The 57,671-nt window shown below is 42.4% G+C and carries 55 protein-coding genes and 4 tRNA genes (1 of these 59 running past the window's edge); 31 read left to right on the forward strand and 28 right to left on the reverse strand.

Going from position 1 to position 57,671, the window contains the following annotated elements; genetic code table 11:
* Nucleotides 1–2: 2 nt before the first annotated feature.
* The 3 genes from MWG72_RS11810 to MWG72_RS11820 all read right to left on the reverse strand — a co-directional run bounded on the left by MWG72_RS11810 (nucleotide 3) and on the right by MWG72_RS11820 (nucleotide 3,412).
* On the reverse strand, nucleotides 3–974 hold the full coding sequence (locus MWG72_RS11810; RefSeq protein WP_247144115.1) for a methyltransferase: 972 nt from the start codon (nucleotides 972–974) through the stop codon (nucleotides 3–5).
* 336 nt (nucleotides 975–1,310) lie between these two features.
* A complete protein-coding gene (locus MWG72_RS11815) occupies nucleotides 1,311–2,009 on the reverse strand; it encodes a pirin family protein (RefSeq protein WP_247144116.1) in 699 nt (232 codons plus the stop codon).
* Between the two features lie 179 nt (nucleotides 2,010–2,188).
* Nucleotides 2,189–3,412, reverse strand: a complete 1,224-nt coding sequence (locus MWG72_RS11820; protein ID WP_005246859.1) for a L,D-transpeptidase family protein — start codon at nucleotides 3,410–3,412, stop codon at nucleotides 2,189–2,191.
* A 205-nt stretch (nucleotides 3,413–3,617) separates the two neighbouring features.
* Here MWG72_RS11820 and hemE point away from each other — a divergent pair, with 205 nt between their 5' ends.
* The 5 genes from hemE to MWG72_RS11845 all read left to right on the forward strand — a co-directional run bounded on the left by hemE (nucleotide 3,618) and on the right by MWG72_RS11845 (nucleotide 9,676).
* Nucleotides 3,618–4,688: a uroporphyrinogen decarboxylase gene (hemE, locus tag MWG72_RS11825; protein WP_180086664.1), complete on the forward strand. Its 1,071-nt coding sequence runs from the start codon at nucleotides 3,618–3,620 to the stop codon at nucleotides 4,686–4,688.
* 10 nt (nucleotides 4,689–4,698) lie between these two features.
* Nucleotides 4,699–5,502 (forward strand): DUF817 family protein, encoded by an 804-nt coding sequence (locus MWG72_RS11830; RefSeq protein ID WP_247144117.1) that lies wholly within the window; start codon nucleotides 4,699–4,701, stop codon nucleotides 5,500–5,502.
* A gap of 143 nt (nucleotides 5,503–5,645) precedes the next feature.
* The gene (locus MWG72_RS11835) at nucleotides 5,646–6,116 is read left to right on the forward strand and encodes a DUF3015 family protein (protein WP_004279577.1); all 471 of its coding nucleotides are present in this window, start codon (nucleotides 5,646–5,648) and stop codon (nucleotides 6,114–6,116) included.
* A gap of 77 nt (nucleotides 6,117–6,193) precedes the next feature.
* Complete coding sequence (locus tag MWG72_RS11840; protein ID WP_247144118.1) at nucleotides 6,194–8,080, forward strand: Lnb N-terminal periplasmic domain-containing protein; 1,887 nt, start codon at nucleotides 6,194–6,196, stop codon at nucleotides 8,078–8,080.
* 198 nt (nucleotides 8,081–8,278) lie between these two features.
* Nucleotides 8,279–9,676, forward strand: coding sequence for a diguanylate cyclase (locus tag MWG72_RS11845; RefSeq protein WP_247144119.1), 1,398 nt, complete (start codon nucleotides 8,279–8,281; stop codon nucleotides 9,674–9,676).
* A gap of 11 nt (nucleotides 9,677–9,687) precedes the next feature.
* Here MWG72_RS11845 and MWG72_RS11850 read toward each other — a convergent pair whose 3' ends face one another.
* The 7 genes from MWG72_RS11850 to MWG72_RS11880 all read right to left on the reverse strand — a co-directional run bounded on the left by MWG72_RS11850 (nucleotide 9,688) and on the right by MWG72_RS11880 (nucleotide 15,111).
* Nucleotides 9,688–10,248 carry a DUF4385 domain-containing protein gene (locus MWG72_RS11850; RefSeq protein WP_247144120.1) on the reverse strand — a complete coding sequence of 187 codons (561 nt, stop codon included), beginning with the start codon at nucleotides 10,246–10,248 and terminating at the stop codon, nucleotides 9,688–9,690.
* Between the two features lie 114 nt (nucleotides 10,249–10,362).
* Entirely contained in the window at nucleotides 10,363–10,797 is a 435-nt protein-coding gene (locus MWG72_RS11855) for a hypothetical protein (protein ID WP_004646396.1), read from the reverse strand.
* Between the two features lie 322 nt (nucleotides 10,798–11,119).
* Nucleotides 11,120–11,668, reverse strand: coding sequence for a GTP cyclohydrolase I FolE (folE, locus tag MWG72_RS11860; protein ID WP_171065034.1), 549 nt, complete (start codon nucleotides 11,666–11,668; stop codon nucleotides 11,120–11,122).
* Between the two features lie 93 nt (nucleotides 11,669–11,761).
* Nucleotides 11,762–12,445, reverse strand: a complete 684-nt coding sequence (locus tag MWG72_RS11865) for a Smr/MutS family protein (protein WP_247144121.1) — start codon at nucleotides 12,443–12,445, stop codon at nucleotides 11,762–11,764.
* A 198-nt stretch (nucleotides 12,446–12,643) separates the two neighbouring features.
* Nucleotides 12,644–13,450: an indole-3-glycerol phosphate synthase TrpC gene (trpC, locus tag MWG72_RS11870; RefSeq protein WP_247144122.1), complete on the reverse strand. Its 807-nt coding sequence runs from the start codon at nucleotides 13,448–13,450 to the stop codon at nucleotides 12,644–12,646.
* A 20-nt stretch (nucleotides 13,451–13,470) separates the two neighbouring features.
* Nucleotides 13,471–14,517, reverse strand: a complete 1,047-nt coding sequence (gene trpD / locus MWG72_RS11875; protein WP_064095533.1) for an anthranilate phosphoribosyltransferase — start codon at nucleotides 14,515–14,517, stop codon at nucleotides 13,471–13,473.
* Between the two features lie 9 nt (nucleotides 14,518–14,526).
* Nucleotides 14,527–15,111, reverse strand: a complete 585-nt coding sequence (locus MWG72_RS11880) for an anthranilate synthase component II (protein WP_004646400.1) — start codon at nucleotides 15,109–15,111, stop codon at nucleotides 14,527–14,529.
* A gap of 808 nt (nucleotides 15,112–15,919) precedes the next feature.
* Between MWG72_RS11880 and glnA the strand changes: the two genes are divergently transcribed.
* The 5 genes from glnA to MWG72_RS11905 all read left to right on the forward strand — a co-directional run bounded on the left by glnA (nucleotide 15,920) and on the right by MWG72_RS11905 (nucleotide 19,494).
* Nucleotides 15,920–17,335 (forward strand): type I glutamate--ammonia ligase, encoded by a 1,416-nt coding sequence (gene glnA / locus MWG72_RS11885; RefSeq protein WP_004279641.1) that lies wholly within the window; start codon nucleotides 15,920–15,922, stop codon nucleotides 17,333–17,335.
* Nucleotides 17,336–17,425: 90 nt separating this feature from the next.
* Nucleotides 17,426–17,701: a hypothetical protein gene (locus MWG72_RS11890; RefSeq protein ID WP_213687059.1), complete on the forward strand. Its 276-nt coding sequence runs from the start codon at nucleotides 17,426–17,428 to the stop codon at nucleotides 17,699–17,701.
* A gap of 2 nt (nucleotides 17,702–17,703) precedes the next feature.
* Entirely contained in the window at nucleotides 17,704–18,210 is a 507-nt protein-coding gene (locus MWG72_RS11895) for a chorismate--pyruvate lyase family protein (RefSeq protein ID WP_247144123.1), read from the forward strand.
* Between the two features lie 5 nt (nucleotides 18,211–18,215).
* Nucleotides 18,216–19,094 (forward strand): 4-hydroxybenzoate octaprenyltransferase, encoded by an 879-nt coding sequence (ubiA, locus tag MWG72_RS11900; RefSeq protein ID WP_247144124.1) that lies wholly within the window; start codon nucleotides 18,216–18,218, stop codon nucleotides 19,092–19,094.
* A 136-nt stretch (nucleotides 19,095–19,230) separates the two neighbouring features.
* Nucleotides 19,231–19,494, forward strand: coding sequence for a hypothetical protein (locus MWG72_RS11905; RefSeq protein ID WP_114541940.1), 264 nt, complete (start codon nucleotides 19,231–19,233; stop codon nucleotides 19,492–19,494).
* 184 nt (nucleotides 19,495–19,678) lie between these two features.
* Here the strand turns inward: MWG72_RS11905 and MWG72_RS11910 are convergent, their stop codons facing one another.
* The 8 genes from MWG72_RS11910 to MWG72_RS11945 all read right to left on the reverse strand — a co-directional run bounded on the left by MWG72_RS11910 (nucleotide 19,679) and on the right by MWG72_RS11945 (nucleotide 23,782).
* Nucleotides 19,679–20,668, reverse strand: coding sequence for a diaminopimelate dehydrogenase (locus MWG72_RS11910; RefSeq protein ID WP_004279649.1), 990 nt, complete (start codon nucleotides 20,666–20,668; stop codon nucleotides 19,679–19,681).
* A 315-nt stretch (nucleotides 20,669–20,983) separates the two neighbouring features.
* The gene (locus MWG72_RS11915; protein WP_114541942.1) at nucleotides 20,984–21,427 is read right to left on the reverse strand and encodes a DUF2726 domain-containing protein; all 444 of its coding nucleotides are present in this window, start codon (nucleotides 21,425–21,427) and stop codon (nucleotides 20,984–20,986) included.
* 63 nt (nucleotides 21,428–21,490) lie between these two features.
* Nucleotides 21,491–21,566, reverse strand: a tRNA-Asn gene (locus tag MWG72_RS11920).
* 6 nt (nucleotides 21,567–21,572) lie between these two features.
* Nucleotides 21,573–21,648, reverse strand: a tRNA-Asn gene (locus MWG72_RS11925).
* Nucleotides 21,649–21,938: 290 nt separating this feature from the next.
* Nucleotides 21,939–22,014 (reverse strand) — tRNA-Asn (locus MWG72_RS11930).
* Between the two features lie 5 nt (nucleotides 22,015–22,019).
* Nucleotides 22,020–22,095 (reverse strand) — tRNA-Asn (locus MWG72_RS11935).
* Nucleotides 22,096–22,243: 148 nt separating this feature from the next.
* Entirely contained in the window at nucleotides 22,244–22,870 is a 627-nt protein-coding gene (locus MWG72_RS11940; RefSeq protein WP_004646486.1) for a superoxide dismutase, read from the reverse strand.
* Between the two features lie 153 nt (nucleotides 22,871–23,023).
* Nucleotides 23,024–23,782 (reverse strand): Nif3-like dinuclear metal center hexameric protein, encoded by a 759-nt coding sequence (locus MWG72_RS11945; protein ID WP_168730735.1) that lies wholly within the window; start codon nucleotides 23,780–23,782, stop codon nucleotides 23,024–23,026.
* Between the two features lie 170 nt (nucleotides 23,783–23,952).
* Here MWG72_RS11945 and MWG72_RS11950 point away from each other — a divergent pair, with 170 nt between their 5' ends.
* The 9 genes from MWG72_RS11950 (at nucleotide 23,953) to MWG72_RS11990 (ending at nucleotide 31,958) form a co-directional block, all read left to right on the forward strand.
* Nucleotides 23,953–25,134 carry a S1C family serine protease gene (locus MWG72_RS11950; protein WP_004646487.1) on the forward strand — a complete coding sequence of 394 codons (1,182 nt, stop codon included), beginning with the start codon at nucleotides 23,953–23,955 and terminating at the stop codon, nucleotides 25,132–25,134.
* A gap of 137 nt (nucleotides 25,135–25,271) precedes the next feature.
* Complete coding sequence (locus MWG72_RS11955) at nucleotides 25,272–25,529, forward strand: hypothetical protein (RefSeq protein ID WP_004730148.1); 258 nt, start codon at nucleotides 25,272–25,274, stop codon at nucleotides 25,527–25,529.
* Nucleotides 25,530–25,609: 80 nt separating this feature from the next.
* A complete protein-coding gene (gene rutD, locus MWG72_RS11960) occupies nucleotides 25,610–26,401 on the forward strand; it encodes a pyrimidine utilization protein D (protein WP_247144125.1) in 792 nt (263 codons plus the stop codon).
* Nucleotides 26,402–26,738: 337 nt separating this feature from the next.
* Entirely contained in the window at nucleotides 26,739–27,845 is a 1,107-nt protein-coding gene (rutA, locus tag MWG72_RS11965; RefSeq protein WP_247144126.1) for a pyrimidine utilization protein A, read from the forward strand.
* Nucleotides 27,842–28,603: a pyrimidine utilization protein B gene (rutB, locus tag MWG72_RS11970; protein ID WP_247144127.1), complete on the forward strand. Its 762-nt coding sequence runs from the start codon at nucleotides 27,842–27,844 to the stop codon at nucleotides 28,601–28,603. Before rutA ends, rutB begins: the two co-directional genes overlap by 4 nt.
* Nucleotides 28,604–28,636: 33 nt before the next feature.
* Entirely contained in the window at nucleotides 28,637–29,017 is a 381-nt protein-coding gene (rutC, locus tag MWG72_RS11975) for a pyrimidine utilization protein C (protein ID WP_004646493.1), read from the forward strand.
* Between the two features lie 145 nt (nucleotides 29,018–29,162).
* Nucleotides 29,163–29,678: an NADH-dependent FMN reductase RutF gene (rutF, locus tag MWG72_RS11980; protein WP_406935373.1), complete on the forward strand. Its 516-nt coding sequence runs from the start codon at nucleotides 29,163–29,165 to the stop codon at nucleotides 29,676–29,678.
* Nucleotides 29,679–29,711: 33 nt separating this feature from the next.
* Nucleotides 29,712–31,067 (forward strand): pyrimidine utilization transport protein G, encoded by a 1,356-nt coding sequence (gene rutG, locus MWG72_RS11985; RefSeq protein WP_247144128.1) that lies wholly within the window; start codon nucleotides 29,712–29,714, stop codon nucleotides 31,065–31,067.
* A gap of 51 nt (nucleotides 31,068–31,118) precedes the next feature.
* Nucleotides 31,119–31,958 carry an NAD(P)-dependent oxidoreductase gene (locus tag MWG72_RS11990; RefSeq protein WP_247144143.1) on the forward strand — a complete coding sequence of 280 codons (840 nt, stop codon included), beginning with the start codon at nucleotides 31,119–31,121 and terminating at the stop codon, nucleotides 31,956–31,958.
* 134 nt (nucleotides 31,959–32,092) lie between these two features.
* Here MWG72_RS11990 and MWG72_RS11995 read toward each other — a convergent pair whose 3' ends face one another.
* The 3 genes from MWG72_RS11995 to lipA all read right to left on the reverse strand — a co-directional run bounded on the left by MWG72_RS11995 (nucleotide 32,093) and on the right by lipA (nucleotide 36,530).
* Nucleotides 32,093–32,485 carry a carboxymuconolactone decarboxylase family protein gene (locus MWG72_RS11995; protein WP_005107404.1) on the reverse strand — a complete coding sequence of 131 codons (393 nt, stop codon included), beginning with the start codon at nucleotides 32,483–32,485 and terminating at the stop codon, nucleotides 32,093–32,095.
* Nucleotides 32,486–32,657: 172 nt separating this feature from the next.
* The gene (locus MWG72_RS12000) at nucleotides 32,658–35,162 is read right to left on the reverse strand and encodes an acyl-CoA dehydrogenase (RefSeq protein ID WP_247144129.1); all 2,505 of its coding nucleotides are present in this window, start codon (nucleotides 35,160–35,162) and stop codon (nucleotides 32,658–32,660) included.
* Nucleotides 35,163–35,516: 354 nt separating this feature from the next.
* Nucleotides 35,517–36,530: a lipoyl synthase gene (gene lipA / locus MWG72_RS12005; RefSeq protein WP_247144130.1), complete on the reverse strand. Its 1,014-nt coding sequence runs from the start codon at nucleotides 36,528–36,530 to the stop codon at nucleotides 35,517–35,519.
* Nucleotides 36,531–36,743: 213 nt separating this feature from the next.
* On the opposite strand from lipA, the gene sthA reads away from it, so the two are divergent.
* Nucleotides 36,744–38,159: a Si-specific NAD(P)(+) transhydrogenase gene (gene sthA / locus MWG72_RS12010; protein WP_004646501.1), complete on the forward strand. Its 1,416-nt coding sequence runs from the start codon at nucleotides 36,744–36,746 to the stop codon at nucleotides 38,157–38,159.
* A 96-nt stretch (nucleotides 38,160–38,255) separates the two neighbouring features.
* Here sthA and MWG72_RS12015 read toward each other — a convergent pair whose 3' ends face one another.
* From MWG72_RS12015 to MWG72_RS12030, 5 genes are all read right to left on the reverse strand, one after another.
* Nucleotides 38,256–38,585 carry a four-helix bundle copper-binding protein gene (locus MWG72_RS12015; protein ID WP_247144131.1) on the reverse strand — a complete coding sequence of 110 codons (330 nt, stop codon included), beginning with the start codon at nucleotides 38,583–38,585 and terminating at the stop codon, nucleotides 38,256–38,258.
* A gap of 278 nt (nucleotides 38,586–38,863) precedes the next feature.
* Nucleotides 38,864–39,829, reverse strand: a complete 966-nt coding sequence (locus MWG72_RS12020; protein ID WP_247144132.1) for a TauD/TfdA dioxygenase family protein — start codon at nucleotides 39,827–39,829, stop codon at nucleotides 38,864–38,866.
* Nucleotides 39,830–40,007: 178 nt separating this feature from the next.
* A complete protein-coding gene (locus tag MWG72_RS15555; protein WP_004646503.1) occupies nucleotides 40,008–40,142 on the reverse strand; it encodes a hypothetical protein in 135 nt (44 codons plus the stop codon).
* Entirely contained in the window at nucleotides 40,135–41,349 is a 1,215-nt protein-coding gene (locus tag MWG72_RS12025) for an MFS transporter (RefSeq protein ID WP_247144133.1), read from the reverse strand. The genes MWG72_RS15555 and MWG72_RS12025 overlap by 8 nt, the downstream gene beginning before the upstream one ends.
* A 157-nt stretch (nucleotides 41,350–41,506) precedes the next feature.
* Nucleotides 41,507–42,601, reverse strand: a complete 1,095-nt coding sequence (locus tag MWG72_RS12030) for an OmpW/AlkL family protein (protein WP_247144134.1) — start codon at nucleotides 42,599–42,601, stop codon at nucleotides 41,507–41,509.
* 450 nt (nucleotides 42,602–43,051) lie between these two features.
* Between MWG72_RS12030 and MWG72_RS12035 the strand changes: the two genes are divergently transcribed.
* On the forward strand, nucleotides 43,052–43,231 hold the full coding sequence (locus MWG72_RS12035) for a hypothetical protein (protein ID WP_004646507.1): 180 nt from the start codon (nucleotides 43,052–43,054) through the stop codon (nucleotides 43,229–43,231).
* A gap of 288 nt (nucleotides 43,232–43,519) precedes the next feature.
* Here the strand turns inward: MWG72_RS12035 and MWG72_RS12040 are convergent, their stop codons facing one another.
* Entirely contained in the window at nucleotides 43,520–44,308 is a 789-nt protein-coding gene (locus MWG72_RS12040; protein WP_247144135.1) for an A1S_2505 family phage non-structural protein, read from the reverse strand.
* A gap of 365 nt (nucleotides 44,309–44,673) precedes the next feature.
* Between MWG72_RS12040 and uvrB the strand changes: the two genes are divergently transcribed.
* From uvrB to proB, 9 genes are all read left to right on the forward strand, one after another.
* Complete coding sequence (gene uvrB / locus MWG72_RS12045) at nucleotides 44,674–46,695, forward strand: excinuclease ABC subunit UvrB (protein ID WP_153566491.1); 2,022 nt, start codon at nucleotides 44,674–44,676, stop codon at nucleotides 46,693–46,695.
* 144 nt (nucleotides 46,696–46,839) lie between these two features.
* Nucleotides 46,840–47,427: a lipocalin family protein gene (locus tag MWG72_RS12050; RefSeq protein WP_044112882.1), complete on the forward strand. Its 588-nt coding sequence runs from the start codon at nucleotides 46,840–46,842 to the stop codon at nucleotides 47,425–47,427.
* A 162-nt stretch (nucleotides 47,428–47,589) separates the two neighbouring features.
* Complete coding sequence (gene rarD / locus MWG72_RS12055; protein ID WP_243475228.1) at nucleotides 47,590–48,528, forward strand: EamA family transporter RarD; 939 nt, start codon at nucleotides 47,590–47,592, stop codon at nucleotides 48,526–48,528.
* Nucleotides 48,529–48,637: 109 nt separating this feature from the next.
* The gene (locus MWG72_RS12060; RefSeq protein WP_247144136.1) at nucleotides 48,638–49,264 is read left to right on the forward strand and encodes a hypothetical protein; all 627 of its coding nucleotides are present in this window, start codon (nucleotides 48,638–48,640) and stop codon (nucleotides 49,262–49,264) included.
* Between the two features lie 57 nt (nucleotides 49,265–49,321).
* Nucleotides 49,322–50,404 carry a hypothetical protein gene (locus MWG72_RS12065; protein WP_247144137.1) on the forward strand — a complete coding sequence of 361 codons (1,083 nt, stop codon included), beginning with the start codon at nucleotides 49,322–49,324 and terminating at the stop codon, nucleotides 50,402–50,404.
* 240 nt (nucleotides 50,405–50,644) lie between these two features.
* Nucleotides 50,645–52,102 carry a glyceraldehyde-3-phosphate dehydrogenase gene (locus MWG72_RS12070; RefSeq protein WP_247144138.1) on the forward strand — a complete coding sequence of 486 codons (1,458 nt, stop codon included), beginning with the start codon at nucleotides 50,645–50,647 and terminating at the stop codon, nucleotides 52,100–52,102.
* 183 nt (nucleotides 52,103–52,285) lie between these two features.
* On the forward strand, nucleotides 52,286–52,660 hold the full coding sequence (locus MWG72_RS12075) for a winged helix-turn-helix transcriptional regulator (protein WP_071851909.1): 375 nt from the start codon (nucleotides 52,286–52,288) through the stop codon (nucleotides 52,658–52,660).
* 408 nt (nucleotides 52,661–53,068) lie between these two features.
* Nucleotides 53,069–54,286: an Obg family GTPase CgtA gene (gene cgtA, locus MWG72_RS12080; protein WP_004646519.1), complete on the forward strand. Its 1,218-nt coding sequence runs from the start codon at nucleotides 53,069–53,071 to the stop codon at nucleotides 54,284–54,286.
* A gap of 27 nt (nucleotides 54,287–54,313) precedes the next feature.
* Nucleotides 54,314–55,447, forward strand: a complete 1,134-nt coding sequence (gene proB, locus MWG72_RS12085) for a glutamate 5-kinase (RefSeq protein WP_004279682.1) — start codon at nucleotides 54,314–54,316, stop codon at nucleotides 55,445–55,447.
* A gap of 121 nt (nucleotides 55,448–55,568) precedes the next feature.
* Here proB and MWG72_RS12090 read toward each other — a convergent pair whose 3' ends face one another.
* The gene (locus tag MWG72_RS12090; protein ID WP_078202712.1) at nucleotides 55,569–56,642 is read right to left on the reverse strand and encodes a hypothetical protein; all 1,074 of its coding nucleotides are present in this window, start codon (nucleotides 56,640–56,642) and stop codon (nucleotides 55,569–55,571) included.
* 253 nt (nucleotides 56,643–56,895) lie between these two features.
* Here MWG72_RS12090 and MWG72_RS12095 point away from each other — a divergent pair, with 253 nt between their 5' ends.
* Nucleotides 56,896–57,671, forward strand: partial view of a hypothetical protein gene (locus tag MWG72_RS12095; protein ID WP_078202710.1) — the 5' portion only. It continues 676 nt past the right edge of the window; the window shows 776 of its 1,452 coding nt (coding positions 1–776); its start codon is at nucleotides 56,896–56,898; its stop codon lies beyond the right edge, outside the window.

Genomic DNA, 57,671 nt, shown 5'->3' on the forward strand with positions numbered 1-57,671 from the left:
CTTTAATTGCCTACTTCAATCTTGATTAATGCCAACGCAATTCTTTCCACATGTTGGTAAGCCGATTGTTCCAGTTCTTCACCAAAAATATCCGGATCAATTTCCTCATAGGACCAAGTTATATTGTGATGCTGTTTCATCAAATCTTTAAGATGCTGCAAAAACAGATTGCCATGCTCAGTCACGGTCACTCCAGTATATAGGAATAAACGTCCACCAGAATTCAGTCGCTGTAAACCTTCTTTTATAATCCTGAATGATAAATCACAGCCATCCAGTTTATTACCACCATGACGGTATTGACGTTGATCTGGATCAATTAAATACGGCGGATTAGCAAAAATCAGATCAAATTTTCCATCAAGATTGGAAAATAAATTACTTTGAACCGGATGAATATGGTTTAAGCCGGAAAAACTGATATTAATCTGGCTATAGAGCAAGGCTTTGGGATTCAGGTCTGCAACCATAATTTCATTAACATCTGGAAAATGTCTGGCAATACTGATTGCGGCTGCTGAAGTGCCACAACACATTTCCACGACCCGTTTGAAAGGGTGAGTCTGAGCAGCTAGATATTGCTTGAGATGATAGATAAAGCGATAAGTATCCGGACCAAAAAATACCGCATCTTGCTGAGTAGTCGGAAAAGCTGAATGAATAAAGAGTTCGCCATCGAGTGAAGAAACCCGAACCTGACTCAAGTATTGATCTTCCTGAACCTGTAGAAGCTGATGTTCTTGCAATAATGTAAAAAGGGCAGAATCAAGATCAGTTTTTTTAAAGTTTAGATTCCAGCCAAAGATATCCTGATGGGTTCTGTGCTTATAAATTTCATTCTTTTTTCGATTCAGAATTCGCTGGTGGGAAAGCGGTGTAATGGTCGTAAACTGATAATCTTGTTGTTTTAAAAAGGCTAATAAATAAAGCAAAGCTTGCTGCGGGCTGCTTTGAATCTCTAAAATTTGGTTCATACGGATATGCTCTTCTATTTATTTAACCTACATGAAAAGATTAATTCACTTTATGCCTGCAAAAGACAATATCAAACCAGTCGTGAATGATCAAAGCTATACAGCACTGGATTCCATGGAAAGGGATCAGTTTATATTCACCTAAATAATGCATTGCTTAGGTAAAAATGTGATGAGAATTGGTTGGATTTGTATACGTCGTAGGCATAATTTTATTGGTTAAGCAGCCTTATTATGATTTTGCGAACTATTATTTTTTATTCATTATTCTATGTATAAAAAAGGCTATTCATCAAAATGATCAATAGCCTTTGTAGAGGGAGCCTTATTAAAAGTTTAGTTTGGTACTTCAGGTAAGTCAAACCAGATCACTTGCGCATCTTCGCTTGCTTTAATTTCTGTGTCATCCAGAAAAGCAATTGCGCCGCCAGCTTCAATCTTATGTTCAGCAATCTGGATAGCGCCAGAAATGACATGGACATAATTAATATGCTGGGTCGCTTTCACTTCCAGACTTTGGCCTTGGTGAATCACCGTAGTTTTGACTTCGGCATTCTGACGAATATGCATCGGTGCATTGTCATTCGGACCACAAATCAAATGCCACTGGTTCGGTTGCTCATGTGGATCCAGACGGATTTGCTGATAGTTCGGCTTGGCATCACGTTCATTTGGAATAATCCAGATTTGCAGTAAATGGACCTGTTCGTCGCCTTGGTTCATTTCACTGTGTCGCACACCGGTTCCTGCACTCATCAGTTGCCATTCACCCGCAGCGATTCCGCCATGATTGCCCATGCTATCCTGATGGGTAATGGCTCCTTTCAGCACACAGGTCAGGATTTCCATATTGTCATGTGGATGTGTTCCAAAACCCTGATGTCCATCAATTAGATCATCATTAATAACGCGTAAAGCACTGACACCCATATACTTTGGGCTATACCAGTTACCAAATGAGAAGCTGTGTTTAGACTCCAGCCAGCCCATTTTTACATGACCACGATTTTCGCTCGGATGTAGAAAAGCATTCATGATTTTATCTCGACATTATTTTTAACTTGAGATCATCATACTGTCGTTTTATAATTGAAAAAATCTCAAATAGGCGACAGATCATTGCATTTTTGCAACGACAGAGCTGCGAGTAAACATAAGGAATAAAAAAGCCCGCTCAAAAGCAGGCTGTTTTATTTAAATCGTTAGACCGGTCATCATTCTAAGAAACGAACCGTTACGCCAGATTTGACTTTACGGCCAAGATCATTGGCATCCCAGTTAGTTAAACGAATACAACCATGTGACGCTGTTTTCGAAATGGTAGATGGATTTGGTGTCCCGTGAATACCGAATGATTTCTTGCTTAAACCAATCCAGATATTCCCGACAGGACCGTTAGGACCCGGTGGTAAAGACAGTGGTTTTAAGTTTTTACCTTGTACAAAGTTAGACGGTGAGTAGCTGTACCAAGGGTTTGGTGCAACACCTGTTACTTTATAGGTTCCGGTCGGAGATGGTGTATCCGCACTACCAATGGTGGCAGGGAATGACGCGATCATTTGATTTTTACTGTTAAATAAGTACAGTTGTTTCGCACCTTTATGTGCAACAATCAAGTGAATACCTTCAGGCAAGTCATTACGTACATTACTGACCAGTAATTTTTCCCCAACTTTATTAAAGTTAGCATTTGGATTGAGTTTCTTTAAGAAATTCTCATCCATATGGAATTTTTCACTCAACATTTCACTGACACGTGTGTAGTACAAGCCTTTCATTTTCGCCTGTAACGCATAATCTGAAGGAATAGACTTGGCAAATGGGCCTGCCAGATCTTTTTCAGTAATGGTGTATTCAACAAAGGCTGGCTTAGAACCCTGACGTGCAACTAGTTTATCCCAGGTTTCCTGAGTCAAAACACCTGTCGGTTTAATGCCATTCATTTGCTGGAAAGATGCAATGGCTTTTAGTGTATTTTTACCGCTGGTTCCGTCAATCGCCCCCGGTGATGCATGGGCATTATTCAGCATGACATGTGCACGTGCGTAAACTGGGAATTGACCTGCACCGATATTTTCATACCACTGGGCATTATTTAAGCCGTCTAAAGTCCACGAAGCTTTGGTCGCTGCAGAGTTAGTCGATGCTTTGGTATTTGGTGCTGCGCCAATAGAAGCAGTCTGATCTTCGGTATCCTGTAGCTCATTCAGCGCTTCAGATGCCTGTTTTAAGTCTTGTTGTTCTTGTGCGGTAATTTGCGCTTCTGCAGGTGCTGCTTGGGCCGCTGAAGCTTCAGTTGCTAATGGATCAATCGGATCTTGCACTGCAACATCAGTCACCACTTGGGGTTTTAATGGTTGTTCAGCAGTAGACGCGGCAAAAACTTGACCTGCGAAAATGCAACCTAGACTCACAGCGAGCATTGTGCGAACGAACATGTAACTCAACCTTAAGAATTATTTCTTTAACTATGTGAAAAAACACTATAAGTATTACAGAAAAAATGTGGAGATGCAGTAGTTGTTTTGTGTAAATCACTAGGTTGCCGTTCAATCCGATCGGTTTTTAAAGTTGCCAGAAGTTATTAAAACTGCGGCCTTTTTGCTATGATGTTGGCAATGTCAAAGAAAGATGGGAATGTGAATGACGACCTTAAAAAATGATCGTTTTCTGCGCGCATTGTTGCGTGAGCCTGTAGATGCTACGCCAGTATGGATGATGCGTCAGGCTGGCCGTTATTTGCCTGAGTACCGCGAAACGCGTACCAAGGCAGGAGATTTCCTTTCGCTTTGCAAGAATACTGAACTGGCCTGTGAAGTAACTTTGCAGCCTTTACGCCGTTATGATCTTGATGCCGCGATTTTATTCTCGGATATCTTGACGGTTCCGGATGCTTTGGGACTGGGGCTGTATTTTGAAGCCGGTGAAGGCCCGAAATTTCACAAGACCATCCGTACCGAACAGGATGTCGCCAATCTGCCTGCATTTAATGCCAAGTCGGATCTGGATTATGTGATGAATGCCGTTTCGACCATTCGTTCAGCCTTGGGCGGTCAGGTTCCTCTGATTGGTTTCTCGGGCAGTCCATGGACTCTGGCAACGTATATGGTCGAAGGCGGTTCAAGCAAGGATTTCCGTTTTACCAAACAGATGATGTATGCGCAGCCTGAAGTTTTGCATGCTTTACTGGATCGTCTGGCTGATGCAGTGACTGAATATTTGAATGCGCAGATCGATGCGGGTGCACAAGCGGTACAGATCTTTGATAGTTGGGGTGGGGCATTAGCACATCGTGAATATATCGAGTTCTCGCTGAACTATATGCAGAAGATTGTCGCTGGTTTGCAACGTGAGAAAGACGGCCGCAAGATTCCGGTAATTCTGTTTACCAAAGGTGGAGGTCAATGGTTGGAACCGATGATTACGACAGGCGCAGATGCATTTGGTCTGGACTGGACCATGCCATTGAATGTCGCTCGTCAAACGGTTGCTGGTCGTGCAGCACTTCAGGGTAACCTGGATCCTGCAACTTTATATGGTTCATCAGACACCATCATTAAAGCGACAAAAGCCATGCTGGATGATGCCTATGCCAATGGCGAGAAAACCGGTTATGTTGCCAATTTAGGTCATGGTATTACCCAGTGGGTTGATCCGGCGAATCCAAAAGCATTTATTGATACCGTACATGAGTATAGTGCCAAATATCTTTAGGATGTAAACCTTGATCGATCTATTCAAATCAGGGTTTGAATTTACTTATAAGGCAGCTTCGGCTGCCTTATTTGGGATTTTACTCCTGCTCGCTTTTGCGCTGACTGCTTCTATGGGCAGCGATCTCTTCTTTGGTTTTTACCGGTATGACTATCTGCTTTTTTTTGCTTTGCTGATTCAGGTGATATTGCTCTATACCAAACTGGAATCCTGGGCTGAAGCCAAAGTGATTGCGTTATTTCATCTCATGGCCATGGTGATGGAAATCTTCCTGACCCATCCGGCAATTGCTTCCTGGCATTACCCACAGCCCGCGGTATTTAAAATCCTGACCGTGCCTTTATTTGCTGGTTTTATGTATTCTGCGGTCGGCAGCTTTTTTGCCCGTTCTTTACGTCTATATCAGGTTTCACTTGAAAAATTGCCGCGTTTCAGTCATATGCTGGCTTTGGCTGTCTTGTCTTATATCAACTTTATGAGCAAGTTTTTTATTTCCGACTATCGCATGCTTTTATTTGTCTGGAGTGTGCTGATGTTCTGGAAAACCAAAATCCGCTTTCAGCTGAATCAGCATGCTTTTCAGTTGCCGATGTTACCCGTACTGCTGATTCTGGCGTTTATTATCTGGATTGCCGAGAACATCAGTACCTTTTACCAGATCTGGCTCTATCCAAGCCAGATTGAGCAATGGCATATGGTGGGATGGGGCAAACTGGGCTCCTGGTATTTGTTGTTATTGCTGAGTCTGGTGTTAGTACTGAAAATCTTGGGACAGCGTAATTCACAAGGCGATTGGGCGCTCAAGGAACAGTAAAATCAATCAGGTTATGTTTATGTAAAGCATACATTTTTTCAATTGCGCCAAACTTGACTTGTCGCTACTCTGCTGAGTATGTAATTTAAATTACATTATTAGAGTAATAACAAAGATTGCATGAGAATAATTGGAGAATAACTATGTTGAAAAAAATTATGCTGGCGGCGGTATTGGCGACTGGTTCAAGCATGGCGATGGCTGACCGAGATGTCGGTTGTGGTATCGGAAGCCAGGTGTGGGCGGGTCAGTCTGGTATTATTCCTAAACTCTTTGCAGGTACGACCAACGTTCTGTTCACGAATCAGTGGCTCGGGATCACTTTTGGTACTTTAGGTTGTAGCCAGGGCGGTACCGTAACCGCTCAAGTGGTGACCTTTACCAATGAAAACGCTGAAGCATTGGCGCGTGATATGGCAGTTGGAGAGGGTGAAAGCCTGAATGTTCTGGCTGAACTTTTGAATATTAAATCTGAAGATAAAGCTCGTTTCTTTAGCGTTTCCAAGCAGAATTTCTCTGAAATTTATTCCGAAGAAAACCAGAATACATTACAAGTTTTAAGCACCTTACAAACTGTGATGGCCAAAGATGAAGTATTGAAATCCTACATCTGATCCGCACCCTAAAAACCCTGCTGTTCTGGCAGGGTTTTCTTATGACTAAAAGAAATTGATGAGAATAAGTTAACTGAATGAAATATGCGTTCTTCATGTTGGGCCTGACATTCAGCCCTTTAAGTTTTTCTAGCGAAATTAATCCAGACATCCAGCATTATATCGCTCAGGCCGAAACTCAGCGTCTGGATCAGAGCACTACCTGGCAACGTCTCATGTATGCCAATCCCCAAGGTCATAGCGAGGTTAACTATTCGGGCTATTTCCTGGCAGAGCAGGGAAAAACTGATCTAAAAAAAGAAATGCAGCATAACATTCAGGCTTTATTCCTGAGCGCAGAGCCGAATCAGTCCGTCCGCTGTAAGTTTCCTGCACGCAGCAGCTGGTTAATGCAGCAATTGAATATTTCCGAGCAACAATTGCCTGCGGTCAGTTGCCCGGATTTGGATAAATGGATTGGCGAGGTCAAGCCTTATCAGGCAACCCTAATCTATGCCACGGATTTTATGGGTAATCCCAGCTCGATGTTTGGTCATACCTTGTTGCGTCTGGACCCTAAAGACCAGCAACAACTCAATCTGATTTCTTATGCGGTCAACTATGCTGCGACGGTCGATGGCAATGACAACTGGTCCTTTGCCTGGAAAGGACTAACCGGACAATATCCGGGTGAATATTCACTGATGCCGTATTACCGCAAGGTCAAAGAGTATGGTGACTTTGAAAGCCGGGATTTGTGGGAATATGAATTAAACTTAAGTCCGCAAGAAACCAGGTTTTTGGTACAGCATCTCTGGGAAATGCAAAATGTAAGTTTCCCTTATTATTTTATCAGTGATAATTGCGCTTATCGCCTACTGGGACTGTTTGATCTGGTACGTCCCGAGCTAAATCTACAGAAACAGTTTAATTCGACTGCGATTCCGATTGAAACACTAAAAGTAGTAGAACAGCAGGGCTTGATCAAACAGAAAGTTTACCGTCCGGCGCTTGAAACTCAATTGCTGGCACAGTCCAGACAGCATGGCAAAGCGCTGGCAAAAACTGCGCATCAGCTGGCTTATGCAGAAACAGGTGCAATGCCTTCAATCTTGCAGCCCTATCCGGCAGAAGATCAGGCCAAAATTCTGGAAATGGCCTATGATCATTTATATCTGGACTTTCTCCGACAAACAGTCGATAAATCATTTTCCCAGCCACGTTTCCGCAAGTTACTGGGTTTAAGAAGCCAGCTGGATATCGAGAAACAGCGTAAAGCGCCGGAACGTCCAAAAACAGATCCAGTACAAAGCCATCATGCACGAAATATCAGTCTTCAGGCCGGACAGGTTCAGGGTGAATCCTTTGTCCAGCTTGGCCATCGGCAGGCCTATCATGATCTCATCGACCCGCAAGGTGGTTTTCGAACCGGAACACAATTGTTGTTTCTAGATGGGGCTTTGCAATATCGTGACAGTGAGCTCAAGCTGGAACATCTGGATCTATTTACTGTCAATTCCTATAACCCGGTCAATCCGTTTAATACGCCATTATCCTGGGGTTTTAATCTGGGCTGGAAACAGGAGGCACTGGATGCGCATGGCCAGTTTAGTGAAGATGAACAGCATGGCGTCGCCAGCTTAAAAACTCAGGGTGGTTATAGCTGGGCAAATGCCAGCCGTGAACATCTATGTTATGCGCAAATGCAAACTCAGCTACAGGCAGGCAAGGCACTGGATCAAGGCTGGCGCGTAGGTGCTGGCCCTACTGTGGGGTGCCAGAATATCTGGAGCGATCAGATCAACAGTCTGGTGCAGGTGGAACTGCCTTATTGGGAAGATTCGCATCGCTGGCAGCTGAAACTGAATACTGAACTCCAATATGCATTCAATCCACAACATGCGCTTCGGCTGTCTTGGGAATATCAGCAACAGCAGTCCAAAGACTGGGATCAGTGGAGTCTTGGTTTGATCCGGTATTTTTAAGATTGAGTTAAAACTGATTAACACTATTCATAAAGTGCTGTGTATCCATGAGGTTGCTGTTCGGTTTTCCCTTGTATAAAAAAATTGGCTAGGTTGGGTACAAATAATCTGGTCGATATTTTAGGAAAAATACCTGATATTTGTTATATTTGTCACATAATGTGAGTGCGAATTGCAAGGTTTTGGGGAACACACAGTATGAATAATGAATGCATGGCAAGACTGGCCGAGCAATGGGAACAGATCTGTCAAAATTATTCATCTGATGACTTATTGCATGCCTTTCACTTTATTCAAGATCACTCCCTGATTCTGGTGGAAGAATTCTATAAAAACATGCTCCTTGAAAAGGAATCTGCAGAATTCTTTTCTGATGACTTGATTCAACAGCGCTTGCGCGACACTTTAAATGCTTGGCTACTTGAAAGCTTTAGTGTGGGAATTAATAAACGCTATGCCGATGCCGTGCAGAAACAGGCGATGGTGGGGCATGTGCATGCGCGTGTCGGAATTCCGTCTTGGCTGATCATGCGCGGTGTGCGTGAAATTGAGCGTAAAATGTTTGAACTGCTGGATGAGAATCCTCACCACAGTATGTTGACCACCTGCAGTTATATTGTCCAGATCATGGGATTTGCCACAGAAGTCATGTGCCGATCTTATGAAGCTAAAACAGCCATGAATCAGGAAATTAAACACAGTTATCGTGTTTTTTCAGCAATGCAGGATGTGGCCGTACAAAAAGATAAACAGCGCAGTTCATTGCTAGACTGGGAAAATGAGCTCATGTTCAAGGTCTTTTCTGAGCATGAAAAATTGAATCATCCGATGTTGTCCAAGTCGGAGTTTGGTTTATGGTTTATTCATAAAGCCTCTTATGCTTTTACCGGTTCTGATCAGGTCGATTTAATCATTGAGCGAATTTATCAAGTCGATGAACTTAATCAAGATATTATGGACTGTACGGACAAAAACAATATGCTGGGACTGATCCAACGAATCCGTGACTTGAACCGTGAGATTCAGTTGTTAGTAGATCAGTTATTTCAGGTGGCCGAATATATTGAATCAGGTAATGATTCATTGACCCAGTTATTGAATCGTCGTTATTTGAATACCATTATTTCACGTGAAATCACTTTTTCCCGTAAGAATCATACGCCTTTGTCTTTACTTGCCATTGATGCTGATTATTTCAAAAGTATTAATGACAAATTCGGACATGCAGCAGGTGATCTGGCCTTGAAATTTCTGGCCGAAGCATTGCAAAAATACAGTCAGGGCAGTGATTATGCTTTCCGGGTCGGCGGTGAAGAGTTTTTGCTATTACTGGTGGATACTGATGAGAAACGTGCCCTCAATATTGCCGAAAGTATTCGTAAATATATTGAAAATGGCATGATTAATTCGGCACAAGGCCAGCAGTTTAAATTTACGGTCAGTATTGGTTGTGTGCTTTATGATGGACATCCGGATTATCAGCGCTTCCTGAATGCGGCAGATTCTGCCTTGTATATGGCGAAGAACAACGGGCGTAACAGAGTTTATATTGCTCATCAGTCCTTGAACCCTGTCGCACAGCCACTCTCAGTTTAAATGAAAGGTTTTTAGCCAGTTGCAGACTGCTGCTCTATAAATTCCTGAAATTTCTGTTTTTGCTGGAGATATTCGGGATGATTTTTAGCTTCATCCCATTTCTGTTTAAAGATTTTGGCAGCAGCGGCTTTAACCGGATCTTCATGATTACGTGGCAGCTCGGAACGGCCATGCGCACCACTCAAGCCTTTTTTATCCTCCGGAACCGGGCCATCGTATTTTTTGCCACCTTTATGATTGGCATAACGTCGGGCACGGGTGAAACCCATCTGTAAAAACTTGCGTGCCATGTCCGCACCGATAAAATCTTCTTGCTTTAAATAGTCTAGAAAAAGCTGATAGATTTTCTCGCTACTGGCTTGTGCTTTTTCTTCATCTGCAAAGCGCCAGTGCGGCAGGATTTCTGATTTATAAGGCTCAACCAGTAATACACCTTGTTCACCACGGCCAATCCGGTAGAGCTCCGGTCGTTTGCGGAAATTAACCTTTGCAAAGTCCAGAGAATAATCAAAACTATTCGAAACTACACGTGACGGGCGTTTTGGTGGCGCTACTTTGGCAGATGGCTTCATATTCGGCCTTTTCTGAAATTTAAAATTGCTCAATATTTCAGCTAATACAAATTATAAAAATAAAGGGGCAGGATACAGAAAAGCCCCTGTCATTTAGAGCTAGGGGCTTTCATTTTACTTCGATTTTTTTGAACTGGTCTTCGAGGTTTTAGCCTTGGTTGACTTGCTCTTAGAGGAGCTACTCGACTGCTTTTTAGCAGGCGCCGATTTTTTTGAAGAAGACTTTTTCACTTTAGTGTCGTCTTTACTCTTGTTGCTGCTTTTCGCTTTAGCCGGTTTTTTCGCGGAAGAGGTCTTTTGGTCTTTCGCTTTATCACTGGCTTTTGAGCTCGAATTTTTCTTCGCCTTCACTTTTTCATCTTTGCTGGCATTGTCTTTCTTAGAAGATGCCGCTTTAGATTTACTGCTCGCCGCTTTTTTAGTGACTTTGCGATCACTGTCTTTGTCACTACTCTTATTCGACTTTTTCAGTTTCTCATCTTGGGTCTTTTTAGCAGTTTTTGCTGATTTTTTGCTGTCTTTCGCCTGGTTATTTTTACTATTCGCCATGGTTACTTTCCTTATCATTAAAAATCAATCAGAAAGATATAAAGCGCTTTGCTGTATATCAACTTCAAATTACTTTAAGGGGAGAGCGGCAGGATTAAAACTTTATCGTGTATCCAAGTGTAGGCTTGTTGCAAACACAAGCAGGAATTGTTCGAGTTCCAGACTAAAACATGGCAAGTTTTGGGACAGGTATTTAAACCCTGTTACCAGATGTCATTTATAGCAAGTGAGCTTTGGAGTTAAGTATTGATATCTATTCCTCCAAAAGCAAAAAACCCCGAATGATCGAGGTTTTGAGTAACTTATTTTTAAGCTTAAATAATTAATAGCTTTCTGGAACCGCACTTAAAAATTCACGGCGTGTTTCTTTATCGGTTTTAAAATCACCAATAAATGATACCGTACGTGTGGTTGATTCCTGCTTGCCTACACCGCGCATCATCATGCACATGTGCGCAGAATCAATGACTACGGCAACACCACGTGCTTTGGTGACTTCAGCCACGGCTTCTGCAATTTGCTGAGTCAGGTTTTCCTGAATCTGCAAACGGCGTGCAAACATTTCAGTAATGCGGGCAAATTTAGACAGGCCTAAAACATGACCTTCCGGCAAATAGGCGATATGCACGCGGCCATAAAATGGCAATAAGTGATGCTCACATAGCGAATAAAATTCGATGTTTTTGACCAAGACCATTTCACGGTTATCTGAAGGGAAGACCGCCTTGTTGGTCACTTCTTCAAGTGTCTGGCTATAACCCGAGGTTAAATATGAAAATGCTTTCGCAGCGCGCACAGGCGTATCTTTGAGACCAGGGCGATTTAGATCTTCGCCAACGGCAGTAAGAATGTTTGCGTAGGATTGCTGCATAGTCATATGACGTATTCACTTAAACTGAGAATGAACAAGGACGGCATTGTAGCAGAAAACTTTTACAATGCCTTGTTTTGAGGCTAAAACCGTTTACTGTTTGAACTTTGGATTCTTTTCTGTACGTTTGAGCAGAACCAATACTGCACCGGTACCGCCTTGCTTTTCAGGTGCACTGACAAAAGCCAAAACATCGCGATGCTGACGTAGCCAGCCGTTGACATAGGTTTTTAAAATCGCTTCCGGACCTTTACCATGTACGATTTTAATCACGTTCTGGTTTTCATCTTTGGCGATCTGGATAATCTGCAGCACGGCTTGACGCGCTTCTTCTACGGTACAGCCATGCAGATCCACAGCTTCAAACCAACGCAAGTTACCGGCTTTCAAGTCTTCAAACACTTTATGCTGCAAGGTGGCAATGCGATAGCTCAAGTTGGCCTGACTCCCGACAGGATTGAGCATGGCCTGCGTATCTGATAAAGCCATTGCTTCTGTTTCCATCGGACCAGTAGCCGCTGCACGCTTTGCCAAGATTTGTGCATCCGGTTTTTTCTTGCGTGGCTTGTCTAGTTGAACCGTATTTCCCGATTCAATTTTTTGCACGCCCTGCATTTGCTTGCGGAATAATTCCAGTTCTTCTAACGCTTCTTGCTCGACAGTCTTTTCAACAGGTGCAGCAACGACCGCAGGCGTTTGCGGCTGTGTAATTTGCTTCTTAAAAGATTTCAGCAGGTTGTACTGGTCTTTAGATAATGAAGAATCGTGTTTACTCATAATGTAAAAACAAGGGAGATGCGGAATTTACAAGAATTATAGTCTGAAAATAGACAAAGGAGAACTGAATTGCGTTCATGACATTGCTGAGGATTTTAAATATGCTCGAGATTCTATGGTCTACTTTTCAATATTGAAAATAAAAAAGCCCAATCCTGAGATTGGGCTTTTTTAATGCTTAGGTAAGCATTTACAACTTTAAACCACTTCAGGCTCACCAAACAGATCACGGAAAGCATGATCCGGACGTGGCTGTTTCATGAAGCTTTCGCCGACCAGAAAGGCGTGAATATCATTTTTCTGCATCATCGCAACATCCGCAGGTGTGGCAATACCACTTTCAGTCACCAGCAGGCGTGAAGGGTCCAGTAATTTTTTCAAACGTAATGATGTGTTTAAATCCACATCAAAGGTTTTTAAATTACGGTTATTTACACCGAGCAGACAACGATCAGAAAGTTTTAAAGCACGGGATAGTTCTTCTTCATCGTGAACTTCAACCAGTACATCCAGATGATGTTCAAATGCAGTTTTAGACATTTCTTCTAACTGCTGGTCAGACAGGCAAGCCACAATTAGCAAGATACAGTCTGCATGCAGGGCACGTGCTTCGATAACTCCATAAGGATCGATCAGAAAGTCTTTGCGCAGTGCAGGCAGGTCGCAATGTGAACGGGCAATCTGAATGTTGTCATCGTGACCCTGGAAAAAGTCTACATCGGTCAGCACCGATAAACAGGCTGCACCTGCCTCCTGATACTGTGCTGCAATTTCCGCAGGGTTAAAGTTCTCGCGAATAATGCCCTTGGATGGCGAAGCTTTCTTAATTTCAGCAATGACACCCGGACGTTTCGACACTAAAGACTGGGCAAAACCACGCACAGGTGATGCACCTTGTGCCAGTTCTTCCAGATCTTTATAGCTTTTCTGCTTTAAACGTAGGGCAAATTCTTCTTTTTTACGGTCAACAATTTTGCCTAAAATTGTATTTGCGATATCCACCATGATCAAAATCCCTGACCGAATTAAGCTTCGTAATGTTTAATAGTTTTGGTAAATTCAGACAGTACACTCATTTTCTCAAGTGCCTGACCGCCATAGATAATGTCATGTGCCAGCGCAACACCTTGCTTATAGCTGCTGGTCAAACCGGAGACATAAATACCTGCGCCGGCATTCAGCGCGATCATATTGGCGGCTTTATCGCCGATGTCTGATTTTTTCTTGCCCAGTGCATCTTTGATTAAAGCCAGACTTTGCGCAGAATCTTCCACAATCAGTCCGGTCAGAGTTTGCGATTCAATATCGACCGATTCAGGAATAATTTCCCATTCGGTGACTTCGCCATTTTTCAGTTCAGCAACATGAGTTGAAGAGGCAATACTGATTTCATCCAGACCATCACGTGAATGTACCACCATCACATGTTCAGCACCGAGCTGTTTCATGACTTCCGCAATCGGACGGCAGAGTTCATTGGAAAATACGCCAATGACTAAACGATTTACTCCGGCCGGATTCGTAAGCGGGCCAAGTAAATTGAAAATACTACGAATTCCTAATTCTTTACGTGGGCCGATTGCATATTTCATGGCTTGATGATGATTCGGCGCAAACAGGAAACCGACACCAACGTCACGGATACAGCGTTCAGTCTGCTGCATATTCAGGTCCAGGTTAATCCCGGCCTGTTCCAGTAAATCCGACGAACCTGATTTGGTCGAAACGCCGCGGTTACCATGTTTGGCAATGGTTGCGCCCGCTGCTGCAATTACAAATGCAGAAGCAGTAGAAACATTAAACAGGTTCTGGCCATCACCGCCTGTACCCACGATGTCCACTAAATATGGAATATCACTGACATCAATTTTGGTAGCCAGTTCACGCATAACACGTGCAGCTGCAGTAATCTCATCAATGCTTTCGCCTTTTAGGCGTAAGCCCATCAGCAGGGCACCAATCTGGGCATCGGTCGCTTCACCTGACATGATGGCGCGCATCACGTCTTGCATTTGATCCTGAGTCAGGTGAATGTTTTTAGTAATATTGCTTAAAGCTTGTTGAATATTCATAAGATGTTCTTAGGCATAAATTTCGAGAAAGTTTTTAAAGATTTGATGACCATGCTGGCTCAGAATCGATTCAGGATGGAACTGCACGCCTTCGACCGGCAATGTCTTATGTTTCACACCCATAATTTCTTCCATAGAGCCATCCGCTTCATTGGTCCAGCAGGTGACTTCCAGACATTCGGGCAAGGTAGCTTGATCAATCACCAGTGAATGATAGCGCGTTGCAGGAAATGGAGAAGGAAGATTGCTGAAAATCCCGGTATCACTGTGGTACATATCAGACAGACGGCCATGCATGACACGTTTGGCACGCACGATATCACCGCCAAATGCCTGCCCAATACTTTGATGACCAAGACAAACGCCCAGTAAAGGAATTTTGCCAGCAAAATGCTGAATGGCAGGAATAGAAATTCCTGCCTCACTTGGCGAGCACGGGCCGGGGCCAATCACTAAATACTTAGGTTGCCATCGCTCTATATCTTCCAATGTCACGGCATCATTACGGACTACTTTTACTTCTTGATTCAGTTCGCCAAAATATTGGACGATGTTATAAGTAAAGGAGTCATAGTTGTCGATCATTAAAAGCATGAGCTTAACCTATTGAAATTAATGCACTTAACTGTGCTAATGTGGTCCAGATCGTACTTTATTTATACGTGTTGCAAGCACTTGCCTGACACAACTAAATCATTGATTTCATTGTGTGAAAATAAAGCACGCTTCATCATAGCAAAAAATAGCCCCATTCGGCGCAACAATTTCGCTCAATTTATTGGCTTTAAAAACCTGTAGAAAATTAAATAAAATTTTATAATGATTTAAAGTAATAGGCTTACTCATAGAAAGATTTAAAAGGCTATTTTTTAGAGTAAAACTTAAAAATGAAAAAATTAAGGTCAAAGAGAGGTAAAATGCTTGATGAAAAAAACATCACTTGAATAATTAAGCTTTATATAAACTTTTCTATTGAAAGTAGATTTAAAGAAAATGCCTCATAATAGGCATACAATCCCAAATGAATCGCAAAATTTTCTTTACTGATATCTACTAAAAAAAGCTCAATTTTTAGCCAAAAACAAGTAAAAATATAACAAAAGTAAGAAAAAGCAGCATATTTGCTATAAAAAGCTATGTTTCTTATACATTTTTATAGATACATGCACTATTTAGGTGCGCTAAAAAATAAAGCTGAAATAAAATAAATGAAGAATGCTTGAATATAGTGCATTTAGTTTTGCAGCTAGTATAATAGCCGCAAAGTATTTTTGTCACTTCATGATTTCTTATAAAGATTTCAATATTTTATCTATACTTTTAAAAGTTGGTACGGTAATTGCTTAATAACTATCAACTGCTAACACGCACTTCACGGGTGCAACAAAAACATCGGAGCAAAATGAGCATGGCGAACAAGGTCCTTCAACTCATACAAGAAAGTGGCGCAAAATGGGTCGATTTTCGCTTTACTGATACCAAGGGTAAAGAGCAACACGTCACTTACCCAGCAGACAGTATTGATGAAGATACATTTGAAGACGGCAAAATGTTTGACGGTTCTTCAATTGCAGGTTGGAAAGGCATCGAAGCATCGGACATGATTTTACGTCCGGATGCGGCAACAGGTTTTATCGACCCGTTCTTTGCAGAGCCAACAGTTGTTGTAACTTGTGACGTAATCGAGCCATCAACTGGTCAAGGTTATGATCGTGACCCACGTTCGATTGCGCGCCGTGCAGAAGAATATTTGAAATCTACCGGTATCGGTGACACTGCATTCTTTGGTCCAGAACCAGAATTCTTCGTATTTGACGAAGTAAAATGGGAAATCGACATGTCTGGCGCGCGCCATACATTGATCGCTGAAGAAGCTGCTTGGTCAACTAACAAAGACTACGAAGGCGGTAACTCTGGTCACCGTCCACGCGTAAAAGGCGGTTACTTCCCAGTTCCTCCTGTAGATTCTTCACATGACATGCGTGCAGACATGTGTGCGCGTATCGAAGACATCATGGGTCCAGGTCGTGTAGAAGTACATCACCACGAAGTTGCTTCTTGCCAGTTAGAAATTGGTGTGAGCTTCAACACTATGGTGCGTAAAGCAGACGAAGTTCAACAGTTCAAATATGCGGTTTGGAACGTTGCGCATCAATATGCAAAAACAGCAACCTTTATGCCTAAACCAATGGTGGGTGATAACGGTTCTGGTATGCACGTGCATATGTCGATCTCTAAAGACGGCAAAAACCTGTTTGCTGGTGATGAATATGCAGGCCTTTCAGAAATGGCGTTGTACTTCATCGGTGGTGTAATTAAACATGCTCGTTCTTTGAATGCGATCACCAACCCTTCTACAAACTCGTATAAGCGTTTGGTTCCACATTTCGAAGCACCGATTATGCTTGCTTACTCAGCGCGTAACCGTTCTGCATCTATCCGTATTCCTTACGTGTCTAGCCCGAAAGGCAAGCGTATTGAAGCGCGTTTCCCAGATCCAATGATGAACCCGTACCTAGGTTTCGCGGCATTGTTGATGGCTGGTCTTGACGGTATTCAAAACAAGATCCACCCGGGTGAAGCTGCTGACAAGAACTTGTACGATCTTCCTCCTGAAGAAGAAGCGAAAATCCCTACAGTGGCGCATAGCCTGGATATGGCGCTTGAAGCACTTCAAGCGGATCATGATTACCTGTTAAAAGGTGGCGTGTTCACGAAAGAAATGCTTGATGCTTATATCGAGCTTAAAACTGAAGAAGTTCGTCGTCTAAACACGACTACTCACCCAGTTGAATTTGATATGTACTACAGCTTGTAATTCATCACGAATTAAAGCGAAGAAAACCCGCGCATGTCGCGGGTTTTTTTGTATCATCTATTTATAATTTTAAATGATTGATGGGCTTAAATGGCACAACGTAAAAAGCAGACCAGCTTTTATCCATGGATTGATCCAAAAGATCATGACAAAGGTTTTAAGTTGAACTTCTCTGAAGTGACTTATCTTGAAGTGGGGCGGACTCCCGAGGGTTATAAGCAGGCTCAATTTGTGGCGCTGAAAAATCCTGAAATGGCGCTGGATTATGCTTATCCAGAATCATTTTATTTGAGTACTGAAGGTTTTATTTTAATTAAAACCCCACAAGGTAAATATGAAATCATTGCAAAAACAGATAACTGTTAACAATGAATAGTCGTTCTAGAAATCAAAATCAGCGTGTGTTGCTGTCAACTCTGCCTGTTGAGTTAAAACCGTGGCTGTATGCATCGGGTTCACTCACGCAACAACTGACCGATTTGGCGCAAGGACAATTCCATGTCGAGCCAATTCAAGAGCATTTTCAGCGTTTAAGCTTTGCCAATGCCAAATGGATGCAGATGTCACATCAGCATACTTCCTGGGTGCGTGAAAGTTATCTCTACGGCTCGGAACAGTCTCCTTGGGTGAAAGCCAAAAGCATCTTTCCGATTTTAAGCCTGCAAAAAAAAGCCCGAATTTTTCAGCATATTGGCGCCAAACCGATTGGCTGGTTTCTGTTTCAGCGCACTAATCCACTGTGCCAGCGCCGGGTGGTACTTTTAGATGAGGGCTGGACCCGTCAGAGCTGCTATACTTGGCACGGCTGTAAATTTATCGTACAAGAAACATTTTTACCGGCATTTGAACACTTTATACAAAATTCACGGGCTTGATTTTTATGGCAACCGCACAAGCAATCACCTGGCGTGAGCGTCTTAGCGCCTATTATTATCTTTGTCGTTTTGATAAACCGATTGGGACTGAACTGGTTTTTTGGCCTACCATGTGGGCGCTGTGGATTGCAGCTCAGGGCATGCCACGTATTGAAATTTTAATTCCCATGATTTTGGGTGTGATTTTTATGCGGGCGGCAGGCTGTGCCATTAATGATTTTGCTGACCGTAAAGTCGATGCACATGTGGAGCGTACTAAAAACCGTCCGCTAGCGACTGGGATTATCAGTGCCAAAGAAGCTGTGATGGTATTTCTGGTTTTGGTGTCTGCCAGTGCCTGCCTACTATTTTTTCTGCCAATCGAAACTTTTTACTGGTCATTTGGGGCTTTATTTTTAGCGTTTATTTATCCTTTTATGAAGCGCTATACCCATTTACCTCAAGTCTTTTTGGGTGCAGCATTTTCCTGGTCGATTCCGATGGCTTATACCGCAGTTGGACAAACGCCGGATTTAACCTGCTGGCTTCTATATTTTGGTAATCTGGCCTGGACCGTAGCCTATGATACGCAATATGCAATTGCAGATCGTGAATACGATTTAAAGATTGGGGTGAAATCAACCGCGATCTTATTTGGTCGATATGATATTCAGATCATTAGCGCTTTGCAGGCTAGTAGTATTTTATTGATAGGTGCTGCATTGTGGCTAGAAAATTTATTGCTTCCATTTGGTCTGGCTGCATTAATTGTTGTTGCTCTTGATTTTATTTACCAATGGATAAAAACACGGGATAAAGATCCACAGCTGTGTTTCTGGGCGTTTAGGCATAACCGCTGGATTGGACTGATTATTTTTGCAGGAATACTACTGGCTTTGAGGTAGTGACTGTCTATCGACTGAGAAAAAAGCGTCCTATAAGGATGCTTTTGTTATTGCCTAATCTATAAGGCTTGAGCTATGACTTTATTTTGTTATATTGGGCAGTGTAATTAAATGACGAAATTAAAGCAGGTTTGTTATGTCCGAGCAGTCACAGCCCCGCAGTGTCAAAAAGCTATTGATCTTCGGTACGCTTGCACTTTGTATTCCGGTATTTTTAATTAGTATGGCATTTCTTGCAGTGAATAGTGATGCTAAAAATCAGGAAAAATACAAGCAGCAGCAGGCAGATATGATTGCGCGTATTGAAGCACGAGAAGCTGCGGAAAAGCTCAAAGCAGAGCAGGATGCTAAGGCAAATTCAACACAAGCTGTGTCTAAAAGTAGTGCAACAGCACCTTAATCTATCTAGAATCCCTTTGCACTTGTCTAATACTGCAAATGTCTGTGTAGTAGATAGTTGCATGGGTTTCTGCAAACGATGATTTGACTGTAGATATTCGATACTTAGTAATTAGGCAAGCCGTATTCTAGAATGGAAAAATATAGCCACCCATCATCCGATCGGTGGCTATATTTAAATCATCTTAAAGCAATTCTTTGCGCAATTGTTCTGAAGATTTAATTGAAAGTAGGGCAGGTGCTACATCTAGGGCTGTTTTGGCACCATATTGCTGAGTTTGATTCAGACGGTAGCAGGCACGGGCATAAGCCACTAGAACACTTGCAGTAAACTCTGGATTGCTATTCAGCTTTAAAGAAAACTCAATCACCTGTTTTTGTGCATCACTGGTATTACCACTACGAATGACAAAACCGCCATGTGGCATATCTTGGTGATCTTTCAGTAAAGTTTCCTCACTGATAAAATTCACAGTCGTATTATAATCTGCAAAATAATCAGGCATGCTGACGATGGTTTGTTCAACTGTTGCTGCATCAGCTCCTTGTTCCAAGACCACATAACAGTCACGATGATGTTTATCTTTGGTGCTTAACTCAGGTCGTGCGCCACTGCGGACTTGTTCAATAGCATCAGTGGATGGAATAGTATATTGCACACCGGCTTTTACACCCGGTACACGGCGGATCGCATCTGAATGGCCTTGACTTAAGCCTTTACCCCAAAAGGTATAAGTTTCGCCATCTGGTAATAGCGCTTCACCAAATAAACGGTTAATCGAGAACATGCCAGGATCCCAGCCAATAGAAATCATGGCTGTTTTTTTGTTAGCAAGGGCGGGTGCATCGACTGCAGCATAGTATTCCGGAATACGTGCATGCGTATCAAAACTATCTACAGTATTGAATTTACTTGCAAAGATAGGCGCCTGTTGTGGCAAGTCATCTTTAGAGCCGCCACAAAGAATCAGTACATCAATTTTATCGCTAAACTCATTTAATAGTGCATCCATGCTATACACTTGAGTTTCTGCAAAGCAAGGAGAGACGCTGCTTGGTGAGCGGCGAGTAAAAATACCGACAAGCTGCATATCAGGATTTTTTTGGATGGCAGTTTCAACACCGCGGCCAAGATTACCGTAACCCGCGATACCAATACGAATAGAATTTTGCATAAATAAATGATCACTGAATAAAAAACAACGCCAAAAATAAGCAAGGTGATGATGGCCGGAAATGGAACAGGCCGATCAGGTCATCTGACTTATATTTTGTTTTCGAAAGGATTATAGAGCGATAACTTAAACTTTATCACCCTAATCCTGCAGAAAGGCAGGTTTAACTGAGAATGCTTTAGAAGAGGCGCTAAATTGGACGAGGATTGGCTAATTTTGAAGCACTAAAAGCTGCCGAGAAATTAAAAGCGGAGCAGGAGGCTTTGATCAATCCAATTTAAGCTACACCGGAAAGTACCGCAATTGCAGCTTAACTTATCTTAAATCCCTTTGCAGTTGTCTGATAGTTGGAATCTGGGTGTATCGAATCACGGTATAGCCTGCTGCAATCAGCATGGCATCACGTTCAGCATCTTCCTGTTCTTTGCCAATATGACTGGGATCATCCAGTTCGACAATCGCCACTACATTATATTCACGATCAAGTACTACGAAGTCTGTGACTTTACGATTGAACTGATTGCGCATTTTCATCTGATCGTGCGTGATCAAAGCGCTAAACGCGACTTGTGCCAGAATGTGATGATGAGGAAAGGCATCTTTCAGACGTGTAAACATCCTGCTTTCAAAAGCAGTAATGACGCGCTTGGGATAGAATTTCTTTTGACGGGTGAAGATATGCGGAAAGAGCAGGCAAACTAAGGTAAAACTTGCCAGACAGCCAATCACAAAAAATATAAACTGACTCAAATTAAACACAGATCACAAAAGGGGGAGAATAAAAAAAACCCACTTCGCAATGAGTGGGTTTCTTCAGAATCTTGGCTCTCCCACCTGGGCTCGAACCAGGGACCTGCGGATTAACAGTCCGTCGCTCTACCGACTGAGCTATGGGAGAATAGATTGGCTCTCCAACCTGGGCTCGAACCAGGGACCTGCGGATTAACAGTCCGTCGCTCTACCGACTGAGCTATTGGAGAATCTGACAGCGATTATAGAGAGATTTGAAAAGGGGTCAAGGCACTTTTAGAAAAAAGCTGCAGAAATTACATCAAGTGTTTTAAAAATAGTCGAAAAGGTTTGTAGTTCAAACTGTTATGTTTATGTAAACCGGTTCTAATAACAAAATCGCGATCATCCTGAATTTTGATAAGTGATCTGGATCATAAGAAATGAGCGGTTGATCGTGCATATAAATCAATATGATCTCAATTTTAAAAACACAAGTATAAAAAAACCCACTTCGCAATGAGTGGGTTTTTTAGAATCTTGGCTCTTCCACCTGGGCTCGAACCAGGGACCTGCGGATTAACAGTCCGTCGCTCTACCGACTGAGCTATGGAAGAATAGATGGCTCTCCAACCTGGGCTCGAACCAGGGACCTGCGGATTAACAGTCCGTCGCTCTACCGACTGAGCTATTGGAGAATCTGATCGGCATTTTAGGGATGAATAACCAGGTCGTCAATCAATTAATGTAAAGAAATGAATTGTTTGCTTCATAAATATTCATTTAGAGCCTAAAAATAAAAAAATCACCCGAAATGGGTGATTTTTTTAGCAAAGAAATAAAAAATTATTTCTCAACACCTGCAGGCTGACCTGCATATTTCGCATTTGCATAATCCCAGTTTACTAGGCTTTCTAGGAAAGTAGAGATGTACTTAGGACGAGCATTACGAAAATCGATGTAGTAAGCGTGTTCCCAAACGTCAATCGTCAACACTGCAATTTTACCGTGCGCCATTGGCGTATCAGCATTTGAAGTTTTCATGATAGAAAGCTGACCGTTTACTTCGTCAGCCACTAACCAAGCCCAACCTGAACCAAACTGAGTAGTTGCAGCAGCAGCAAATTCTTCAGCAAATTTTTCATAAGAACCGAAAGCTTCGTCAATTTTTGCAGCCAAAGTACCAGTTGCTTTACCGCCACCGTTTTTAGCCATACAGTTCCAGTAGAACGTGTGGTTCCAAACTTGAGCCGCGTTATTGAAAACACCTGCTTTAGAAGCATCACCAGCAGTTGCTGTAATAATTTCTTCTAGAGTTTTGCCTTCAAGCTCAGTACCAGCGATCAGGTTATTCAGGTTAACCACATACGTATTGTGGTGTTTGTCGTGATGGTATTCTAAAGTTTCCTTGCTGATGTGTGGAGCAAGATCTTCGTAGCCGTAAGGTAATGCTGGTAAAGTAATGGTTGTCATGTTTTCAATTCCTTGCATTTTGCTGGGTTTTAACAATAAGTGGCTTTATTGTAATAGATAATCGGGCAGAAATGGGCATCGTGTATAAATAACAATACAGAATAAAGCCTGAAAATATATGAATAAAGCCACTGATCATAACCGTCAGTCGAATTAAATCGGATTGTTTAATTCGAAATAATCATACTCAATATTAAACTGTTCTGAAATAGCCTTGGCCAAGCGTTGCACACCGTATTTTTCAGTCGCATGATGGCCACAGGCATAATAATGGACATTCAGTTCCTGAGCTTCATAAAAGGTGCGTTCGCTCACTTCACCTGAAATATAGGCATCACAATCTTGTAGTGCCGCTTTTTGAATATAATCCTGCGCACCGCCGGTACAGAAACCGACTTTATGGATTTGAGTTTTGTCTGCAGGCAGATGAATCGCATCAAAGCCCAGCTTTTCTGAAACATAATTTTTAAAATCTTCCGGACTCATTGGCTGTTTTAAATAGCCAATATTGCCAATCGGACGTTTTTCACTCGGATCCAGCTGTTCGATATTTTCGAGTTCTAATAAATCCGCAATGGCAGCATTATTTCCCAGAGTTGGATGACTGTCTAAAGGTAGGTGATAGCCAACCAGTGAAATATCATTTTGAATCAGGGTTTTAATGCGTTTACCACGCATTCCCGTAATCGGATAGGCTTCTCCTTTCCAGAAATAGCCATGATGAACCAGCAATAGATCAGCGCCTTGCTCAATTGCAGCTTCAATTGCACTCTGGGAGGCGGTCACGGCACAGAGGATTTTATTCACTTCGGATTTGCCTTCAATCTGCAAGCCATTCGGTGCATAGTCCTTAAATTCACGTGCTGCCAAAGTTTGGTCACACCATTGAATAATATCGTTCAAATTCGCCATAAAATTCCTGTAAGTTTAAAAACTTGCCCATATTTATCTATAGGTCTAATTGTAACTAAAGCTGCACAAATCTCTGTGGAATTTTTTGTGTTTAGTTATGTATTTCGCATTACAATAGGACACAAATTACTTAGTCATCAACGAATTAAAATATTTTAGAGGATAGCAACGTGCGCCGCACCTTTACATGGTTACCCTGGGTGTTACTGATTTTAGTCATTATCGGTTTTTTGGGGTGGCAACAACTACAAAAACCAAAGGCACCAGTTGCGCCAGATGGTGTCAAAATGCCTGCTGAAAAAGTAGAGCCGTTGATTGATACGTCGCGCTCAGGAGGCGTGGTCTCCTATAGTGCTGCTGTAAAAGTGGCAGCACCCGCTGTCGTGAATATTTTTACTACCCAAAAAGTCAAGCAACAGGCGCATCCTTTACTGACCGATCCGGTATTTCGTGAATTCTTTGGCGATCAGTTGCCTGACCAGTATGGACAAAGCCCGAATGAAAACAGTTTAGGTTCGGGTGTAATTGTACGTCCAGACGGTTATATCCTGACCAATAACCACGTGATTGCACAGGCCGATCAGATTGTAGTGGCTTTGCAGGATGGTCGTCGTGCTGAAGCCAAGGTGGTCGGAACTGATCCGGATACCGATCTGGCTGTGATCAAGATTGAACTGACGCAATTGCCAGTTTTGCCATTTAAACTCAGTGGCAATGAAGTCGGTGATGTGGTTCTGGCCATTGGTAATCCTTTTGGTGTTGGGCAAACCGTGACGCAGGGGATTATCTCAGCAACGGGCCGTTCAGATTTGGGTATCAATACCTATGAAGACTTTGTACAGACCGATGCTGCAATTAACCCGGGTAACTCGGGCGGTGCACTTATTGATGTCGCTGGTAATTTAATTGGCGTCAATACCGCAATTTTCTCGCAGTCTGGTGGTTCGCTGGGGATTGGTTTTGCCATTCCGGCCAAAATTTGTCAGCAGGTGATGAATGCCATTTTGAAAGATGGCCGTGTGGTTCGTGGCTGGTTAGGGATCAGCTTATTACCTGCAGAGCGTGATGATGTCCTGCAACCCAAAGAAAAAGGTGTGACGGTCGCAGAAGTGCTACCGGATGGACCTGCTGCCAAGGCTGGAATCCAGCGTGGCGATAAGATTATGAAAGTAAATGAGGAAGAGATTAGTTCTGCCTCACATCTGATTAATTTTGTGGCCTTGCAAAAGCCAAACAGTACCATTCAGATTGAAATTGAGCGGGCAGGAAAAACCATGATCCTAGAGGTTGTGGTGACTGAACGTAAGGCACAAGACAGTGCTTCACAATATATTCCTCTGCCAGGCCAATAAGTTTGATTAAAAAAAATCCCTCATGATGAGGGATTTTTTTTATACTTTCTTTCAGCATGTTCTGATACAAAAGTGAAATATTAAGCGTTTTATAAATCATTTAGCTTAGTGAAATAACATTAAAAGAGAAAATAAAAATGAATTTTATGACGGCAGATCAGGCCAAAATTTTATCTAATGTTGCTAACCTGAATATTGAAATGTATAAGCCACGTCTGGCGCAACTGATTGAAGATAATGCCCGGCAAGGCAATACAGCGGTACTGACAGTTTTTCCCAAACATCTGCCTTTGGAAGATATCCGTGCCTTGTCTGCCGAGTTAACAGATCTGGGTTATAACGTACGTTTTGAAGTACAAGAATTTTATTACAGCTTTAATGTCTACTGGCTGTAATTTTAACAGTTGTTCAAAAAAGGTCCTGTTTAGGCATATATTTTGCTGCGTTCATCTCATATTTAAACTATGAGAAATTTATGTCTTTATTTATTCATCATGCAGCATGGGTTGATGCGCCTTATGTAGTACTTTCCTCCGGATTAGGCGGACATGCCAGTTTCTGGAATCCACAAATTGAGGCTTTGCAGCAATATTTTCATGTGGTGGCCTATGATCAGGAAGGTTGTCATTCGGATTCTGAACTGTTGCCAACGCCTTATTCCGTAGATCATATGGCCCGGCAGATCCTGGATTTATTGATTAGCCACAATATTCGTGAGTTTCATTTTATGGGTCATGCGTTGGGTGGGCATATTGGCATGCAACTCGCAACCTATCAGGTTGATAAAGCGTTTAAGTTATTCAGCCTGACTATGTTGAATGCCTGGGGAGAACTGGATTCACATACCCAAAAATGTTTTCAGGCACGCACATCATTATTGTTGAATGGCGGAGCCGAGGCTTATGTGCGGGCACAAGCCTTATTTCTGTATCCTCCACACTGGATCTCGACACATCTTGACCCGTTAACAGAAGCAGAAAATAAGCAGTTATTAGTCTTTCCACCGATCCAAAATGTTCTGGCACGCTTACAAGCTGTACAGGCCTTTAAACTGGAAACAGAGCATCAACAGGCACTCAAAGATGTTCCAATCCATCTGATTGCCAATCAGGATGATTTTCTGGTGCCTTATCAACGCTCGCAACAACTTCAGCAATTATTGCCGTATAGTCAGCTCAGTCTGTTTGCAACAGGAGCGCATGCTTCTACAGTGACTGAAACCGCCCAGATCAACCAAAGCATACTGCAATTTGTAAAATCGGTCTGATATTTTCAACATGTCACTTTGTTTGCTCAAGCCAGAACCTGTTTCTGGCTTTTTATTTTTTCTAATGAATCATTTTTATGGTTTTTACTCAAAATCTGATTCTTCCTAAACGCGATGATGATCAATCTTAATGCACCTGAATGAAACACGATGAGCAAAATTGATTCATATGTGGAAATCATTATTTTACTAAAAATTCAAAAATATAAATATTAAGTATTTGAAAATAAATAACTAAAAATAATTGGTATGCGGTTTGCAATATTTTCAACATAAATAAAAAACCTGAATTGGCAACAGGATTTTGAATATTGGTTAAAAATAATGAGGTGTGAAAATGAAAATAGGTGTCTTCTGTCCAATTGGAAATAACGGCTGGTTACTCTCTGAAAATGCACCACAGTACATGCCGACTTTCGAGTTAAACAAACAAATCGTGCAGCGTGCTGAACACTATGGTTTCGATTTCGCACTTTCCATGATCAAGCTGCGTGGCTTTGGTGGCAAGACCGAATTCTGGGAACATAACCTGGAAACTTTTACCCTGATGGCGGGTCTCGCAGCGGTGAGCAGCAAAATTCAAATTTATGCAACGGCAGCCACTTTGGTCATGCCACCGGCAATTGTGGCACGTATGGCATCTACCATTGATTCTATTTCTAATGGCCGTTTCGGTCTGAATGTGGTGACCGGCTGGCAGCCACCTGAATACACCCAGATGGGCATGTGGCCTGGCAATGACTACTTTGGCAAACGCTATGATTATCTGTCTGAATATGTACGGATCCTGCGTGAACTTTGGGCGACTGGCAAATCAGACTTTAAAGGCGAGCATTTCCAGATGGAAGACTGCCGTGTGAGTCCACGCCCACAAGCAGATATGAAAATTATCTGTGCTGGTCAGTCGGATGCCGGTCTGGAATTTTCTGCGCAATATGCTGACTACAACTTCGTGTTTGGTAAAGGGCTGAATACACCGACCGCTTATGCAGAAATTAATGACCGCTTAAAGGAAAAAACCGATGTCACCGGCCGTGAAGTACAAACTTATGTCCTATTTATGCTGATTGCGGCAGAAACTGATGAAGAAGCTCAAGTGAAATGGCAACACTATAACGATGGCGCAGATATGGAAGCGATTAACTGGTTGATGAATCAGGGCGGGAAAGACACGACTTCCGGTGCAGATACCAATATCCGTCAAATGGCGTCTAGCGTATCTCCAGTGAATATCAATATGGGAACCTTGGTGGGTTCTTATGAAAATGTGGCACGAATGTTGGATGAAATTGGCGAGATCAAGGGCACTGAAGGTGTGTTGCTGACCTTTGATGATTTCGTTCAGGGTGTAGAAGATTTCGGTCAGAAAATCCAGCCATTGATGAAATGCCGTGACCATATTGTGATTGAGGGTGAAGCACCTGTACTGGAGAAAAGCGCATGAGTGAATTAGTGGTAAGGGCCGGTTTTACTGAAAAACTCGGTACCGGAAAATCGCTTAAAGCTGAGCCTGAAGCAATCTGCCTTGCACCTGAACAGACTGCCCTGATTGTGATTGACATGCAGAATGCCTATACCTCGCAGGGCGGCTATCTGGATCTGGCGGGGTTTGATGTCTCAAAGACCAAACCAGTCGTAGAGAACATTAAAAAGGCAGTCGATGGAGCGCATGCGGCCGGTATTCAGGTCATCTATTTTAAAAATGGCTGGGATGCAGAATATAAGGAAGCAGGTGGTACGGATTCTCCGAATTTCCATAAATCCAATGCCTTAAAGACCATGCGTAAACGTCCTGAATTACAGGGTCAATTGTTAGCAAAAGGCGGTTGGGATTTTGAGCTGATTGATGAGTTAAAGCCACTGCCACAAGACCTGGTGATCGAAAAGCCACGTTATAGCGGTTTCTTTAATACCGCGCTGGACAGCATGTTACGTGTGCGTGGTATTCGTAATCTGGTCTTTGTCGGGATTGCCACCAACGTTTGTGTAGAGTCGACACTACGTGACGGCTTCTTTCTGGAGTATTTCGGTGTAGCACTTGCCGATGCCTGTCATCAGGCAGGTCCAGTCGAAGCCCATGAAGCCAGTCTGTATAACATCAAGACCTTCTTTGGCTGGGTGTCAGATACTGCAAATTTTGTCGATACCTTTCAAAAAGAAAGTGAGTCACTAAAAGAAACTGAATTGGCTGTAAGCGCGTAAAGAATTAAAGAACAGAATTAAGGAAAAAATAGTATGCCTAAAGAAATCATTATTCCAGCAGGAACATCGAAACCATTAGCACCGTATGTACCGGCAACCAAGGCAGACAATATTGTGTATGTATCCGGTACATTGGCCTTTGATGAAAATAATAATGTGGTGCATGTCGGTGATGCCGCAGCACAGACCCGTCATATTCTGGAAACCATCAAGCGTGTGATTGAAGAAGCAGGCGGCAGTATGGATGACGTGACCTTTAACCATGTCTTTGTCAAAGACTGGGCAGATTATGCTGCGATTAATGCAGTTTATGCAGAATATTTCCCGGGAGATAAACCGGCACGGTATTGCGTACAGACAGGTTTGGTCAAACCTGATGCGCTGGTCGAAATTGCTTCGATTGCCCATGTATAAGCCGATCCACCTGATTCAATCTCATTACTAGATGCCCCAGGTCTGAAACTGAATATTGACTTGGGGGCGGGAGAACAGCATGAATGCCAAACTATCTAAAATCATCACAGAGACAGTTGCAGAAAATAAAGCATTAAATAAGGTTTTGGCGACTAACGCATCGGGTGACATCTTTACCCAGGTCGATCAGCAGATTTTCCGTCAGGGCATGTCTAATCTAGGTGCTGCAGTGAATGTCATTACCACGCAAGGCGATGCAGGAATGGCTGGATTTACCGCTTCGGCCGTATGTAGCGTGACGGATACACCACCAACGTTACTGGTGTGCCTGAACCGTTCTGCGTCAGTCTATGAAACCTTTAAAAAGAATCAGGTGTTATGTGTGAATACCCTGGCATCACATCAACAAAATCTTTCCAATCTGTTTGGTGGAAAAACACCAATGGCAGAGCGTTTCAGTCAGGGGAACTGGAAAACTTTGGTGACCCAGTCGCCTGTACTTGAAGATGCCTTAGTCAGTTTTGACTGCGAGGTGGTCCAATGTTTATCCGTAGGCAGTCATGACGTGCTGTTCTGTGAGGTGAAAGCCATGTGCCAGAGTCAAGGCAATGCGCTGATGTACTTCAACCGTTCTTACTGTGAGCCACACAAAATGTGCTAATTCAATTCAATCCTAATCAAGGAGGGGAAGCCGATGCAAGAAAAAGAAACGTGGTTTCCAAAATTTAAGCCTTACCAAGGCAATCTCGATACCACACCCGTGCAAACAGATGAATATCTGCCTGCTGGAAAAAGTATTATTCTCGGGTTGCAGCATGTGTTTGCCATGTTTGGCGCAACCGTGCTGGCACCCTTATTAATGGGGTTTGATCCCAATCTCACGATTTTCATTACCGGGATTGGGACCATTTTATTTTTCCTGATCACGGGCGGTCGATTGCCTAGTTATCTGGGATCCAGCTTTGCCTTTATTGGTGCGGTCGTCGCAGTTACAGGTTATTCCGGAGTTGGTGCGAATCCTAATATCGGACTGGCGCTTGGCGGTACCATTGCCTGCGGTATTGTTTATGCCTTGATTGGTTTGCTGGTCATGAAAACCGGTACCAACTGGATTGAAAAACTGATGCCGCCAGTAGTGACAGGCGTGATTGTGATGATCATTGGTTTGAACCTGGCGCCAGTCGCAATTAAGAGTGTTTCAGCGAACCAGTTTGATTCGTGGATGGCATTAATCACCATTATCTGTATCAGTGTGATTGCTGTGTTTACCCGAGGAATGGTACGCCGTTTACTGCTGTTATTAGGCCTACTGTCTTCCTACCTGATTTATTTCCTCTTCACTAATGTGATGGGCTTCGGACCTGCGATTGATTTCAGCAAAGTCAGTGAAGCAGCATGGTTTGGTCTGCCAAATTTCCAGAGTCCAGTCTTTGAAATGAATGCGATGCTGATGATTGCACCAGTGGCCATTATTCTGGTTGCGGAAAATCTGGGACACTTTAAGGCAGTCTCTGCGATGACCGGTAAAAACCTGTCACCGTATATGGGACGCGGTTTCTTTGCTGATGGGGTGTGTACTTCATTATCCGCTTCTGTCGGCGGTACCGGGATGACGACTTATGCTGAAAATATCGGTGTGATGGCAGTCACAAAAGTGTATGCAACCACCGTGTTTATCTTTGCCGGGATCTTCGCTATTTTGCTGGGCCTTTCACCTAAATTTGGCGCGGTGATCAGTACCATTCCAGTAGCTTTATTGGGTGGCGCATCGATTGTGGTCTTCGGGTTGATTACCGTGGCGGGTGCCAAAATCTGGGTGGATAACCATGTTGATTTTACCAAGAACAGTACCCTGATTATTGGGGCGGTGTGTCTGATTATGGGGACAGGTAATTATAGCTTGCAGATTGGTGGTTTCGATTTGGGTGGTATCGGTACTGCGACTTTGGCTGCGATTTTGTTGAACCTGTTCCTAAATCGTGGTGAAGATAAAGAATTGCCTGAACCTGCATCGACCGCAACAGAAGTTGAGGTTAAGCCAGTCGCTTAATATAAGGAGTATTTTTTGAGTCATACAGTTGCATTTTTAGGACTTGGGGCAATGGGCTGGCATATGGCCTCCCATTTGCCAAAACTCGGACATCCGGTTTGGGTCTGGAACCGGACTGAACAGAAAGCGCTAGATCATGCTCAATCTTTCAGGACTCTGGCAGTGGGTATTGAACAGGCGGTTCAGGCAGATTTTATCTTTTCCTGTTTGCCGACCAGTCAGGATGTGGAAGCATTAATTGAGGCACATCCACCCAAGCAAGGTGCAATCTGGATTGACTGTACCAGCGGTGTGCCGGAATTGGCGCAAAAACTGGCAAACCTACTGGAGCAACAGGGAAGTTATTATCTGGATGCTCCGGTATCTGGTCAGACTGTTGGGGCAGAAAAAGGCACTTTGACCGTGATGGTGGGAGGAAATGTATCCGCTTTTGAGCAAGCCAAACCGGTCATTGCTGCTTTTGCTGGCTTGATTGAATATGTGGGAGAAAGTGGTTCCGGTTTTGCAGTGAAAGCCGTGAATAATACCTTAATGGCGACTCACTTATGGGCATTGGCTGAAGGCTTGACTGTACTGAAAGGGCAGGGAGTTGATTTAAGCAGTGCGTTGAACTGTATTAATCATTCTAGTGGTAAAAGCAGCATGTCAGAAAATATCATGGCACAGCGGGTTTTAAGCCGTGAGTTTCATAAAACCTTTGCGCTGGATTTATTGCAGAAAGATATTGGTATTGCTTTGGAACTAGTGCAACAGCAGCAACTGGATTTATCAGTGATGTCATTGGTGCAACAACAGTTTCAGCAGATTGCCAAACCTCAGGCCAGTCAGCTGGATTTCTCTGCTGCGGTGCAAGGACTGGAACAGCGGACTCAAATTGAATTAAGAAGATAATCTTTTCAAACAATATTAAAGACAGTGTTAAAGAAGTTATAGCTATAGATATATCAGTTTAAAATTTAAAAAGCCGGGAATTTTAATTCCCGGCTTTATTTATTCATTAGGCAGCTCAATAGCCTTAGTAAATCTTAATTCTGTTGATTTGCCTGATATTCCTGAATCACTTCGAGCGCTGCACGAAACGCTTCCTGGGTTGCCGGTGCACCGCAGTAAGGCAGGCTATGCAACAACACTTCCTGAATTTCCTCAACCGTTGCGCCGTTATTTAGGGCACCTCGCACATGACCTTTTAGTTCAGTGGGACTTTTTTGCGCGGTTAGAAATGCAATGGTAATTAAAGAACGATATTTACGCGGTAAAATACCTTCACGTTGCCAGGTCGAACCCCAGGCATGTTCATTAATCCAGTCCTGTAATGGCTGGGTAAAAGGCACGGTATTTTCCTGAGCACGCTGCACAAAGCTTTCCCCCATTACTTCAGTACGGACTTTCAAGCCATTTTCATAATCTTGTTGTGACATGCTTTATCCTCAATTTTATTATTGCTTTAGCTTAACGCTTTTAAGCCAAAATACTATCGTGCAATAGTCGTAAAAAAAAGTGGCTGAAAAGCCACTTATGAAGCTTCCAAAGTGAGGTATTGAAACATGGCTCCACTCTGGAATTTATGACACCTTTGATCAAAAGTTTGATTTAAGGTGATACTGAGTGTGAAGGATCAGTTTGCACTGAAGTATCGGTACCTGTAGCATCTTCCTTGATGAGATACGGATTCTCAAGCTCTAATACCTCATTCAAATGCAGATCGAATACATCGGTCAACATGCTGTCATAACGGCGCGCATTATAGTGCAGCAGTTTTTCTGCTTCCTGATCATTAATAAAGCCTTGTAGCTGTGCATCGGCTACATGCTCAGCAAAACTGAGTCCTTTAAATTGTCCTTTATTTTCAGCTTTTTTAAAGCGATCCCAGAGTTTTTCAATCTCGAGTAGCAGATTGAAAGTAGATTCCATACGGCCAGTGACATCATTTTCATTAATATTATAGTAGACATGTTTTTTGAGTGACTGCCGGAAAGCATTGTTTTCCATCATGCTGTTTGCTACCTGTTGTTTCAGCTGGTCTGATGGTTTCTGTACCGGACGGCCAAATGGGAAACATAGCAGTTTGACCATGCCTGCTGCTGCACCTGATGGAAAGTTGGCAAACAGGTCAAAAAATGCTTCTTGCGCTGTATACAGAGACTTTTCTACCGCAAGCTGTGCATGTAAACGCTCATCTTCAGTCTTTTTGCTATGCTCAAAATATTTCAGAATTGAGGAAGCAATAAACAGATGTGCATGAATATCGGCCAGACGACCCGAAAGCATTTCCTTACGTTTGATATCCCCTGCGAGTAAACCTAGGCACATATCCGCAGTTAAAGCAAAGTTGGCACTCAGCCGATTAATGATCTTATAATAAGGCTGGGTGAAATCAACCGCACTTTGCGGCGCAGCACTTGAGCCACCTGTAAAGGTATAGGCAAAGGAGCGAGCAGTCCGGTTAAAGGTGTAACCCAAATGCTTAAACAGCAAGTTATCAAAAGGATTTAGAGCCGCTGCCGAGTCTTCTGCCTGTAAGAGCTGTAATTCTTCATATAGATAAGGATGGCAGCGCATTGAACCCTGTCCAAAAATCATCAAGGAACGACTGAGAATATTGGCACCTTCGACGGTAATGGAGACTGGAATTGCCTGATAGTAAGGTGCCAGAAAGTTACGCGGCCCCATCTGAATGGCACGACCACCGACCACATCCATGCCGTGATTGACCACTTTACGCATGCCTTCAGTTGCATAGTATTTGGCAATCGCCGTCATTACGGCAGGCTTGCCACCCTGATTCAGACCACAGGTGACCAGATAACGGAAGGCTTCCAGCATATAGGTGTCACTGGCGATTTCACTATTGGCTTCCTGAACACCCTCAAACTTACCAACTGAAATCTTGAATTGCTGACGAATACGAGAGAAAGCACCCACATTTAAATAAGTCATTTCTGAAGTAGAAGTAGACAGCGCTGGTAGGGAAATGCCACGACCGACTGCCAAACATTCCATCAGCATGCGCCATCCTTTACCGGCATTTTTTACGCCACCTATAATCCAGTCCAGAGGAATAAACACATCTTTACCTTCAACCGTACCATTCATAAATGGCGGTCCCGGGTTATGCCGTGGTCCCACTATTACGCCTTCATGACTGGCAGGAAGCAGGGCACAGGTAATACCGTATTCAGTCTGTTCACCCAAGAGATGATCGGGGTCATACATTTTAAAGGCCAGGCCTACTACTGTCGCAATTGGAGCTAACGTAATCCAGCGTTTGGAAAAATTCATTCTCAGGCCTAAGACTTCCTGACCTTCAAACTGGCCATAGCAGACCACGCCCGTATCAGGAATCGCACCGGCATCCGAACCGGCCTCTGGACTGGTCAAACCGAAACAGGGAATTTCTTCACCACGCGCCAGACCCGGCAGATAACGGTTTTTCTGTTCTTCGGTACCGTAATGCAGCAACAGCTCACCCGGTCCGAGTGAATTCGGCACCATACAACTCACAGCTGTGGTCAGAGAACGCGAAGCAATCTTGCTCATCACCCGACTTTGGGCAAAGGAGCTAAAGGCACGACCGCCGTATTCTTTGGGAATAATCAGGCCTAAGAAACCATGTTCCTTAATATATTGCCAGACATGATCAGGCAGCGCTTTCTGCTCATGGATTTCCCATTCATCCAGCATGCTGCACAAGGTCTCAACCTCATTGTCCAGAAAAGCTTGTTCTTCTAGCGATAATTTGGGATAGGGATAACTGTTAAAGGTTTCCCAGTTCGGTGCACCCATAAACAGTTCTTTTTCCCACCAGCTGGTTCCGGAGTCCAGTGCTTCACGTTCTGTCGGGCTGATACTCGGCATGGCATTGGCCAGTGCTTTATAGGCCGGTTTAGAAATGAACGACATACGTAAAGGGTCGATCATCACCGCAAGGCTAATCAGGATGAGCGGGATACCAAGAATCAGTGACCACGGACTAAGAAAGGCACAGACCACTGACACGACCATCAGCACGATTGCACCCGCACTACGCGAGAGCTGAAAATAGAAAACCGCCCATAAACTCAGTAATAGCAGTAGTACAGCAAATATAAATAGCATTGTTATAGTTCTCCAGATTTATACAACGCTGCCTGTGCCGAGATCTCATAGAATTTTTGTCACAGTTCATTCATTTTTTTTGTCGCTTGAGGATCGGACAGGTTCAGCATTGCACGTGTGAGAATGATCGTTTTCAACTCTTGCAACGATATTTTTAAATCTTTCATCTATTTTTGAGATTGTTTGAAAAATGCTCAGTCTTCAAGTGAGAACGCGCAAAGAAATGTGAAGATAAGTAATGACTTAATCTTATCTAAAATAAAAAATGGGGTTTAAGGCTGAGTAAAATTTTAAATATGGATATTAAAAAGCCCTCTACTTGAGAGGGCTTTTATTTCATTGGTTTAAACAGGATTAAGCTTCAATGGCCTGAACTGCAATTTTTTTGGCAGGATCCACTTTACGGCGCACTGCTGGAACTGGTTCGCCGTAATATTGGCGGTCAGCAAAGTAGCTTGAACGAACCATTGGTGCTGCCCAGATATTGCGGAAGCCCAGTTTTTGGCCATGTTCGGTATAACGTTCGAATTCTTCAGGTGTCACAAAGCGATCAATCGCTGCATGTTCTTTTGAAGGCTGTAAATATTGACCAATCGTCACATAATCTACGCCATGTGCATGCAGATCATCAAGCAGGGCAAGCACTTCTTCTTCAGTTTCACCAATGCCGACCATCAGACCACATTTAGTTGGTACGTCCGGGCAGTATTCTTTAAACATTTTCAGCAGGTTTAAAGAGTGCTGATAGTCAGAACCTGGACGCATGGCTTTATACAGACGTGGCACTGTTTCGATATTGTGGTTGAACACATCTGGCGGGCATTCAGTCATGATGCGCAGCGCGATATCCATACGACCACGGAAATCTGGCACCAGAATTTCCAGCAGGGTATTCGGGCTTAGAGCACGCGCTTCTTTAATACAATCGACAAAATGCTGTGCACCGCCATCCAGTAAATCATCACGGTCTACCGAAGTGATCACTGCATATTTCAAACCCAGATTGGCAATAGTTTCTGCCATATGACGCGGTTCATCTGCATCGAGTGCATTTGGACGACCATGAGCCACATCACAGAACGGACAACGACGGGTACAAATATCGCCCATAATCATGAAAGTCGCAGTACCGCCACCAAAACATTCAGGCAGGTTTGGGCAGGCGGCTTCTTCGCACACCGTATGTAATTTTTGCTGACGTAGTGTGGTTTTAATACGTTGAACTTCTTCAGGTGCCGCCATTTTCACCCGGATCCAGTCCGGCTTACGTGGCGTTTCAACCGTAGGAACAACTTTTACAGGAATGCGGGAAACTTTTTCCGCACCGCGAAGTTTGACGCCCTGTTCAGGTTTACGGTTTTCAGACATATTCAACTTTTCCACTGTTTTTGAAGGGGGAGATACTCAAAGATAGCGCAGTTATTATAACGGACTTCGTTCTAAATAGGGCAAAAAGGGGTATTCATTTAAAAAATGTTCTTATCAAGCAATATATGTGAGTTAAATACACCAAATCAACAGGATTTACGTCATAATAAGAGTGTAGATTAAAGTGAATTTTTTAATTTTGAGGAGCGTTGAATGCCACGTAAAAAAGAGGTCGTTAGTGGGACTTTCGTTAAATATGATGCGGTAGTTCTAGGTTCGGGCCCTGCGGGCGAAGGCGCGGCAATGAAACTTGCCAAATCTGGTAAGCGTGTTGCAATCGTTGAGATGCGTGAACAGCTGGGTGGTAACTGTACCCATGTCGGTACGATTCCAAGTAAAGCATTGCGTCAAACAGTATCCAGTATTATCCGTTATCAACGTGATCCACTGTTTCAAAAAGTTGGGGACTGGAAGCAGTTCACCATGAAGCAAGTGTTGCGTCACGCACATAAAGTTATTCAACAACAAGTAGATACACATTCACGTTTCTACGACCGCAATAAAATTGATATTTATCATGGTCGTGCTTACATTCAGGATCAAAATACCATTTTTGTATTTAACCCAGATGGCATTAAAGAAACGCTGATGTTTAAGCAACTGGTCATTGCCAGCGGCTCGCGTCCATATCGTCCAGACATTCTTGATTTTAATCATCCGCGTGTATTTGATTCAGACAAAATTCTGGATCTGGACTATTCCATCCAGAAAATCATTATTTATGGCGCAGGTGTAATCGGTTGTGAATATGCCTCGATCTTTATTGGTCTGGGACATAAAGTTGACCTGATCAACACCCAGCACAAACTTTTAAGCTATCTGGATGATGAAATCTCTGATGCACTGTCTTATCACTTGCGTGAACAGGGTGTATTGATTCGTCATAATGAACAGATCGACTTTTTAGAAACATTTGATGACCATGTGGTGATGCACACGCAAAGCGGCAAGAAAATCAAAGCTGATGCAATTTTGTGGTGTAATGGCCGTTCAGGCAATACCGATGGTCTAGGTCTTGAAAATGTTGGCCTGAAACCGAACAGCCGTGGTCAATTGACTGTGAATGATCAATATCAGACTGAAGTTGAAAATATCTATGCTGCCGGTGATGTGATCGGCTGGCCTTCGCTAGCCTCTGCTGCCTATGACCAAGGTCGTTGCGCGGGTGCCAACATGAGCGGCGAGAAAGACGTTGCACCGGTGACTGATATTCCAACCGGGATTTATACCATTCCTGAGATTTCTTCGATTGGTAAGACTGAACAGCAGCTGACTGAAGAAAAGATTCCGTATGAAGTCGGTCAGGCATCATTCCGTCATTTGGCACGTGCACAGATTACCGGTGATACCATGGGCGAATTAAAGATTCTGTTCCATCGCGAAACGCTAGAAGTTTTGGGTGTACATTGCTTCGGTAACAATGCCTCTGAAATTATCCATATTGGTCAGGCGGTCATGAACAGCCCGAATAATACGATCAAGTACTTTGTAGAAACCACGTTTAACTATCCGACCATGGCGGAAGCGTATCGTGTAGCGACACTGAATGGTATGAACCGTTTATTCTAAGTGAGATATTTGACTTAGACAGAAAAACCGCAAGTCTTCACTTGCGGTTTTTTTATTGGAATTGATTAAGTCAGTCAAGTTGATCAAATTGAATTTTTAAGCAGCCATTTTTCGGCATTCTTCAACACAGCGGCGGCATGCTTCGGCACATTGCTGACAATGTTCATGTTGGTGCTTGCCACATTCTTCTGCACAGTAGTCACATGCTTTGGCGCAAAGTTCACATATCTCATGCATGAATGGAGACTGCTTTTGTTCCATACGGGCACACAGCTGGCAAATATCTGCACAATCCAGACAGCGCTGGATACATTCCCGCATCATCTCCAGATCTTCTTCTTTAAGACAGGCACTGGCACAGTTGGCACATGCCAGGGAACAGTTCATACAGGTTTGAACACAATCTGAAAATTGAAGCTGATTCATTGTCGTTTCCTCTTTCCATAGGTTTATTGCTGATTTTCTAATACGCTAAGCAGAAAAAGGAAAATACACCAGACAGATTAAGTGAGAAAAAGTAAACAGCTACTTTGTTTTGTTAAGGAATTTACTATCTATACTTATATTCAGAGTTAGATATTTTATTATTCGAGAAAATAAAAAACCATTGAGCCGGTCAAAGTCTCAATGGTACAGGATTTACATGTGAGTCATTATTATCGAAGGTTGTAATGACCTTTCTTGTTATTGTATTTTTCTCATTTCTAAAACGGACGGCTACCGGCCAGACTGATGCGTTTTAATAAACGGCGCTGATCAGCCGGGAATGGACGGCGGGAGTGCAAAGTCACCTGATTATCCCAGAACACGATATCGCCCACTTCCCAATGATGTTCATAAGCGAATTCAGGTTTTGAAATATGCTCACGTAATTTTGCGATCAGTTGACTGCCAGCCTGATCATCATAATTGACCAGTTCGACCTCGGTATGCGTGTTTAACCAAAGCGCTTTACGGCCAGATTCAGGATGAGTGCGCACCAGTGGGTGCGGATAGGCATGACTTAATATGGGCTGATCTTTAAAGCGATACAGTGGGCTATTGCCGTAACCTTGATCAACAGCCTGATCTCTGGTTTTTTGGCGTCGCACAAAAGGGTTGTAAGTAATCAGTTGCAGCTGATCAATCTGTGCTTTGGTTTCTTTATCGAGTGCATCATAGGCTTTAATGGTGTTGATCCAGCTGGTCTGTCCGCCGTCCTGAGGCAGTTCAATTGCATACAGAAGGGAACCAAAAGAAGGTAGGGGTGTCCATTGATGATCGGCATGTGGAGTGAGTTCACCATGCCCGGTATAATCTCCCTGACCGACGGCATTGGAAACCGGCACGACATCGGGTGGAACACCGCTATCGGACTGCGCAGCCAGTACTGGTGTGTCTGCACCTGGGCGGAAAATGGAACCGAAATAAGTTGAAAATGCCAGATACTGCAAATCATCCAGACTTTGCTGTTTGAAGATCAAAATCAGGTGCTCGGCCAGCGCCTGTTTTAATTTCAGAATGGTGTCAGATGACTGTGCTTTACGGGCATCCAGACCATAGACCACTGCGCCTAAGGCCTGACCGGTTTGCGGTACAATCTTGATTTCAGCCGGATGTTGAAATTGATCTTGCTGATGCCAGCGTGGGGCATCATGAATCGCTTGTGAAAGTTGGGTTAAGCTGGTCATTATCAAGTCTCAGAATTTTCTTATTAATAAGAATCTAAGAAAATTCCAGACTGAAATAAAATCAAAAGAAATGATAAGTTTATGAATAATCTGTTATTTTTACTATTCAGTTGATTTTGAAACATTTAACTTATTGTGCGATGGATTGCGCATTTTCTGCTGAGGATATTTCGACAGTTTAGTGTGCGCAGAAAGCCTGATTAAAATATTCAAACAGCTGAGGGGTTTGTAACCACAGGCCAATCGACAAAGCCAGTAAAAGCAGGATTGCCACCACAATCGAGAGTTTGAGTTTCAGTAGAGAATCAGTCATGGACGATTTGCTCCTCATTGACCCAGAAATGCACCAGTACGCCAAAAATGCTGAGGACAATTGATAGCATCCACACCGCATTATAATTGCCGCTCAAATCATGGTTGACTCCACCGAGCCAGCCACCGAAAAACGAGCCAACCTGATGGGTAAAGAACACAATGCCACTGAGCATGGTCAGATATTTCACCCCGAACATATTCGCCACAATACCATTGGTCAGCGGAACGGTTGATAACCAGAGTAGTCCCATAATGACACCAAAGGTATAGACTGTCCATGTGCTGAGAGGCAGCATGAGAAAAGCAATAATCGCAATTCCACGCAGGGCATATAATCCCATTAACAGATGCGGTTTGGAATATTTGCCACCAAGCCAGCCGGCCGTATAGGTGCCTACCACATTAAACAAACCCACTAAGGCTAAGAAAATTGTACCAGTTGTGGCATTAAAGCCATGATCAATCAGATAGCCCGGCAGGTGGATGCCAATAAAAACGACCTGAAAACCACAAACAAAAAAGCCCATGGCCAGAAACCAAAAGGGTTTATGATTTTTCACTACCACCAGAATCTGTTTAAAGCTGAGTGAGACTTTATTGGGGGTAGAGGCTGCATTGGGATGAACATACATCGGTGCTTTCAGCATCCAGGCCAATGGCACAATCAGGGCAATCAGAATGGCACTGAATACTAACGCTGCTGACCAGCCAACATTTTGTAATAGCAACAGGGTCGAAGGCAGCATGATAAACTGACCAAAAGACCCGGCCGCACTGGCAATACCCATCGCCAAACTGCGTTTTTCTGGTGGTGCCGCACGCCCGACCGCAGATAATAACACCGGAAATGAGGTGGCAGACAGGGCGAGACCCAGAATCAGACCTATACTCAGATTAAGCAATAATCCGGTTGAGCTAACTGCCATCAAGAGTAGACCGATTGCATATAAGGCTCCGCCTACAGCTACCACAATCTTGCTGCCATATTTATCGGCAAATGCCCCGGTAATCGGCTGAACTGCACCCCAGATCAGGTTTTGCATGGCAATGGCCAGGCTAAAAACATTATGACCCCAGCCAAACTCTTCGCTCATCGGCACCAGATACAAGCCAAATGCATGACGTACACCCAATGACAGTGCCAAAATGATGGCGGAGCCAATCAGCATAAAAATAAGAGCTTTGGAAAATTGACTGTCAGCCATACGTCATTCATGCCTATAAAGTTGATATGTATAGTATTCGATTCAAGCAATAGAGGCGATTAAATAAATATTGATCAAAAGATAAATTTTTTTTATCAATATATTAAGCCTAAAAAAAACGGCCGAAGCCGTTTTAATTAAAAATCGGATATTGAGCTTAGAAACGCATACCGATCCCGGCATAGGCCAGAATCGGATTGACTTCAATATCGGCTTTAGAGCGAATCAGCTCACCTAGATTTGCATCTGTCACTGTAATTGTCGTGTCATTTTTCAGATGTGCATAAGAGACTGAACCGACTGCAAACCAGGTTTCATTAAAGTCATAGCTAAAGCCGACCGTGGCCACAGGCGCGAAAGCATCGGATGCTTCCAGATCAACTTTCGGGTTGGCTGAACTTGGCGTGCCATCCAGAGAAGCACCAGCTTTTCCTTCCTTGATATTGGCAATCATATGTCCGGCAGCAATCAGGTCTTGCTCGGTACGTGAGTTAATTTCCAGTTCATTGAAATAGGCATACATGACACCTAAGCCGACATAAGGCCGGAATTTATTGACCCCGGTTTTACCAAAGTGATACTGGAATTCAAAGGCAGGTGTCCATGCGCGGGCAGAAGCCGCCGGCCCATAAGCTTCCAGATCAGTAATGAGAATATCATTTTTCAATTCAATGCCAGGTAAATCAATTCCACCTGGAATTTGTGGAATTAAATCAAGACTTGGAGTCGCAAGCGCAGAAAAAGGCGCGTAGATTTTACCACTGCCTTGCAAGTCTACTTTAGGTGGAATGCCGGCTTTCATTTCAAAAGAAATATTATCGGTAAAATAGTAATTGGTCATAATGCCTAAGGTGGTGACATCATCCGCTTCCAGGCCTGTACCAGGATTATTCCAGCTTTCCAGTCCATAGATTTCAGCTCGCCCACTTAACTCTGCAGGCAGTGTTTCTGTACCAAGTCGATCCAGAATATTAACAAAAACAGAGGAAAGGTTTGGGTCCATGTCTGGATCAAGATTATTTTTCACAGAGTCAATTGAGATATCACCTACTTGTGATGTTTCGCCTTCTTTAACAGCAGTATTCACTTTAAAGGGCTGGGCCTTGCCTTGCGGCATCACATGCAATGCACCGACTGATACCGAGAAACGCTTAAAGCCATCTCCATCTTGCAAGCTAAAATAAGGGGAATCTGCATGCGCGACCATAGGTAAAGTGGCTAGGCCTGCCATACATGCCAGCAATGTTTTCATTGATTTGGAACTCCATGTCCAGTGTGTTTATTCGTTTTTCTAGTTAACTAATTATGTGAATTACATTAAAAAATTCAGTTATAGAACAACAGGTCAAAAGTCAATCGATGGTTAATATTGGTAATTTCTGTATATTTTTTGTTTATATCTCTTGAGTTTTAAGAAATGTATAGTGTGTAAAAATCATTATTTTTATCTGACTAGCTTAAGTATAAAAATGAAGGAAATTTACTCTTGAGAGCGTTAAAATTTCAATCCTATGAATTTTTATCATGGAAGATATAGAGGAGAGTTTAGGTAAATTTTAGGCTGCATTGATTCAAGCATTTACCATTATGGGATTATTTTTTATTTTTCCAAAACAAGAACATATGAATTTATCCAAGATCCTGCTACCCAGTCGACTGAGTTTTTTTGTACAATAGCTGCATATATTATTGAGTGAATCACATGAGCACCCAAACTCCTCCCAAAAAAAAGCCCCTGGTTAATTTACCTTTCCCGATCAAACAGGCAGAGCAAAATGCTGCAGAAGAAGTTCTGGAAGATTTAAGACCAAGACCACAGCGTTATGCTGACCGTACTTGGATGCCACCACGTGGTACTCGCCGTTCAATGGGCAAACGCTAATTGATCGGACTCAAAAAGCTATGATAAATCATGGCTTTTTTTGTGGAAGTTTTTAGGGAGTTAGCGATCAATATTTGATTTATCTTTCGAGCAAAGAGAAATTAGAACTCTAATTTATCCAAATCTTTTTCAATTTTATTCTCGATAAAGCAAACGAAATATTTAAGCTCTCTAAATGCCAATCAAAATAAAATCCAGACCTGATGGATTTCATATTCAACATATTAGCCGTCCAGAAAAAAAGCCAATTCAAACATTGGCTTTTTTTTGAAAAATATTTTGATAGCACTAACGAATGCTTTTACGCGCTTTATTTTCCGGTTTCGGTGGCGCAATTTCTCGCTCACCTTGCCAGACATCGATAAAATCTTTCTCGTTAATATTATAAAGTTCTAGTAGTGCTAAAATCACGCCTCCAAACAACATGGCACCTTCTGAATGGCTCTGAAAATCGACCAGCTTGGTATTCAGGTTGTGCAGGATATCTTCAATTTCAAAGACACGTTCCCGTCCATTGCTATCGGTTGGATAGATCTGGGTATTTAGAAGAATTCTCGCCAGACTTTTCTCATTTTCAGTCAAAGGCAGTTCTTCAATCAGCTCATCGCTGGCCGGAGTTAAAATGACCGAATCGCGGAATATGGTATGTAAAAAATTTGCGCTTAATTTTGGCAGCGGCTTTTCGACAAAAGGACGGAAAGATTGCGGGAAAATCACATTACGTGAGATGCCTTTAAACATCGGTGCAATTTCCTCAACCTTATAACCTGCGATCCCACAACCCAAGGAAGTAATAAAATATTTATTTTTAGGATGGTTTTTGGTGTAAATCTTAAAGTCATCAATATAGTGCTGGATTTGTGAGAGTGGCATTTGTTGCAAATGCTCGTTCATTGTTGGAATAGCATAGCTCTGACCCGCCCAGCCACGACCCACGCCCATGACTGCACCAAAATGCTCAAGTGCCGTTCTGGCAGCTCCACCACCATGCTGTCCAGCCAAGTTACTGCCAAAAACAAAAACCGTATTTTCCGGAAGGGATTTAACAATACTTTCATCGTGATAGTGGTAAGTCATAATTGTCTCTTCTAGGCCATCCTGATCTTCATGTTGCCCGTGAAATGAATAGGGGTCAAGGCAAAATTGTGCCGGACTAGCCAAACAGATAGGTCAATATTCCACCCATGAGCCAAAACATGATGCCGAGTACGCCCAAATAAAGCTGCTGGCTGAAAATGCTTGGTTTTTTCTATATTTATTCCCTTTGTAACTGTATATTTTATTGATGATTTTTCAAACTAGAGAGTGAGTCAAGCGCTAACAAATAATGAATGCTAATATTGTTTTATTTTACCAAACAGAAACCTAAGCAGGGATTGAGTAATTCAAATTTGCCCTCATAATAAATCACGTCTATGTCCGCAGCGAAGTCAGCGAAAGCTATGAGTGATAAAAAACCCTTTGAATTAGTGACCAGTTATCAACCAGCAGGCGATCAGCCCCAAGCCATTGCAAAGCTGGTTAAAGGCATTGAACAGGGTTTTCATGACCAGCTTTTACTGGGGGTTACCGGGTCTGGTAAAACCTACACCATGGCCAACGTCATTGCACAGACTCAACGTCCGACCATTGTCATGGCGCATAACAAAACTTTGGCTGCGCAGCTTTACGGCGAATTTAAAGCGTTCTTCCCCAATAATGCCGTTGAGTATTTTGTCAGTTATTATGATTATTATCAGCCGGAAGCCTATGTACCATCTTCAGATACTTTTATCGAGAAAGATGCGGCAATTAATGATCATATTGACCAGATGCGTCTTTCCGCAACCCGCTCATTATTAGAACGTCGTGATGCGATTATTGTCGCATCGGTGTCTGCCATTTATGGTTTGGGTGATCCGAATGCCTACATGAGCATGTTACTGCATGTGGTAGAAGGCGATCGTATTGGCCGTGATGATATTATTCGCCGTCTGGTTGAAATGCAGTATTCGCGCAACGAACTGGAATTCCTGCGCGGTACTTATCGTATTCGCGGTGAAATTATTGATATTTTCCCGGCTGAATCGGATCAGGATGCGATCCGGATTGAACTGTTTGATGATGAAGTTGACTCCATTCGATGGTTTGATCCGCTGACCGGGAAAATGGTTCGTAAAGTACCTCGCGTGACCATTTATCCTAAAAGCCACTATGTGACGCCTAAAGACAATTTATCCCGTGCGATTGAAACCATCCGAGACGAACTTAAAGAGCGTCTGGTGTTCTTCCGGGAAAATGACAAACTGTTGGAAGCCCAGCGGATTGAACAGCGGACACGCTATGATCTGGAAATGATGCAGCAATTAGGTTATACCAACGGCATTGAAAATTACTCACGTCATTTATCTGGACGCCCTGCGGGTGAAGCGCCGCCGACCTTGTTCGATTATATTCCGGATGATGCCTTGCTGATTATTGATGAATCGCATGTGACGGTGCCGCAGATTGGTGCCATGTACAAGGGTGACCGTTCGCGTAAGGAAAATCTGGTCAATTACGGATTCCGTTTGCCAAGCGCGCTGGATAACCGGCCGATGAAATTTGAGGAATGGGAACGGATTGTGCCGACGACTGTTTATGTCAGCGCAACGCCCGCACGTTACGAGCTGGAAAAATCCCAACAGATTGTCGAGCAGGTGGTACGTCCAACTGGTCTGATTGATCCAGAAATTGAAATCCGTCCAGTTCTGACGCAAGTCGATGATGTGCTTTCAGAAATTAATTTGCGTAAAGATATTAATGAGCGGGTGCTGGTTACAACCTTGACCAAGCGTATGGCTGAAGATTTAACCTCTTATTTGAAAGAATACGGGATTAAGGTCGCTTATTTACACTCGGATATCGATACTGTTGAACGTGTCAAAATCATTCATGAACTGCGTACTGGGGTGCATGATGTACTGGTTGGGATTAACCTGCTGCGTGAAGGGCTGGATATGCCGGAAGTGTCACTGGTCGCCATTCTGGATGCGGATAAAGAAGGTTTCCTGCGTTCCGAGCGCTCTCTCATTCAGACCATTGGCCGCGCTGCACGTAACTTGAAAGGTAAGGCGATTCTGTATGCAGACCGAATCACTGATTCGATGCAGAAAGCCATTGATGAGACAGACCGTCGTCGTGCCAAGCAGATTCAGTTTAATGAAGAACATGGCATTACCCCGCGCAGTGCAGTGCGTCAGGTGATCAAGGAAATTGATACCGGTGAAGTATTGGATGATGATTCAATTGAATTGAAAGCCTCGGATCAGGCACGTGCGATCAGTGCGGATGAGCGGCATATCATGGCAGATCCAAAAATGTTTGCGAAACACATTAACAAGCTTGAAAAGGAAATGCTGAAAGCTTCCAAAGAGCTTCAGTTTGAGCAGGCTGCGCGTATGCGTGATGAAATTGTGCGTTTAAAAGCTCAGATGTTTGATTGAGTGGTTTAGCATTTAATTATATTTAAATTACGTAAAATCAATCACAAAGCAAACACAATGTAACAAATTAAGGGCTGTGATAAAGCTATTGTATGAACAGAATTTTTTAAATAAATATTTTGTGAACATGCAATAGGTATCTTTATGACAACTCAAAAATCTTCACGTACCGGATTAAAGCTGGCAAAAATTGCGGTGGGTAGCGCGGTTCTTCTCGGTTTAGGCGCCGCTACTATGGCTTATGCGAAAGACGAGCCATTACCGACCATTGAGAAAGTTGAACTGGACCGTTATTTGGGCACCTGGTACGAAGTGGCACGCAAACCTTTATATTTTCAAAACAAGTGTGATCGTGATGTCACAGCGACTTATACTTTAAATGAAAATGGCAATATTGTGGTGGATAACCGCTGCATTAAAAAAGATGGTGGACAAACCCAGTCATTGGGTGAGGCATTTGTGCAAAATCCACCGCAGAATACCAAGCTAAAAGTCAGTTTCTTACCAGACTTTATTCGCTGGATTCCGGTCGCTCGTGGCGATTATTGGGTCTTAAAACTGGATGAAAATTATCAAACTGTTCTGGTTGGTGAGCCTAAACGCAAATATATGTGGATACTCTCACGTGATCCGCAATTGGATAAAAATGTGGTAAATGAATATTTACAATATGCACAGTCTGTCGGTTATGACCTGAGTGATGTAATTCATACTAAACAAACTCAAAGATAAAAAGATCGTCTTAATGGGAACCATGCTATGGCATGGTTTTTTATTTTATGAGTCGAAAGACAATCTAAAATCGAGAGATAACTACATTTTAAATAGATGAAGCATCAAGCTTTCTATTGTACTAATCGTTATAATGCCGGCGAATGAAAGTAGAGTTTAACTATGTATAAAGGCATCGCGTTATCTGTCTTGGCCTCTGTGGTTTTTGGAGTGCTCTATATATTTACGCCCTTTTTACAGCCTTTAGACAGTGAACAGACTTTTGCTTGGCGTATGTTGGCGACCTTACCATTCCTCACAGCCTTTATGTGGTGGTCGGGTGATCTGAAACATATCAGCAGTATTTTTAAACGGGTGTTGCAACAGCCTTCATTCTTGATCTGGTTGCTGATCAGTTCACTGTTATGTACCACGCAATTGTGGTTATTTCTATGGGGACCTATCAATGGCCGTGGCCTCGAAGTCTCGCTCGGTTATTTTCTGCTACCTCTGGTGATGGTGCTGGTCGGCTGTGTGCTTTATAAAGAAAAATTGTCATCTTTCCAGATGGTCGCCGTTGCTCTGGCAATGTTGGGGGTAGGGCATGAAATCTGGCGGATCGGTTCAATCGCATGGGAAACGGTCTATGTCGCTTTAGCTTATCCACTTTATTTCTTTATGCGGCGTAAATTCGCGACCGATCATCTTGGTGGATTCTGGTGGGATCTATTTCTGATTTTGCCTGTGGCATTTTATTTGGGCTTTATCTATAGCGATTCTATGTCGCTTATGTTGAGTCATTCTCATTTGATCCTGGCAGTTCTTGGATTGGGCTTTTTAAGTGCGCTCGGTTTAGGTAGCTATATTTTGGCTAGCCGATATTTACCCTTTGTCATCTTTGGGCTGTTGAGTTATCTGGAGCCGGTACTGCTTGCTTTTGCCTCGATGGCACTGGGTGAGCGTGTGGAATCAGGTGAATGGCTGACCTATATTCCAATCTGGTTGGCTGTTTTACTGTTGATTGTGGAAGGAATATTGCATTTAAAACAGCAGCAGCTGAAAAAAAATGAGCTGGCAAATAAAGCTGCACAGCTAGAAAAAATCAGAAAAAATAATGAATAATGTGGTTTGCATAAGCATTATATTCGTCAGACAATATCGATCTGATTATTTTCAAAATCGTCTACCATTTTGTTTAAAAGAATGTTGTCTATATCTTAAGGGGATAAACATGTCACAAATTGCGATTCCATATCAGTTACGTGCACGTTTATCACAACTGGAACCAAGTCTGGATTTAAATTGGGAGCGAGAGCTTCGTACTATTCTGGCAGAAGTTTCACCAGAATTAAAAGAAAGTATTGATTTTCAGATTTTAAAGCCCAAAAAAATTCTTTGGGATCAAGAAGTGGATCAATACCGTTATCAGGCTCAACATTCGGTAGAACGCCTTAGCCAAAAATTTCTCAATGACCGGATGCGTTACTATGCCAGTACCTTTGGCCTGTCACTGAAAAGTTTGCAGGGTTTGAATGATAGCTTGCAAATCGCGGACTACTTAGAAAACGTACTTGAACAAATCGATAAAATTGACGTCAATGAAAATTTTCAGATGCAGCGTGAAAAGCTGGAACTGCGTCGTACATTTTTATTAAATGCTGCTGAGATTATTCGTGGTCTTCGCTTACAGCCGGTTGAAGGGGTGCGTCAGCTTACCGAACAGCAAATCAAATGCTTTATTATTGAAGTTTTTATCAAGCAGCAATTGTTGGGTTATTGGTATAAGCCGCTATTAAAAAAACAGACTGCAGAAATGACGCATCCACTTTTCCGTTATTTCCTGATTAAAAAGCAGTAGATTCGTCATTTTGATATTGTCCGTACCTCGCAATTTCTATTTATCGTTGCGCCGGTGATGGATGTGCAACAAAACCCGTATTCTATTCGTCGTTTCCTGATTGAAGAAAAAGGTGCACTTGAAGATCAGGTCTATCTGAATATCCTGATTCTGGACCTGCAGGATGACATGGATGAAGCGGTGGTAGAAACCCTGAAATCACAGATGCAGCGGATGGTGACTTTACAGAGTCAGATTCATTTGGATGTAATCGACATTGTGCATACACTGGAACAGGTGTCTGAACAGAAGTTATTACCTTTACTGGTTGAGCCCATTCACGTTGTAGAGAAAAATGCCGATGTGGTGGCACAACGTCACCTGAAACAGTTTGAAGAAATTATGACGCGTGAATTGCTTTTGCCGATGCGGGATGCCATTCGTGATCATTTGTCGCATATTGAAGAGTTTGATTATCTATATCTGCATGTCCATAAAACATTTATAGAAATTCTGGCCTATTACCGCGATTTCAAGTCCCAGCCGGGTTTCATGTTTAATCAGTACATCCAGAATTTTGAATATAAACTGCTGGCTTTTATCCGTTTACTGGAAAAGCGTAAAGTGGAAACCTTTATTCCTACACACCGCAATGAATGGCAAGTCATGCATCAGCGTTCACAGCAGGCTGTTCTGGATATTCAAAATACGATTTCTGAAAATGTACAGCAATACCGGGATCTGAAAAAATATATTAATACACTGCAGCGGCAAAAAGTGGATGAAGAGAAAAAATCCGTATTTAAAAAGTTATGGCGTAAGAATAATTTCGATGAGGCGATTGATACCGCGCTCAATCAATTGCAGCAGTTAAAGCGCAGTATGTTTCTGGAAATTATTCAGGTGCCAAGAACACATGAAAACTGTAGCGTATTTCTGGAATTTGAAAGTTTGCAGCATTTACAGCAGGTTGATCGCCACTATGCTTTTCCCTCTGGGGATAATGGCCTGACCCGTTTACCTTTGCTCATTCACTTGCCCGAAACCTATGATGATTTCGATGTAGAAAACTTCAATGCCTCCATGAGTCTGGACATGAATTTTTCAGCAGGGAGTAGAATCCAGCCTGAACAGGGTGGGACGCTAAATTTTGAAATTTAGATTTGTTTGAATAAACAACATTTAACAAATTTGTGTCAGGTACTGAAAAATAGTGGTCTTTAGCATTTTCGGATGCAAAATCATTCAGCTAATTACAACTATTTTTGAAATTTATAGTGAATATACGTTAAAAACTACCGGTCTTAACGAGCTTTTGATTCAAACTTGCGGCCAATTCCATTACAATTGTCGGGTTTAGAAATTTATGCTTAGATTTACAATTAATTAGAGGACGTATCTGTGAGCAAAGACACTATTGTTGCCCTCCATGCAGAACACCAAGGTCGCTGGAAAAACCGTGAAGAACTTGCGGAGCGTATGATTGCCCTTGTTGGCCAGTTATATCGTGAAAAAAATATTGTAGCTACAGTTTATGGTCGCTCTTTAATTAACCGTTCTGTAATTCAGATTTTGAAAGCACACCGCCGTACTCGCGTACTGGACGTTGAACTTTCTGTAGTTGATACTTTCCCAATTCTTGAAGCATTGGTTAAAGTAGACAATATCGGTTCTGCTGAAGTTGATCTGGGTAAACTTGCTGTTGAATTTAAAGCAAAAGGCGGTGACATCGATGCATTTGTTGCAGACGCTGTTAAATCGATCGAAGGCAATGCTGCTGCGGTAGAACATAAAGATGTCGTTCTTTATGGTTTTGGTCGTATTGGTCGTATCCTGGCACGTTTGATGATTGGTCAATCAGGTCTGGGTCGTGGTCTTAGCCTGAAAGCAATCGTTGTTCGTAAATCATCTGATGGTGATTTGGAAAAACGTGCTTCTTTACTGCGTCGTGACTCTATTCACGGTCCATTTGCAGGCACAATTTCTGTAGATGAAGAAAACGAAGCAATCATTGCCAACGGTAACTTCATCAAAGTGATTTATGCATCGAATCCTTCTGAAGTAGATTACACTGCATACGGTATCAACAATGCACTTGTGATCGACAACACGGGTAAATGGCGTGATGCTGAAGGCCTTGCTCAACACCTTAAATGCCCGGGCGCTGCTCGTGTGATTCTGACTGCGCCTGGTAAAGGTGACATGAAGAACGTGGTTTACGGTGTAAACCAGGCAGACATCCTTGATGAAGATACCATTATTTCTGCTGCAAGCTGCACAACAAACGCAATTACACCAACACTGAAAGTATTACATGACAAATACACAGTGTTGAATGGTCATGTTGAAACAGTTCACTCGTTCACGAACGACCAGAACTTGATCGATAACTACCATAAAGCGGACCGTCGTGGCCGTGCTGCAACATTGAACATGGTTATTACTGAGACTGGTGCTGCGAAAGCGGTAGCAAAAGCGCTTCCAGCTCTGCAAGGTAAATTGACAGGTAACTCTGTACGTGTGCCTACGCCAAACGTATCTCTTGCGATTCTGAACCTGACTTTAGGCCAAGATGTTGATCGTGATGAAGTGAATGAATATATTCGTCAGATTTCAATCGGTTCTAGCCTGCAAGGTCAAATCGGTTATACCAACTCGACTGAAGTGGTATCTTCTGACTTTATCGGTTCACGCACTGCAGGTGTATTTGATGCGCAAGCAACAATTACTTCAGGCAACCGTTTAACTGCGTATGTTTGGTACGATAACGAAGTAGGTTATAGCTGCCAGGTATTACGTATTACTGAACAAATGGGCGGCGTAAGCTATCCAAAAGTTCCTGCTGAAACTAATGCATAATTAGTATTTAGCTAAAAAAGAGTCTCATTTGAGGCTCTTTTTTTTATGTCTTTTATTTAAAGTGGGTTATTCCCAGTCTGATAAGAATCAACAAATCTGCTTGCTGGTGAAATATTAATCTGATAACTTACAAAGAGTAAGTATATTAAAATGAGTAAGTAATAAAAATATTGTGAGAATGTTATGACAAATTATGCAATCAGCCCATTATTAGGTCAGGTTTTATCAACTGAATGTCCATCACGTGAAATATTGGAACACCTTGCCAATAAATGGTCGGTCTTGGTTTTGCGTTGCTTGAGTGAGGGGGTGCATCGTTTCAGTGAACTGAAACAAAGGATTGAAGGGGTAAGTGAAAAGATGTTGTCCCAGACTTTAAAAATGCTAGAGCAGGATGGTTTTATTTTGAGAACGGTTTATCCGGTGGTACCGCCAAAAGTGGAATATCAATTGACGATTACCGGTTCACAAGCGGCTGAAAAAATCATGTATTTAATTGGCTGGATTGAAAAAAGTCTGCCAGATATTTTAGAGCATAAACAAAGTGTTATTAAATAGTTATCGTTAAATGGTAGCAAGGAAGTTTGCATAAAAATAGAAAATTTGGACTTATCTTGGTTTATATAAAATACAGATTTTAAAAGGTATCCGCATCAGAATATTTTCTTGTGAATACGATTTTTGAAAATTTACTCCTCTATAAATTATTTTAAAAATCATCAAGAAGTTCACAAAAAAAATTTCCAGAATAGGGGGTAGTACTAGGGGGAAAAACGTTTCACTTCCTACTATTTATTTTCCATCTTTTAAACATTCTTTTTCCAAATCTATGTCTTGAATAGATCAAATAGGCTCGGTGAGAAAACGACTAACTAAGATTTATGGAATTGCTGCATAATTCTATTCGAGAAATTCTTTAAAATATGGCAGAATATGGGGTTTTAAAGTTTTTAGAGGATTGGCAATATGCGCTTTGTTGATGAAGCAGTCATTACCGTAGAGGCTGGCGACGGTGGCAATGGCGTAGCCAGTTTTCGCCGTGAAAAATTCGTGCCATTTGGTGGTCCAGATGGTGGTGATGGTGGTCGTGGCGGCAGCATTTATATTCAGGCTGACGACGACACCAGTACGCTAGTTGATTATCGTTATACACGTAAATATCGTGCAGAACGAGCAAAAAATGGCCGTGGGGCGAACTGTGCTGGTCGTGGCGGTGAAGATACCGTATTAAAAGTTCCGGTAGGAACAACAATTGTAGATGTAGAGTCTGGTGACATTATTGGCGACTTGATCGAAGACGGTCAACGCGTGAAAGTTGCAGCAGGCGGTGATGGTGGTTTAGGTAATACCCACTTTAAATCATCGACCAACCGTTCACCACGTAAATGTACGCATGGTCAAAAAGGTGAATTCCGTGAAATCCGTCTAGAGCTTAAAGTTCTGGCAGATGTCGGCTTACTAGGTATGCCAAATGCGGGTAAATCAACCTTCATTCGTGCAGTCTCGGCAGCAAAACCAAAAGTTGCAGATTATCCATTTACCACCATGGTGCCAAACCTGGGTGTGGTCGATGCCGATAGTCACCGTTCATTCGTGATGGCGGATATTCCGGGCCTGATCGAAGGCGCATCTGAAGGTGCAGGTCTTGGGATTCGCTTCCTGAAGCACTTGGCGCGTACCCGTATCTTGTTACACATCGTTGACGTACAGCCGATTGATGGCTCAGATCCAGCACATAATGCTAAAGCAATTATGAAAGAGTTAGAAAACTTCTCCCCAACGCTTTCAAAACTGCCGATCGTATTGGTGCTGAATAAAGTCGATCAGTTGGCTGAAGAAACACGTGAAGAATGGTGTACTCATATTCTTGAAGAATTGCAGTGGGAAGGCCCGGTTTTTGAAACTTCTGGCTTAACTGCTGAAGGCACCAAAGACGTGGTTTACTACCTGATGGATCAGATCGAAGAGCAGCGTGAACGCGAAGCTGAAGATCAAGAATATGCAGCAGAAATGAAAGCATTCCGTGATCAGCTTGAAGCTGAAACACGTGAACAAACCATCGCTGCAAAAGAAGCGTATCGTGAGATGCGTCGTCAGCAACGTCTTGCCGGTATTCTGGGCGATGACGAAGATGATGAAGATGGCGATGATGATAGTGATGTGGAAGTGTACTACGTACGCTAATCTCTGAGAAAAGAGTCTGAGGACAAGATGATAGAAGTGGTAGATGGGCAGCGTCAGCTCAAGGGTTGTAAACGAATCGTTGTTAAAATCGGATCATCTTTACTCACAGCAAATGGACAAGGTTTAGATTTAGATGCTATCTCGCATTGGGCGGGACAAATTGCAGATCTACACAATGCAGGACACGAGATTATTCTGGTGTCTTCCGGTGCTGTGGCTGAAGGTATGGTGCGAATGAAACTTGAGAATCGACCCACTGATCTACCCAGTCTTCAGGCTTGTGCTGCCATCGGTCAGATGGGCCTGATTCATACTTGGTCAAGCGTACTTGAGAAGCATCAGATTCGAACTGCGCAAGTATTGTTAACCCATGATGATCTGGCAGATCGTCGTCGCTACCTCAACTCATGTGATGCCTTGCAGAACCTGATTGATTGGCGCGTGATTCCGGTGATCAATGAAAATGACACGGTTTCGACTGACGAAATTCGCTTTGGTGACAACGACACGCTTGCGGCCATGGTCGCAGGTCAGGTTCATGCAGACCTTCTGATTATCTTAACGGATCAGGAAGGGATGTTTGACTCAGACCCACGGTCTAATCCAGATGCCAAACTGTTCCATACCGTACGTGCGATGGATGAAAGTCTGTTTGATATGGCCGGTGGAGGCGGTAAATTTGGTCGTGGTGGCATGCTGACCAAAGTTCGTGCTGCACGTCTGGCTGCAAAGTCGGGCTGTCCGACCTTAATTGCAAGTGGTGATAGTGATGGTGTTCTATCACGTCTAATGTCTGGCGAATTGTTAGGTACTTTATTTGTGACTGATAAAGACCGGATGACAGCGCATCAGCAATGGTTGGCTGCTCACTTGCAAACCGCAGGTCGTTTAGTGATTGATGATGGCGCAGTGAAAGCCATTAAAGACAATCATCGCAGCTTATTGCCTGTAGGGGTGAAAGCGGTTGAGGGTCATTTCGAACGCGGTGATGTGGTGGAATGTGTCGATACACAAGGTCACCGGATTGCGGTCGGTCGTGTCAACTTCAGTTCGCGTTCAGCAGATATCGTTCGTGGTCTGGCATCAGATAAAGTGCATCAGGTGTTAGGTGAAGCGCGTTCGCTGGAAATGATTCATCGCAATCATATGGCGATTTATTAATTCTTTAAGTGTTTGAATAGTATTGAAAATATTTGTTTATAAATTTTTTTAACTACTTATTTGACTACTTTAATAAAAAAAGGCTTACCGCATGGTAGGCTTTTTTACATTTAGAAGAAGCTCACTTAAGAGCTTCTCTATATTCAGTTGGTAGTGTTTGAGCATCATAACAAATTAAACTTCTGGATAATAAGAACTTACCGGTGCCACGTTCTACTAAGTGACCAGAATCATCTATAGTCATATGAGAGATTAGAGAATCATTGAATAAGTCGGGCATGGGATATTTGGCATATGGATTATGAAATATATAAAGTCCATCGAAAATTGACTCTTCATATTTTTCTTTAATAATTCCTGTATGAATGTCAGGAACTAAGCTTTCTTCCATTTCATCATCTCTAGTATATATAGCATTAAATACACAGTATTTATTAGTATCGGATACTTCAGCTAGTGCACGTACTTTTCCCCATGTGGCGTATGGATTATAGATTATGGCACTAATATCCTCATACTCAGGTGTGGTAAAGAAACCTAAAGAGATTTCCGCCCCATTATCTTTTTCCACGAAGTCCATTTTTTCTCTAGGGATAAAGTTTAAATTTTTAGCTATAGCTTTTTCTTCATTTAGATAAATTCCGTAAAGAACGGCAATGATTCCACGATGTCCAGTAAAGTGTGAATGTGGTCTATCAAAAGAGTTTAATCCAAGTAAAAATGGTTTACCCATTACGTGTGGTAAATTGCTGTAAGAGCTTTTAAATTTTCTTGATTTAGCGACGATGGAGTTTGCAATTCTAATAATAGATTTTCTATTAAATTCAGCGAAATCAATATCAAAAGATCTATGATTCTCAGTAAAACCGTATGCTGGAAGTCCATCTTGTTCTGGATTAGCAATTGTTGCTTCGATACAAAAATTTATTCCATCTTTATGACAGACAAAGTCAGGTGCGTGGTGGGAAAAGTTTAACTCTACATTATCTTCTTTTAATATTTTATGTAGATAAAGTTCTAAAAATGAAGATTCAAAAGTAGTTTGAAATTCTTTAACGAACTTATTATCTCTATCAGTAAATCCAGTTGCCCAATCTGTAATTACTTTTCTCTCTGCATGTAATGCAGGATTGATTAGTAATTTAAAAATATCGTGTTGTCTATCTTCATCAACTATTGGTGTGAATAGATCCATTTGTAAGTCCTAAATTTTAAAGTAAAATTCAAATAATAAATTAATTTGTAAGGCTCTTACATTTTGACATATAGTGTGAAGAGTAAAACCTATTATTAGCATTTAAAGTGTTTTGATATTCATCTTGAATCATATCAATACTGGATTTAAATATTTTGATAGACACCTAGATTTTTGGCTTCATACTTTCATGTATTTGCTCAAATATTATGCATTTTGAGGCAATACGCATAAAAATATACTTAGGCATTAAATGAAAATTTCAGAAAAATTTAATTTGGGATTAACGCAAGCATATCTAGATTTCGTAGATATCGATACTGAAACTGATTTAGAAGTATTTATTGATCCAACTGCATTACGGGATTTAGAGTCACAATGGGGGCATGCTTGTGCAAGTTTGGTACAACAGTATTTCTCCACAGTATTGGACTATATTAAGAATAATGAGCATGATAAGGCTAAGGCACTATTAAGTAATCTAAAAGAAAGGAATGAATTCCATATCGGTTATTCTTCCGGTAGATCAAGAGGCTCAGGTTTTGGTAATAAATCGGCTGACTTAATTTGGGATGCACTGTGTAATAGTAAAGCAGCTACTACCGGACTATTAAAAGATATAGAAGATAGCTGTTTGCTTATTGAAGGAATTGGGCGCGATATGATCTCAGATGCCGTCTGTAATATTATCCGTCCAAAACTAATAGAATATACTCAGGATATGTGTAGATATCATGGTATTCCTCTATATCCAAATATCAATTCAGGTCCAATTTGGAATGATCGGACGAAAAAATGGGAGTCGCATTTTGTAGAGCTTCCATTGGCTGATGGTCATGTCTTTCTTTTAATTCCCAAGAATATAGTTCGTAGAAAAATTTCATATGACTTCAATGAATATTATTATCATTATATTCTTGAGGAGTTAAGAGTAGAGCATATCCGCAAACAATCATCTTTAGTTTACTTTTTAAAAAATGGTGCTCCTAGAGTAGATAAAAAAGATTTAATAAAAGAGTATGGGCAAAC

This window comes from Acinetobacter lwoffii, from assembly GCF_022967985.1.
Classification (GTDB): Bacteria; Pseudomonadota; Gammaproteobacteria; order Pseudomonadales; family Moraxellaceae; genus Acinetobacter.

Coding starts and splice junctions, on each gene's coding strand:
- MWG72_RS11810 (WP_247144115.1), bottom strand. CDS start 974: ATGAACCAAATTTTAGAGATTCAAAGCAGCCCGCAGCAAGCTTTGCTT.
- MWG72_RS11815 (WP_247144116.1), bottom strand. CDS start 2,009: ATGAATGCTTTTCTACATCCGAGCGAAAATCGTGGTCATGTAAAAATG.
- MWG72_RS11820 (WP_005246859.1), bottom strand. CDS start 3,412: ATGTTCGTTCGCACAATGCTCGCTGTGAGTCTAGGTTGCATTTTCGCA.
- hemE (WP_180086664.1), top strand. CDS start 3,618: ATGACGACCTTAAAAAATGATCGTTTTCTGCGCGCATTGTTGCGTGAG.
- MWG72_RS11835 (WP_004279577.1), top strand. CDS start 5,646: ATGTTGAAAAAAATTATGCTGGCGGCGGTATTGGCGACTGGTTCAAGC.
- MWG72_RS11840 (WP_247144118.1), top strand. CDS start 6,194: ATGAAATATGCGTTCTTCATGTTGGGCCTGACATTCAGCCCTTTAAGT.
- MWG72_RS11845 (WP_247144119.1), top strand. CDS start 8,279: ATGAATAATGAATGCATGGCAAGACTGGCCGAGCAATGGGAACAGATC.
- MWG72_RS11850 (WP_247144120.1), bottom strand. CDS start 10,248: ATGAAGCCATCTGCCAAAGTAGCGCCACCAAAACGCCCGTCACGTGTA.
- MWG72_RS11855 (WP_004646396.1), bottom strand. CDS start 10,797: ATGGCGAATAGTAAAAATAACCAGGCGAAAGACAGCAAAAAATCAGCA.
- folE (WP_171065034.1), bottom strand. CDS start 11,668: ATGCAGCAATCCTACGCAAACATTCTTACTGCCGTTGGCGAAGATCTA.
- MWG72_RS11865 (WP_247144121.1), bottom strand. CDS start 12,445: ATGAGTAAACACGATTCTTCATTATCTAAAGACCAGTACAACCTGCTG.
- trpC (WP_247144122.1), bottom strand. CDS start 13,450: ATGGTGGATATCGCAAATACAATTTTAGGCAAAATTGTTGACCGTAAA.
- trpD (WP_064095533.1), bottom strand. CDS start 14,517: ATGAATATTCAACAAGCTTTAAGCAATATTACTAAAAACATTCACCTG.
- MWG72_RS11880 (WP_004646400.1), bottom strand. CDS start 15,111: ATGCTTTTAATGATCGACAACTATGACTCCTTTACTTATAACATCGTC.
- glnA (WP_004279641.1), top strand. CDS start 15,920: ATGAGCATGGCGAACAAGGTCCTTCAACTCATACAAGAAAGTGGCGCA.
- MWG72_RS11890 (WP_213687059.1), top strand. CDS start 17,426: ATGGCACAACGTAAAAAGCAGACCAGCTTTTATCCATGGATTGATCCA.
- MWG72_RS11895 (WP_247144123.1), top strand. CDS start 17,704: ATGAATAGTCGTTCTAGAAATCAAAATCAGCGTGTGTTGCTGTCAACT.
- ubiA (WP_247144124.1), top strand. CDS start 18,216: ATGGCAACCGCACAAGCAATCACCTGGCGTGAGCGTCTTAGCGCCTAT.
- MWG72_RS11905 (WP_114541940.1), top strand. CDS start 19,231: ATGTCCGAGCAGTCACAGCCCCGCAGTGTCAAAAAGCTATTGATCTTC.
- MWG72_RS11910 (WP_004279649.1), bottom strand. CDS start 20,668: ATGCAAAATTCTATTCGTATTGGTATCGCGGGTTACGGTAATCTTGGC.
- MWG72_RS11940 (WP_004646486.1), bottom strand. CDS start 22,870: ATGACAACCATTACTTTACCAGCATTACCTTACGGCTACGAAGATCTT.
- MWG72_RS11945 (WP_168730735.1), bottom strand. CDS start 23,782: ATGGCGAATTTGAACGATATTATTCAATGGTGTGACCAAACTTTGGCA.
- MWG72_RS11955 (WP_004730148.1), top strand. CDS start 25,272: ATGAATTTTATGACGGCAGATCAGGCCAAAATTTTATCTAATGTTGCT.
- rutD (WP_247144125.1), top strand. CDS start 25,610: ATGTCTTTATTTATTCATCATGCAGCATGGGTTGATGCGCCTTATGTA.
- rutA (WP_247144126.1), top strand. CDS start 26,739: ATGAAAATAGGTGTCTTCTGTCCAATTGGAAATAACGGCTGGTTACTC.
- rutB (WP_247144127.1), top strand. CDS start 27,842: ATGAGTGAATTAGTGGTAAGGGCCGGTTTTACTGAAAAACTCGGTACC.
- rutC (WP_004646493.1), top strand. CDS start 28,637: ATGCCTAAAGAAATCATTATTCCAGCAGGAACATCGAAACCATTAGCA.
- rutG (WP_247144128.1), top strand. CDS start 29,712: ATGCAAGAAAAAGAAACGTGGTTTCCAAAATTTAAGCCTTACCAAGGC.
- MWG72_RS11990 (WP_247144143.1), top strand. CDS start 31,119: ATGGGCTGGCATATGGCCTCCCATTTGCCAAAACTCGGACATCCGGTT.
- MWG72_RS11995 (WP_005107404.1), bottom strand. CDS start 32,485: ATGTCACAACAAGATTATGAAAATGGCTTGAAAGTCCGTACTGAAGTA.
- MWG72_RS12000 (WP_247144129.1), bottom strand. CDS start 35,162: ATGCTATTTATATTTGCTGTACTACTGCTATTACTGAGTTTATGGGCG.
- lipA (WP_247144130.1), bottom strand. CDS start 36,530: ATGTCTGAAAACCGTAAACCTGAACAGGGCGTCAAACTTCGCGGTGCG.
- sthA (WP_004646501.1), top strand. CDS start 36,744: ATGCCACGTAAAAAAGAGGTCGTTAGTGGGACTTTCGTTAAATATGAT.
- MWG72_RS12015 (WP_247144131.1), bottom strand. CDS start 38,585: ATGAATCAGCTTCAATTTTCAGATTGTGTTCAAACCTGTATGAACTGT.
- MWG72_RS12020 (WP_247144132.1), bottom strand. CDS start 39,829: ATGACCAGCTTAACCCAACTTTCACAAGCGATTCATGATGCCCCACGC.
- MWG72_RS15555 (WP_004646503.1), bottom strand. CDS start 40,142: ATGACTGATTCTCTACTGAAACTCAAACTCTCGATTGTGGTGGCAATC.
- MWG72_RS12025 (WP_247144133.1), bottom strand. CDS start 41,349: ATGGCTGACAGTCAATTTTCCAAAGCTCTTATTTTTATGCTGATTGGC.
- MWG72_RS12030 (WP_247144134.1), bottom strand. CDS start 42,601: ATGAAAACATTGCTGGCATGTATGGCAGGCCTAGCCACTTTACCTATG.
- MWG72_RS12035 (WP_004646507.1), top strand. CDS start 43,052: ATGAGCACCCAAACTCCTCCCAAAAAAAAGCCCCTGGTTAATTTACCT.
- MWG72_RS12040 (WP_247144135.1), bottom strand. CDS start 44,308: ATGACTTACCACTATCACGATGAAAGTATTGTTAAATCCCTTCCGGAA.
- uvrB (WP_153566491.1), top strand. CDS start 44,674: ATGAGTGATAAAAAACCCTTTGAATTAGTGACCAGTTATCAACCAGCA.
- MWG72_RS12050 (WP_044112882.1), top strand. CDS start 46,840: ATGACAACTCAAAAATCTTCACGTACCGGATTAAAGCTGGCAAAAATT.
- rarD (WP_243475228.1), top strand. CDS start 47,590: ATGTATAAAGGCATCGCGTTATCTGTCTTGGCCTCTGTGGTTTTTGGA.
- MWG72_RS12060 (WP_247144136.1), top strand. CDS start 48,638: ATGTCACAAATTGCGATTCCATATCAGTTACGTGCACGTTTATCACAA.
- MWG72_RS12065 (WP_247144137.1), top strand. CDS start 49,322: ATGGATGTGCAACAAAACCCGTATTCTATTCGTCGTTTCCTGATTGAA.
- MWG72_RS12075 (WP_071851909.1), top strand. CDS start 52,286: ATGACAAATTATGCAATCAGCCCATTATTAGGTCAGGTTTTATCAACT.
- cgtA (WP_004646519.1), top strand. CDS start 53,069: ATGCGCTTTGTTGATGAAGCAGTCATTACCGTAGAGGCTGGCGACGGT.
- proB (WP_004279682.1), top strand. CDS start 54,314: ATGATAGAAGTGGTAGATGGGCAGCGTCAGCTCAAGGGTTGTAAACGA.
- MWG72_RS12090 (WP_078202712.1), bottom strand. CDS start 56,642: ATGGATCTATTCACACCAATAGTTGATGAAGATAGACAACACGATATT.